Origin of the sequence: Acinetobacter sp. YT-02, assembly GCF_002412355.1 — a bacterium.
GTDB lineage: Bacteria > Pseudomonadota > Gammaproteobacteria > Pseudomonadales > Moraxellaceae > Acinetobacter > Acinetobacter towneri.
The window spans coordinates 1-57,671 of record NZ_NOZT01000015.1 but is presented as its reverse complement, the minus strand read 5'-3'; the positions used below and the strand labels follow the sequence as shown (position 1 = coordinate 57,671).

At 42.3% G+C, this 57,671-nt stretch carries 54 protein-coding genes, 1 pseudogene and 1 riboswitch (1 of these 56 running past the window's edge); of the genes and pseudogenes, 41 read left to right on the top strand and 14 right to left on the bottom strand.

From position 1 onward, the window contains the following. Positions 1–1,277, top strand: partial view of a phospholipase D family protein gene (locus CF596_RS06105; protein WP_096901539.1) — the 3' portion only. The gene continues 187 nt to the left of window position 1, outside the view; only the last 1,277 of its 1,464 coding nucleotides appear in the window; its start codon lies beyond the left edge, outside the window; the stop codon is at positions 1,275–1,277. 78 nt (positions 1,278–1,355) lie between these two features. On the opposite strand, the gene CF596_RS06100 is transcribed toward CF596_RS06105, so the two are convergent. Further along, entirely contained in the window at positions 1,356–1,808 is a 453-nt protein-coding gene (locus CF596_RS06100; RefSeq protein ID WP_096901538.1) for a hypothetical protein, read from the bottom strand. Between the two features lie 179 nt (positions 1,809–1,987). On the opposite strand from CF596_RS06100, the gene CF596_RS06095 reads away from it, so the two are divergent. Next, positions 1,988–2,440, top strand: coding sequence for an RcnB family protein (locus tag CF596_RS06095; protein ID WP_096901537.1), 453 nt, complete (start codon positions 1,988–1,990; stop codon positions 2,438–2,440). Between the two features lie 78 nt (positions 2,441–2,518). Here CF596_RS06095 and CF596_RS06090 read toward each other — a convergent pair whose 3' ends face one another. The 4 genes from CF596_RS06090 to CF596_RS06075 form a co-directional block, all read right to left on the bottom strand. Then, a complete protein-coding gene (locus CF596_RS06090; protein WP_019836466.1) occupies positions 2,519–3,028 on the bottom strand; it encodes a phosphate-starvation-inducible PsiE family protein in 510 nt (169 codons plus the stop codon). Between the two features lie 138 nt (positions 3,029–3,166). Beyond that, a complete protein-coding gene (locus CF596_RS06085) occupies positions 3,167–4,948 on the bottom strand; it encodes an acyl-CoA dehydrogenase C-terminal domain-containing protein (RefSeq protein ID WP_096901536.1) in 1,782 nt (593 codons plus the stop codon). Positions 4,949–5,167: 219 nt separating this feature from the next. Further along, positions 5,168–6,970, bottom strand: a complete 1,803-nt coding sequence (locus CF596_RS06080) for an acyl-CoA dehydrogenase C-terminal domain-containing protein (protein WP_096901547.1) — start codon at positions 6,968–6,970, stop codon at positions 5,168–5,170. 335 nt (positions 6,971–7,305) lie between these two features. After that, positions 7,306–7,929, bottom strand: a complete 624-nt coding sequence (locus CF596_RS06075; RefSeq protein ID WP_096901535.1) for a hypothetical protein — start codon at positions 7,927–7,929, stop codon at positions 7,306–7,308. Positions 7,930–8,065: 136 nt separating this feature from the next. Here CF596_RS06075 and baeS point away from each other — a divergent pair, with 136 nt between their 5' ends. Together baeS and CF596_RS06065 are read left to right on the top strand one after the other, a co-directional pair. Further along, positions 8,066–9,718: a sensor histidine kinase efflux regulator BaeS gene (baeS, locus tag CF596_RS06070; protein WP_096901534.1), complete on the top strand. Its 1,653-nt coding sequence runs from the start codon at positions 8,066–8,068 to the stop codon at positions 9,716–9,718. A gap of 20 nt (positions 9,719–9,738) precedes the next feature. Continuing rightward, positions 9,739–10,425, top strand: a complete 687-nt coding sequence (locus CF596_RS06065; protein ID WP_096901533.1) for a response regulator — start codon at positions 9,739–9,741, stop codon at positions 10,423–10,425. Positions 10,426–10,536: 111 nt separating this feature from the next. Here CF596_RS06065 and CF596_RS06060 read toward each other — a convergent pair whose 3' ends face one another. From CF596_RS06060 to CF596_RS06035, 6 genes are all read right to left on the bottom strand, one after another. After that, positions 10,537–10,935 (bottom strand): MmcQ/YjbR family DNA-binding protein, encoded by a 399-nt coding sequence (locus CF596_RS06060; protein WP_096901532.1) that lies wholly within the window; start codon positions 10,933–10,935, stop codon positions 10,537–10,539. Between the two features lie 107 nt (positions 10,936–11,042). Then, positions 11,043–12,488, bottom strand: coding sequence for a protein adenylyltransferase SelO family protein (locus CF596_RS06055; RefSeq protein WP_096901531.1), 1,446 nt, complete (start codon positions 12,486–12,488; stop codon positions 11,043–11,045). Positions 12,489–12,612: 124 nt separating this feature from the next. Beyond that, entirely contained in the window at positions 12,613–13,779 is a 1,167-nt protein-coding gene (locus tag CF596_RS06050; RefSeq protein WP_096901530.1) for an acyl-CoA desaturase, read from the bottom strand. Between the two features lie 289 nt (positions 13,780–14,068). Then, positions 14,069–14,782, bottom strand: a complete 714-nt coding sequence (locus CF596_RS06045; RefSeq protein ID WP_096901529.1) for a glycerophosphodiester phosphodiesterase — start codon at positions 14,780–14,782, stop codon at positions 14,069–14,071. A 168-nt stretch (positions 14,783–14,950) separates the two neighbouring features. Then, the gene (locus CF596_RS06040) at positions 14,951–15,535 is read right to left on the bottom strand and encodes a cob(I)yrinic acid a,c-diamide adenosyltransferase (protein ID WP_004975056.1); all 585 of its coding nucleotides are present in this window, start codon (positions 15,533–15,535) and stop codon (positions 14,951–14,953) included. Positions 15,536–15,674: 139 nt separating this feature from the next. Beyond that, positions 15,675–17,519 (bottom strand): TonB-dependent receptor, encoded by a 1,845-nt coding sequence (locus CF596_RS06035; RefSeq protein WP_019836281.1) that lies wholly within the window; start codon positions 17,517–17,519, stop codon positions 15,675–15,677. Between the two features lie 35 nt (positions 17,520–17,554). After that, positions 17,555–17,779: riboswitch (cobalamin riboswitch) on the bottom strand. A gap of 192 nt (positions 17,780–17,971) precedes the next feature. Between CF596_RS06035 and CF596_RS06030 the strand changes: the two genes are divergently transcribed. The 24 genes from CF596_RS06030 to der all read left to right on the top strand — a co-directional run bounded on the left by CF596_RS06030 (position 17,972) and on the right by der (position 43,493). Beyond that, the gene (locus CF596_RS06030) at positions 17,972–18,625 is read left to right on the top strand and encodes a phosphoribosylanthranilate isomerase (protein WP_096901528.1); all 654 of its coding nucleotides are present in this window, start codon (positions 17,972–17,974) and stop codon (positions 18,623–18,625) included. Further along, on the top strand, positions 18,597–19,841 hold the full coding sequence (gene trpB / locus CF596_RS06025) for a tryptophan synthase subunit beta (protein ID WP_096901527.1): 1,245 nt from the start codon (positions 18,597–18,599) through the stop codon (positions 19,839–19,841). Before CF596_RS06030 ends, trpB begins: the two co-directional genes overlap by 29 nt. Positions 19,842–20,015: 174 nt before the next feature. Further along, entirely contained in the window at positions 20,016–20,537 is a 522-nt protein-coding gene (locus CF596_RS06020; RefSeq protein ID WP_096901526.1) for a DUF1543 domain-containing protein, read from the top strand. Positions 20,538–20,740: 203 nt separating this feature from the next. Continuing rightward, entirely contained in the window at positions 20,741–21,733 is a 993-nt protein-coding gene (locus tag CF596_RS06015) for a DUF2804 domain-containing protein (protein WP_096901525.1), read from the top strand. 179 nt (positions 21,734–21,912) lie between these two features. Continuing rightward, positions 21,913–22,719: an enoyl-ACP reductase gene (locus CF596_RS06010; protein WP_004975071.1), complete on the top strand. Its 807-nt coding sequence runs from the start codon at positions 21,913–21,915 to the stop codon at positions 22,717–22,719. Positions 22,720–22,895: 176 nt separating this feature from the next. Further along, complete coding sequence (glnE, locus tag CF596_RS06005; protein WP_096901524.1) at positions 22,896–25,640, top strand: bifunctional [glutamate--ammonia ligase]-adenylyl-L-tyrosine phosphorylase/[glutamate--ammonia-ligase] adenylyltransferase; 2,745 nt, start codon at positions 22,896–22,898, stop codon at positions 25,638–25,640. A gap of 34 nt (positions 25,641–25,674) precedes the next feature. Continuing rightward, a complete protein-coding gene (locus CF596_RS06000) occupies positions 25,675–26,601 on the top strand; it encodes a branched-chain amino acid transaminase (RefSeq protein WP_004975074.1) in 927 nt (308 codons plus the stop codon). Between the two features lie 774 nt (positions 26,602–27,375). After that, the gene (locus tag CF596_RS05995) at positions 27,376–27,903 is read left to right on the top strand and encodes a hypothetical protein (protein WP_096901523.1); all 528 of its coding nucleotides are present in this window, start codon (positions 27,376–27,378) and stop codon (positions 27,901–27,903) included. A 121-nt stretch (positions 27,904–28,024) separates the two neighbouring features. After that, complete coding sequence (locus tag CF596_RS05990) at positions 28,025–28,720, top strand: fimbria/pilus periplasmic chaperone (protein WP_242439133.1); 696 nt, start codon at positions 28,025–28,027, stop codon at positions 28,718–28,720. Positions 28,721–28,723: 3 nt separating this feature from the next. After that, the gene (locus CF596_RS14895; RefSeq protein ID WP_242439132.1) at positions 28,724–29,989 is read left to right on the top strand and encodes a fimbria/pilus outer membrane usher protein; all 1,266 of its coding nucleotides are present in this window, start codon (positions 28,724–28,726) and stop codon (positions 29,987–29,989) included. After that, positions 29,986–31,032: a fimbria/pilus outer membrane usher protein gene (locus CF596_RS14890; RefSeq protein ID WP_242439131.1), complete on the top strand. Its 1,047-nt coding sequence runs from the start codon at positions 29,986–29,988 to the stop codon at positions 31,030–31,032. Before CF596_RS14895 ends, CF596_RS14890 begins: the two co-directional genes overlap by 4 nt. A gap of 31 nt (positions 31,033–31,063) precedes the next feature. Continuing rightward, positions 31,064–31,489, top strand: coding sequence for a hypothetical protein (locus CF596_RS05980; protein ID WP_096901522.1), 426 nt, complete (start codon positions 31,064–31,066; stop codon positions 31,487–31,489). A gap of 261 nt (positions 31,490–31,750) precedes the next feature. Next, positions 31,751–33,034: a glycosyltransferase family 1 protein gene (locus tag CF596_RS05975; RefSeq protein WP_096901546.1), complete on the top strand. Its 1,284-nt coding sequence runs from the start codon at positions 31,751–31,753 to the stop codon at positions 33,032–33,034. Between the two features lie 25 nt (positions 33,035–33,059). Beyond that, the gene (locus tag CF596_RS05970) at positions 33,060–33,611 is read left to right on the top strand and encodes a phosphatase PAP2 family protein (protein WP_004975087.1); all 552 of its coding nucleotides are present in this window, start codon (positions 33,060–33,062) and stop codon (positions 33,609–33,611) included. A 101-nt stretch (positions 33,612–33,712) separates the two neighbouring features. Next, positions 33,713–33,913: a Fe-S cluster assembly protein IscX gene (gene iscX / locus CF596_RS05965; protein ID WP_019836293.1), complete on the top strand. Its 201-nt coding sequence runs from the start codon at positions 33,713–33,715 to the stop codon at positions 33,911–33,913. A 161-nt stretch (positions 33,914–34,074) separates the two neighbouring features. Further along, positions 34,075–34,506, top strand: a complete 432-nt coding sequence (ndk, locus tag CF596_RS05960) for a nucleoside-diphosphate kinase (protein WP_004975092.1) — start codon at positions 34,075–34,077, stop codon at positions 34,504–34,506. Positions 34,507–34,642: 136 nt separating this feature from the next. After that, a complete protein-coding gene (rlmN, locus tag CF596_RS05955) occupies positions 34,643–35,875 on the top strand; it encodes a 23S rRNA (adenine(2503)-C(2))-methyltransferase RlmN (protein WP_096901521.1) in 1,233 nt (410 codons plus the stop codon). 54 nt (positions 35,876–35,929) lie between these two features. Then, on the top strand, positions 35,930–36,739 hold the full coding sequence (pilW, locus tag CF596_RS05950; protein WP_004975096.1) for a type IV pilus biogenesis/stability protein PilW: 810 nt from the start codon (positions 35,930–35,932) through the stop codon (positions 36,737–36,739). Further along, on the top strand, positions 36,730–37,539 hold the full coding sequence (locus CF596_RS05945; protein WP_096901520.1) for a helix-turn-helix domain-containing protein: 810 nt from the start codon (positions 36,730–36,732) through the stop codon (positions 37,537–37,539). Before pilW ends, CF596_RS05945 begins: the two co-directional genes overlap by 10 nt. A 22-nt stretch (positions 37,540–37,561) precedes the next feature. Continuing rightward, positions 37,562–38,683, top strand: a complete 1,122-nt coding sequence (ispG, locus tag CF596_RS05940) for a flavodoxin-dependent (E)-4-hydroxy-3-methylbut-2-enyl-diphosphate synthase (protein WP_004975100.1) — start codon at positions 37,562–37,564, stop codon at positions 38,681–38,683. Between the two features lie 3 nt (positions 38,684–38,686). Next, positions 38,687–39,982: a histidine--tRNA ligase gene (gene hisS, locus CF596_RS05935; protein ID WP_004975101.1), complete on the top strand. Its 1,296-nt coding sequence runs from the start codon at positions 38,687–38,689 to the stop codon at positions 39,980–39,982. Between the two features lie 30 nt (positions 39,983–40,012). After that, complete coding sequence (locus tag CF596_RS05930; RefSeq protein WP_096901519.1) at positions 40,013–40,714, top strand: tetratricopeptide repeat protein; 702 nt, start codon at positions 40,013–40,015, stop codon at positions 40,712–40,714. Continuing rightward, positions 40,714–41,862, top strand: a complete 1,149-nt coding sequence (gene bamB / locus CF596_RS05925) for an outer membrane protein assembly factor BamB (RefSeq protein ID WP_096901518.1) — start codon at positions 40,714–40,716, stop codon at positions 41,860–41,862. Before CF596_RS05930 ends, bamB begins: the two co-directional genes overlap by 1 nt. A gap of 218 nt (positions 41,863–42,080) precedes the next feature. Next, positions 42,081–43,493 carry a ribosome biogenesis GTPase Der gene (der, locus tag CF596_RS05920; protein ID WP_004975107.1) on the top strand — a complete coding sequence of 471 codons (1,413 nt, stop codon included), beginning with the start codon at positions 42,081–42,083 and terminating at the stop codon, positions 43,491–43,493. Positions 43,494–43,585: 92 nt separating this feature from the next. On the opposite strand, the gene CF596_RS05915 is transcribed toward der, so the two are convergent. Continuing rightward, a complete protein-coding gene (locus tag CF596_RS05915; RefSeq protein ID WP_096901545.1) occupies positions 43,586–44,359 on the bottom strand; it encodes an SDR family oxidoreductase in 774 nt (257 codons plus the stop codon). A 107-nt stretch (positions 44,360–44,466) separates the two neighbouring features. Between CF596_RS05915 and mazG the strand changes: the two genes are divergently transcribed. The 9 genes from mazG to yjgA all read left to right on the top strand — a co-directional run bounded on the left by mazG (position 44,467) and on the right by yjgA (position 51,177). Further along, the gene (mazG, locus tag CF596_RS05910) at positions 44,467–45,228 is read left to right on the top strand and encodes a nucleoside triphosphate pyrophosphohydrolase (RefSeq protein ID WP_004975111.1); all 762 of its coding nucleotides are present in this window, start codon (positions 44,467–44,469) and stop codon (positions 45,226–45,228) included. Between the two features lie 16 nt (positions 45,229–45,244). Continuing rightward, positions 45,245–45,712, top strand: a complete 468-nt coding sequence (locus tag CF596_RS05905) for a ComEA family DNA-binding protein (protein ID WP_096901517.1) — start codon at positions 45,245–45,247, stop codon at positions 45,710–45,712. Positions 45,713–45,841: 129 nt separating this feature from the next. Further along, positions 45,842–47,308 carry a polynucleotide adenylyltransferase PcnB gene (pcnB, locus tag CF596_RS05900; protein ID WP_096901516.1) on the top strand — a complete coding sequence of 489 codons (1,467 nt, stop codon included), beginning with the start codon at positions 45,842–45,844 and terminating at the stop codon, positions 47,306–47,308. Further along, the gene (gene folK / locus CF596_RS05895; protein WP_004975118.1) at positions 47,305–47,793 is read left to right on the top strand and encodes a 2-amino-4-hydroxy-6-hydroxymethyldihydropteridine diphosphokinase; all 489 of its coding nucleotides are present in this window, start codon (positions 47,305–47,307) and stop codon (positions 47,791–47,793) included. Before pcnB ends, folK begins: the two co-directional genes overlap by 4 nt. Before the next feature lie 49 nt (positions 47,794–47,842). After that, the gene (gene panB, locus CF596_RS05890) at positions 47,843–48,652 is read left to right on the top strand and encodes a 3-methyl-2-oxobutanoate hydroxymethyltransferase (RefSeq protein ID WP_096901515.1); all 810 of its coding nucleotides are present in this window, start codon (positions 47,843–47,845) and stop codon (positions 48,650–48,652) included. 1 nt (position 48,653) lies between these two features. After that, positions 48,654–49,499, top strand: coding sequence for a pantoate--beta-alanine ligase (gene panC, locus CF596_RS05885; RefSeq protein WP_004975122.1), 846 nt, complete (start codon positions 48,654–48,656; stop codon positions 49,497–49,499). A 24-nt stretch (positions 49,500–49,523) separates the two neighbouring features. Then, positions 49,524–50,375, top strand: a complete 852-nt coding sequence (rapZ, locus tag CF596_RS05880) for an RNase adapter RapZ (RefSeq protein WP_096901514.1) — start codon at positions 49,524–49,526, stop codon at positions 50,373–50,375. Beyond that, positions 50,372–50,641, top strand: coding sequence for an HPr family phosphocarrier protein (locus tag CF596_RS05875; RefSeq protein WP_026438354.1), 270 nt, complete (start codon positions 50,372–50,374; stop codon positions 50,639–50,641). The genes rapZ and CF596_RS05875 overlap by 4 nt, the downstream gene beginning before the upstream one ends. A 2-nt stretch (positions 50,642–50,643) precedes the next feature. Further along, positions 50,644–51,177 carry a ribosome biogenesis factor YjgA gene (gene yjgA, locus CF596_RS05870; protein WP_004975130.1) on the top strand — a complete coding sequence of 178 codons (534 nt, stop codon included), beginning with the start codon at positions 50,644–50,646 and terminating at the stop codon, positions 51,175–51,177. A 109-nt stretch (positions 51,178–51,286) separates the two neighbouring features. On the opposite strand, the gene CF596_RS05865 is transcribed toward yjgA, so the two are convergent. Further along, positions 51,287–52,933 carry an acyl-CoA synthetase gene (locus tag CF596_RS05865; protein WP_096901513.1) on the bottom strand — a complete coding sequence of 549 codons (1,647 nt, stop codon included), beginning with the start codon at positions 52,931–52,933 and terminating at the stop codon, positions 51,287–51,289. Positions 52,934–53,135: 202 nt separating this feature from the next. After that, a complete protein-coding gene (locus tag CF596_RS05860) occupies positions 53,136–54,164 on the bottom strand; it encodes an AraC family transcriptional regulator (RefSeq protein ID WP_096901512.1) in 1,029 nt (342 codons plus the stop codon). A gap of 121 nt (positions 54,165–54,285) precedes the next feature. Between CF596_RS05860 and CF596_RS14995 the strand changes: the two are divergent. The 4 genes and pseudogenes from CF596_RS14995 to CF596_RS05840 all read left to right on the top strand — a co-directional run. After that, positions 54,286–56,070, top strand: a pseudogene (locus CF596_RS14995) (neutral/alkaline non-lysosomal ceramidase N-terminal domain-containing protein). Between the two features lie 125 nt (positions 56,071–56,195). Next, positions 56,196–56,402 carry an FAD-binding protein gene (locus tag CF596_RS05850; RefSeq protein WP_197704856.1) on the top strand — a complete coding sequence of 69 codons (207 nt, stop codon included), beginning with the start codon at positions 56,196–56,198 and terminating at the stop codon, positions 56,400–56,402. 35 nt (positions 56,403–56,437) lie between these two features. Next, entirely contained in the window at positions 56,438–57,052 is a 615-nt protein-coding gene (locus CF596_RS05845) for an IS607 family transposase (RefSeq protein ID WP_075167936.1), read from the top strand. Then, a partial coding sequence (locus tag CF596_RS05840) for a helix-turn-helix domain-containing protein (RefSeq protein WP_143228674.1) occupies positions 57,049–57,671 on the top strand: 623 nt, incomplete at its 3' end. The genes CF596_RS05845 and CF596_RS05840, both read left to right, overlap by 4 nt.

Below are 57,671 nucleotides of genomic sequence, written 5' to 3'. Positions count from 1 at the left end.
AGACCTATATTGATGCGCAAGGCGTTCAGCAACAACAGCATCAAATTTTTAATGAAATTTTAGGACTGATTGATGCAGCACAAAGCACCATTGTGTTGGATATGTTCTTATTTAACTCTGAAGTGGGAACGTCTAAACAGCAGCATCAACCGCTAACGCAGCAACTCACCGATGCTTTAATTCATAAACGTCGGATGCAGCCGAATATTGAAATCAAAGTCATTACCGATCCCATTAATTCGGTATATGGCGGTATAGCACCTGAGCATTATCGTCAATTGCGTCAGGCGGGCATTGATGTGATTGAAACAGATTTAACCCCGCTGCGCGCATCGAATCCATTGTGGTCAGGCTTTTGGTATCTCTGCTGTCAGGGTATTCCAAATAATGCAGAAAAAGGTTGGCTACCCAGTCCTTTCGGCAAAGATAAAATTACCTTACGTAGTTATTTCAGTCTGTTTAATTTTAAAGCCAACCATCGTAAAACCATGGTGGTCGATACCACCGAAGGCTGGAAAGCGTTGGTGACCTCATTGAATCCGCATGATGGTAGTTCGCGTCATTCCAATATTGCCTTAGTGGTCACTGGCAATACAGCGGTGGATATTTTGCAGACAGAACAAGCTGTGGCACGTATGTCGCAAGGCAATGTGTCTGGGGTGATTGTGGGTGAGTTTGAGGCAGATCATTCTTACCCTCAAGTGCAGGTTTTAACGGAACAGGCCATTTGGGATGCAAGTTTATCAATGATTGAAAATGCTAAGGCGCAAGAGCATCTTGATTTGGCAATGTTTTATTTGTCAGAACGTAAAGTGATTCAGGCTTTAATTGCTGCACAGCAACGTGGTGTACAGGTACGGGTGTTGTTAGATCCGAATAAAGATGCCTTTGGTCGTGAAAAAAATGGTATTCCAAACCGACAAGTAGCATCCGAACTAAATGCGGCAGGGGTGAGCGTGCGTTGGTGTAACACGCAAGGCGAGCAATGTCATAATAAAATGATGATCAAATCTAATGCCACACAGGCAGAATTGACTTTAGGTTCTGCCAATTTCACCGCACGTAATTTAAAAAATTATAATTTAGAAACCAATTTGCGTGTGGTTGGACATCTACAAGACCCAGTATTTCAGGATGCTCAACACTATTTTAATACCGCATGGTCAAACCTTGAGGGTAAAAATATGAGTGTGGATTATGCTGTGTATGCCGATGAGTCGAAGTGGAAATATGCGCTGTATCGCTTTATGGAGTGGAGCGGTTTATCGACATTCTGACTTTAAACTTTTTCAGTCAGATGTAATATTCCTAGAAAAATCCCTCTTGTTTAAAGAGGGATTTTTTAGACCCGAATATTACTTTACAGGATTTGGCGGCACCATTTCATCCAAATCTTTATCACTTAGCTGATCTAACTCAGCAATATCGGTTTTGATTTTCCATTGTGTTTCATCATCTACAGGATTCGGCAAACGGGCTTCTAACCAGTCACAGACCACATCTGGACTAAATTCTGGATGGTTACATTGAATCACCCATGATAAAAAATCTTTAGCATCACCATTCATATACGGTGGTGGAGATACAGGCAAGAATTGGGTCGGTAAACGCTCATCTCTAGAAATATAATTCAGCACATGCCCCAATTCCTGCACAGTTTGCCATGCTAACGGATGTTCTACATCAATTTGAAATTTGAACCACCATGCATGCTGACCGTCTGAACCATAAGCGTCTACACGGGCTTGCTGTACACTTGGAACTTTGCAGAAAAACTGATGAAGGCGGTCAAAATTTAATTCAGGCACGAGGTTTCATCCAATTTCAAAAAAAATATATCTTAGCATAGGGGCTAGAGATATTTCATAAATGGCGAGCCGTGTCGGTGAAATCTGCGGAGTCGAAAGTTTAAAATTGCTGATTTTTTATTCATTGTTTATCCTTAATTTGAGCTTAGAATAAAAATATAAAAATAGGAGTGCTAGATATGAAAGTGGCGATTTTAACTGCATTGAGTGGCATGCTATTTTTAGGTATGTCGATGCAGAGCTTGGCAGAAACCAATCGCTGGGCAGGTTATACAGGCGTCGATACACAGCGCCATCAGCATCGTCCTCATTCGCCGCAGCATCGACCTTATTATTCTCAGCAACCCCATTCCTACCCACCACGTTATCTATACCATCACCCACGTCCTGCACCGCAGTGGGGGCAGCCAACTATTCGGAGTGGTATTAATATTCAATACAATGCACCAAGTACGGTGCAATATAACCACCAAAGCTACAGTTGGGTAAATGGTGAGCCGAGTAGTGCACATATTGAAAGTTCGACCTATCGTGTGGTGACTGACTGGCAGCACTTGGGTTTACCCGCTCCGCCACGAGGTATGTACTGGATTTTTGAACATGGGCGTTATGTGTTGGTGGCAAATCGTTGAGAAAAAAGTGAAATCATAGAGATCAATGCTTCTAGATATTGAATATCTAGAAGCATTTTTTTGACCTATTTTAGATTTTTACGCCAATTCATCATCTTCTGGGCGAGGGGTTTTGCCTTGTGCTAAAGGCTTTTCACTGTGCTTGTCTCGAATAACGGAAGGGTAATGCCAAGATGCAAAACGCACCACTAAAATTGCAGCGGCTAAAATTAAAATTGAACCAGTAATAATCACTAAATCGAGATCAGCTTTATGGTCGTGTTGAATATCTGAAATTAGCAAACGGGTTAGTGCGGTAATGGCAATATAAATTAAAAAACGTACAGGCATGTGATTGGTTTTAAAATAAATACCAACCATTGCTCCTAGTTCTAAATAGATAAAAAGCAATAAGATGTCATCAATAGTGGCATATTGTTTGATGGTGAAAATATCAATTACCGTATGTCCAGCAGACCAAATGACCATACAGCCAATGATAAAGAGCGCAAGATAATGAAAACTTTCTACTGCCCAATTGCCATATTTGTCTAATAGGCTTTCAACTGCTTGAATATTTCTATCTATTTTTGAACGACGTACTGCCATTTTCACCTCCTGTTTGAGTATGGATATTCAGACTTCAACAAAGGTAATGCAAATTTCATGCACAATTTAGAATAGGGATATAAAATTTAGTATAAAAAAACGCCTGATGATTCAGGCGTTTTTGCGATAATGTATTAATTAAGACTGGTTGGTGAAGTAATCTTCACTGAAGTTCATTACCACTTCTGCACCCGCTTTCACTTTGGTAATGCGTAAAGCTAGTTCTGGCAAAATACGTTGTACAAAGTACAGTGCCAATGACAATTTGTTTTGATAGAACTCACCCTCTTTTTGTTTGGCTGCATTGGCAATGCGCGCAAACATATATGAGAAGCTGAGCAAACCTAACGCATGTAAATAATCAACCGCTGCTGCGTTCGGGAAATCTACATTTTCTTTGGCTGCATTTAAAACGTATTGAGTCACGGATTCAACTTCAGTCGCTGCATCCAAAGTTGCATCTTTAATGAAGTTCAGGTCTGCATCTAAACCATTGGCAAAATCACGGATTTCTGCAATGTATTCTGCAATAAATTCACCATTGCATTTAATGGTTTTACGACCAATCAAGTCTTGTGATTGTACGCCGTTGGTGCCTTCATAGATTTGCGCAATACGTAAGTCACGTACACATTGTTCCATGCCCCATTCACGAATATAACCGTGACCACCAAATACCATTTGCGCATCTAAAGTGGCTTGGAATGCAGTATCTGTGAGGTAAGCTTTTGCAATTGGTGTTAACAGCGCGACACGGTCATTGGCTGCTTTTACAGCTTCAGGGTCTGTTGAGAACTTAGTGATATCCAGTTGCTGACCCACGTAAACTGCAAATGCACGAGATGCTTCATTATTGGCACGTGCATTGAGCAACATGCGACGAACATCACCATGAACTAAGATGCTATCCGCAGGTTTGCTTGGAGATTTAACACCAGATGCACTACGACCTTGTAAACGATCAGTCGCATATTGAGCTGCATTTTGGTAAGCAAATTCAGAAGCACCAAGACCTTGGATACCCATTGATAAACGTTCATAGTTCATCATCACGAACATGGCTGCAAGACCTTCATTTTCTTTACCGACCAAGAAACCCTTGGCACCGTCAAAGTTCATCACACAAGTCGCAGAGGCTTTAATGCCCATTTTGTGTTCAATTGAGCCTGGGGCTACAGGGTTGCGTTCACCCAATGAACCATCTTCATTCACCAAGAATTTTGGCACGATGAATAAAGAAATACCGCGTGAACCTGCAGGAGCATCCGGTGTTTTCGCTAAAACTAAGTGAATGATGTTTTCTGCGAGGTCGTGATCACCACCTGTAATGAAGATCTTAGTACCTGTAATGTTATAAGTACCATCTTCGTTGCGTTCAGCTTTAGTTTTAATAATCCCTAAATCTGTACCTGCATGCGGTTCAGTTAAGCACATGGTGCCTGACCATTCGCCAGAGTAGATTTTAGGTAAATAGGTTTCTTTCTGTTCTTGTGATGCATAACTGCTTAACGCCATGCCTGCACCGACAGATAGCAGTGGATACAACATGAAGGATGGGTTGGTGGCAAACAGCATTTCATCTGACAATACTGTCAGCATTTTTGGCATGCCTTGACCACCCCATTCTTCATCTGCGCCTAAACCAATCCAGCCGCCTTCGGCATATTGTTTAAATGCTTCTTTAAATCCAGCAGGTGTGGTGACTTCGCCATTGTTATAGGTCGCGCCTTCTTCATCACCGCTACGGTTAATAGGCAACGTCACATTTTGGGCAAATTTTGCCATTTCTTCCAAAATTGCTTCAGCCGTTGCAGCATCAAGGTGAGCGAGGTTTTCATTGTTTTGCCAGAATTGTTCTGCATTGAATACATCATTTAAGATGAATTTCATATCGGCAAGTGGGGCATTATAAATTGGCATGTGAGTTCACCTGTTTATTGTTTGAATCTTGATTCGTTGAGTTCAGTGTAATCTACAATTGTGAATGTTGTAGACCACTAAAGCGAAAGAATGCTTTATTTATAAAGAAAAAGGACTGTCAATGCTATGACCGTCCTTTCTCAATTTCTGTACTCAAGAGTACAACATTTTGAATATCCCGCTAAATATGTTCAATATTTAGCGAGTTTCAATTTTCGCTTAGAAAGCAAAGTGTTCAGCATCTAATGCAAATAGTGGCTCTACACCTGTTGCAATCACGTCTACGTGTGAGCGAACACGTGGCAAGATTTTCTTGAAGTAGAAACGTGCAGTCGTCACTTTAGCATTATAGAAGTCTACATCGGTTGTGCCTGCTGCAAGTGCTTCTTGAGCGACCAATGCCATACGTGCCCATAGGTAAGCTAGTGTTACATAACCAGAGAAGTACATGTAGTCTACTGCTGCAGCACCTACTTCCTCAGGGTTTTGCATTGCACGCATACCAATTTGCATGGTCAAATCGCCCCATTCTTTATTGAGCGCTGCGAGCGGTTCAACAAATTCTTGCATTGCTGCGTTGTCTTTGTTGGCTTCTGCAAATTTATGGATGATTTTGGTGAAGTCTTTCAACATTGCACCTTGTGTACCCAAAACTTTACGACCTAACAAATCGATTGCTTGAATTTCAGTTGTACCTTCGTACAAGCATGAAATACGTGTATCACGCACAATTTGTTCCATGCCATGCTCAGAAATGAAGCCATGACCGCCGAAGACTTGCACACCATGTTTTGCAGATTCAGAACCTGTTTCAGTTAAGAATGCTTTTGCAATAGGCGTCAATAAAGACAAGATGTTGTCAGAGAACTTACGTTCTTCTTCAGTTGCACCTTGTTCAACGATATCTGCGTGTAGAGACAACAGATACACTAGTGCGCGACCACCTTCAGCAAACGCTTTTTGAGTCAATAGCATATTGCGTACAGCAGGATGCACAATAATTGGATCTGCTTCTTTTTCAGGAGCTTTCGGACCAGAAAGTGAGCGCATTGCTAAACGGTCTTTGGCATAAGTCAACGCACCTTGGAAAGAACCTTCAGATGCTGCAAGACCTTGTACCGCTGTACCGATACGTGCAGTGTTCATGAACGTGAACATGCAGTTTAGACCACGGTTTTCAGGGCCAATCAAGAAACCTTTCGCATTATCAAAGTTGATGACGCAAGTTGCATTGCCATGAATACCCATTTTGTGTTCGATTGAACCACAACGTACACCATTACGCTCCCCTAAAGAACCATCTGCATTCAGGTTGAACTTAGGAACGATGAACAGAGAAATACCTTTAGTTCCTTTAGGTGCACCAGGTAAACGTGCCAATACGATGTGCACGATATTCTCTGCCATGTCATGTTCACCAGCAGAGATAAAGATTTTCTCGCCCGAGATTGCATAGCTTCCGTCGGCCTGAGGTTCAGCTTTAGTACGGATAATACCCAAGTCAGAACCTGCATGAGATTCGGTTAAACACATGGTACCTGTCCACTCACCTGAAACAAGCTTTGGCAGATAGGTTGCTTTTTGTTCATCTGAACCGTGGTGTTCTAAAGTACGTACAGCACCATGAGAAAGACCTGGGTACATGCCCCATGCCCAGTTTGCTGTACCTACCATTTCTGAAATCACGTTTCCTAGAGAAACAGGTAGACCTTGACCGCCGTATTGTTCTTCAGCAGAAAGAGACGGGAAGCCAAGTTCGATATATTTTTGATACGCTTCTTTAAAGCCCGTTGGTGTAGTCACCACGCCATCATTCCAAGTACAACCTTCACGGTCACCCACTTGGTTTAACGGAGATAATTCGTTTTCACAGAAATCTGCTGCAGCTTCCAAATATTGGTCAACCAATTCACGGCTTACGTTTTCTTGGAATGCAGGTAATTTTGAATAGTGATCTTCGGCATTTAATAATTCATGCAAAACAAATTGCATATCACGTAAAGGCGCTTTGTATTGTGGCATATCGGTTTCCTCAATACTGGTTTGACCAGCGTTATATTTTAAATGGATTTCAGCGCATGCCTTATTAGACATGCCGTGTTGCATTGGTTGTAATCGTGCAACATCTTCTAATTCGGTACAAGCATTTGCATAGCATTTCTTGGTGACTGTAAAGTCAAAGATTTTTACCTTGAAATGGCTAAGTTGCTTGAGTGTAAATAGTTTTGCTGAGTTTGAAATGACACAAATAGTCAAAAAGCGTAAAGAGACATGTCTGAGTGCAGTGGATAAAAAGATCAATAAAAAGGCGCTCAATGAGCGCCTTTAAAACAGTGTGAATTGACTGGTACGATTGCTTAACGTGATGCAGATTGCTTGATTTTTAAAGGTTGAATAGGCTGATTTGGCTGAAAACGTACTAAACATTGACCATTGAGTTGTTGGTCGCCTAGTTTAACCTGAACTTTTTGACCATGGGTTTTACCTTCACAAGCTGTGCGCATTGCTTGTTGATGAGCTTGACGCTGTGCCAATCGTTGATCGTACTGTTTGGTCATTTCAGCGCGTTGTGCATCGGTCAGTACTTCACCACGTTGCGGGCGCTGCATATTGGCATGCATAGCTTGATGCTGTTTCATCATATATTGACGTTGTTGTTTAAACGATTGACGGTCTGGCTGAAAGCGCATAGTACAGGTGCCCGAAACTGTTTTTTCGCTGAGTTTGAGTTGCAGCTTTGTACCTGCTGCCTTATTGTCACACGCTTGTTGCATCTGGCTACGAAAAGCATGGTTTTCTGCGCGCTTCGCACGATACTGTTCACGTTGTTCTGGGCTAAAACGTGAGTCGGCTCCAGCATGATGCTTCATCATGCGTGCCTGTTGTCGATCCGTTAAGTCATTGCTGGTTTGACAAGCCGTTAAAGCACCCATCCCCAAAACACTCGCCCCAAGTAACGCGATTTTTGTTATCTGTTTCATCTTACAGCTCCTTAACTGGAATCCGACTTTGCTTAAGTTAAGATTAAATAATAAAGATGAAGAAACAATGGAGAGTTTTTTGAAGCGCTGTTGGTTACAATGCTCAAAATGAAGAAAAAATTCTGAGACTGTTCTATTGAAAATTCGCCGTATTCCCATCGCCTTACGCCTGTTTTTAACAGTGCTACTGACGACCTTGCTAATCACCACGGTTAGTTTGGGGGTATTGCATGTCAATATGCAGCGTAACTTCAGTAAATACGTGGCCGACGTAGAAATGCAGAAGCTGGATTTGGTCATCCAAAACTTGGCAGAAGTGTATGCGGTGTACCATGACTGGGGCAATGCCATTCAGGCGCAAATTTTACAAATAGAAGGCGAAGCCGCACCCGATGATTATGACCGTTTATCGCGTTGGTGGTTGCGTCGTCAGTATGATATTGCCTTGCAGCAGCGCTATTTTCAGGAACATAGCTTAGCCAATGTAAATCCGAGTGTGGTTGAGCCGGACCCAATGAAGCGTCAAGCCAATGCAGAAGAGTTACGTTGGTTAGAGCTAAATTTACCTTCGCAGTTTCAGCCTTTTGAGGGGTTAGTATTTCCTTTAAGCGCCAATCAAAATGCATTCCGTTCAGATCGTAAAAACGAAGGGCAGAACAATACAACAGACGCTTCGGGTAAAAAACAGTTTATTTCGATGCCTGACCGTTTGGGGTTGAGTTCACGTTTATCTTTATATGATGCGCAGCGTCAGTTTGTTGTGGGTGAGCCTGCGGAAACTCAGATTTCCTATCGTCCAATTATGGTCGGTGAAAAAATCGTGGGCTATTTGGGGTTAAAACCTGTGCTTGAGCAGGAAGATGCGTTAAGTATTAACTTCTTTAGTAAGCAAACTCGTTATTTATTATTGGTTTATGCCTTAAGTATTTTGGCCAGTTTGATTGCTGCCTTATTGTTAGCGACCTATTTTAAAAAGCCAATTCAGCGCTTATTAAATGGCACACGTGAATTGACCAAAGGTCATTATCAGCATCAGATCACGGTCAAGCGTAATGATGAATTGGGTGATTTATCGACAGAACTGAACCATTTGGCAGTGATTTTAGACCAACATGAAAACTCACGCCGTCAGTGGGTGGCAGATACTTCGCATGAATTGAAAACCCCATTGGCGGTGTTGCAGGCACAAATTGAAGCTATGCAAGATGGTATCCGCAAAGCTACGCCAGAGCATTTGGCTGCCATGATGCATCAGGTCAATAGCCTGAAAAAACTGACGCAGGATTTGTCGGACTTGGCGCAAGCTGAAGCCATGCAATTGAAGTGCTATTTTGCAAGCATTGATCCTTGGCAAGTGATTGAACAGGAAATTGAAAGCTTTAAGCCGAAATTTGAGCAGGCGCAATTGGACTTGATCGTGTCTGGCGAAGGCACGCAATTACAATTGGATATAGACCGTTTTAAACAAATTATGCTCAACTTATTGAGTAACAGTATTCGCTATACCGAAGCAGGCGGGCAGGTGCATATTCACACCAGTCTAAGCGCAACCGAGTGGACCGTGTATGTAGATGACAGCCCGTTTGGCCTAAGTGATGAACAACTGGCCCGTTTGGGTGAACGTTTTTATCGTGCCGATGATTCACGTACTCGGGCGACAGGTGGTACAGGTTTAGGTTTGGCCTTATCGGTCAAAATTGCCAAAGCATTGGGCGGAGAGTTAAGTTTTGCTCATTCACCGTTGGGTGGTTTACGCTGCAAATTAAGTTTTCCAAAAATCAAATCTTAATGGACTTTAAGGAATCGTGCATGAAACATATCTTACTGGTTGAAGATGAAATTGAACTGGCCCAATTGGTGCGAGATTATTTAGAAGCTGCTGGTTTTGAAGTCAGTATGTTTCATGATGGGCAAGAAGCTTATGACAGCTTTTTGCAGCGTAAACCAAGCTTGATGATTTTAGATTTGATGGTACCACGTATGGATGGTTTGACCATTTGCCGCAAAGTGCGTGAACAGTCCGATGTGCCTATTATTATGGTCACGGCACGTACTGAAGAAATTGATCGGGTGCTAGGCTTGAACATGGGCGCAGATGATTATGTATGTAAGCCTTTTAGCCCGAAAGAATTGGTGGCACGTGTGCAAGCGGTGTTGCGCCGTTTGGAGCGTAAAGTTGAACCTGAAAGCAATGATTTATTCCGCATGGATAAAGCACAGCAGCGCATTTGGTATCAACAAAAAACCTTGAATTTGACCCCAACCGAATTCCGTTTATTGGAATTGTTTTTAGAGCATGTCGGGCAGGTGTATTCACGCGCGCAGTTGCTAGACCATATTAACCCAGACAGTTTTGAAGTGGCAGACCGTGTGATTGATAGCCACATTAAAAACTTGCGCCGTAAAATTTCTGATGCTGCCGAAACAGGTAATCGTCATGAATGGATTCAGGCGGTGTATGGTGTGGGTTATCGTTTTGAGTATCCTGAAGATTAAGCCTTAGCTGTAGAAAAAAGCGAATCAGGGAGGGTTCGCTTTGGCTGTTTCCTTTCCATTTTGGAAGGTTAAAAATGAATCGGTGAATATCCTTAAAAAAAATCACAGATTTTATTGGTTGAAGGGCATTGCACTTCTTAAAAGCTCAACCCGTTGTCTTTCCGCTTTCCTTAATTTTGCGACTACCAGTTCATAGGAGTTTAAGACTAAATCTTGCACCAATTGCTCATCTAAATTGTCATCTGCAAAAATTGAAATCCAATGTTGTTTATTCATGTGCCAGCCCGCACGAATATAAGGATAAAAATCACGTAACATCGCACCATGCTCAGGCTGAACTTTCAAGTTGATGATGGCATGACCATTTAAATACAGACTTAGCATAAACACTTTATCGAAAACTTTATGCACCAAACAACCATCACCAAAAGGTTCGCTCAGGCTAACCTCAGGCAATTGTGTTGCAACCCTTGCTGCAATTTGATGCAGTGATGACGGTGTTTGTGCCACTTATTTTCCCCTAAAAAGTTTATCCTGTGGATAACCACAGCTTTTTCCACAGAAAATGTGTATAACTTTGCTGGAATTCTAAACGTCCTTTGGCCAGTGCATCCGTATTAAGATGAGCAACTCACCATCACTTCTGGCACATCATTTGGCAAAGGCGTTAAATCTTCAGGTTTTTCCAATGCTGTTTGCTGAATATATGGCTGGCTAAGCAAGTTAAATAAACGTTCAACTTCTGAAAAATCATCACGTTCTGCTTGCTCAATCGCCTTTTGCGCCATGTGATTGCGCAAAATATAATGAGGGTTCACCTGTTGCATTGCAGTATCTAAAGCATCGGTGTCTTGATGTTCACGAATCTGTAAATACTGCGCTAAAAAGCTTTCCCACTGACGACGATCCAAACAATCATCCAGTATTTCTGTGTATTGTTTATTTTGTAGGCGGATAAAGCTTTGGGTGTAATCCAGTTGCTCACTTTGCAAAATGCGTAAGAAGTTGGTAGCGCAGTCAAAACTGTCTTTGTGGAAACTTGGCAGTCCCATTTTTTCACATAAACCGAGTTTGTAATGCGCTAAAAAAGTCGGTTCAAAATGCTCTAAACATGCTGCCAGTGCTTGTTTCCAGTGTTCTTTCTGATTTGGGTTTTGTTCAAGCGGAATTAAGTTGTTCAACCAGACCCACAAATTCCAGTGCGCCACGCTTGGTTGTTGTTGGTAGGTATAACGTCCCTGATAGTCTGAGTGATTGTTGATCCAGTTGGGACGAAAACGCTCCATAAAGCCATACGGGCCGAAATCGAGTGTTGAACCTGTGATATTTAAATTATCAGTATTCATTACGCCATGTGCAAAACCGACCAATTGCCATTTGGCAATCATAACAGCAGTACGTTGAATGACTTGTGTAGCAAAGGCGAGTACTGGCTGTTCGGTTGTCAGGCATTCTGGATAGTGCCATTCGATACACTTTTGCACAAATTCAGGTAACAGTTCAGGCTGATACTGATTGATCCATTCAAAATGTCCTAATCGAATATGACAGTCTGATGTGCGTAATAGCATTGCACCAAGTTCTAATTTTTCACGTTGTACACCTTGAGTGGATGAGGTAAATCCAACAGCATTGCTTGATGGCACACCCAGCGCATTTAAAGCATGACCTGCCAAATATTCACGAATCACTGAACGTAACACGGCACGTCCATCCCCCATACGTGAATAAGGCGTTTTCCCCGCACCTTTTAAATGCAGGTCGATTGTACGTTGATGTGTGTCCAAAACTTGCGCAATGAGTAAACCGCGTCCATCTCCCAATTGACCTGCCCACTGACCAAATTGATGTCCTGCATAGACCATTGCCAAAGCAGGAAATTCTTTAAACGTCTTTTGACCACTGCAAATTTCCACCCATTGCTGTTGTTCTTCGGCTGTCCATTGCAGTTCTTTTGCCAAGGCTGCATTAAAGTGTCCTGCTTTTGTACCTTTTAAAGGTAAAGGCTGCTGCATGTGATAAAGACGGGCGGGCAGGGTCGGATAACGTGGATTAAATTGCATGATGATGAAGCGCTTGGCACAAAGTGAGTTTCACTATAGCAAACTTAGACTTTAAAAACTGTAGTCTAAAAATACAGAAAGCCCTGAACAGGTCAGGGCTTTCGCAGTGCATCAGAACAGAGGTTTATTCAGATACAGGATTCTTTTTCAGGTTGCGCATCAGCAAGTTCAAGGTTTCACGATGGTGTGAAAGACGCTGTTCAACCAACTGGAATTCAACTTTCAATTTGTCATCCATTTGGTGAATTTTTTCTGCTACAGAAGCTTTTTTCGCCTGAATTTCTTGCTCTTTTAACTTTGCCCAATCGTTCAGGGTTTGGGTAAAGGCATCATATTCTTGCGAAATACGGCTTTTAACTTGGCCAATGTCATCATTTACATTGTGTCCATAGACCGCCAAGTCTTGCTCTGCATATTTAAAACGCATCGCCAATTCTGCTTTTTTAATATTAAAGCTTGGAATACGGCGTAAGTTTTTCGCTAAGCCCAACTTCGAGCATGACCAAATTAACCATTTAGTTGGGTCATATTGCCACCATTTTACGCCATTACGATAATCATACTGGAAAATGTGGTGATAGTTATGATAACCCTCGCCCCAAGTGGCAATTGCTAACCAGAAGTTATCACGCGCGGTATTTTCGTCAGTATAAGGACGCGACCCCCACATGTGGCACAGCGAGTTAATAAAGAAGGTAACATGGTGGCTTAAAATCAGACGCATTAAACCGCCCAATAACAACACGCCCCACATATCGCCCACAGCCCAACCAATTGGCACCAAAATGCCAACGTGAACTGCAATTACGAGCGGAATATAGTATTTGTGTTGGAACATCACCAGTTTGTCATTTAACAAATCTGGCGCATTTTTAAAGTTTGGCTCTGCGGCAGGGTAGTCACGTAGCATCCAGCCCATGTGCGCAAACCAAAAACCATTATTAATTGAATATGGGTCTTTTTCGACATCATCAACATGGCGGTGATGGGTGCGGTGACCTGAACCCCAGAACAAAATACTGTTCTGAACGGCAAATGTTCCCATAATCATTAAAATGATTTTCAAGGGAAGGGTAGCTTCATAAGCACGGTGTGCCCATAAACGGTGATAACCTGCTGTAATACCCAAGCTACTTACGCCAAGTAATACAAACATGCTGATCCAAGCGGCTAAGCTAAAATCATGGTGATAGGCATACCAAGGAATCGCGATCACTGCAACAATAGGTAAGAAAACCAGTGCAAAGATGGCAATCCAGTTGATTGGGGCTTTGGGTAAGGGAGCATTCATCTCCAACAGCACTCCTAGAACCTTGGGAGGTATAAATGGACGCTTAATCCGTTATAACGCTATGACCGATCTATAGATTGAAATCATAGTATTAAATTTTTTAGGGATTAATTTTTTCGCATATTAGCATGAGCGTATTCACGATCACAGCATTATTGTACAGTTGTATTGTACTGGGTGGTAACAGAATATAATGGTATCTGCGAGATTTTACGGAAATATGATATACGGTAGCCAAACAAGCACGATAAATCATTTATTTATTCATCAATATGCTTAAGGTTACCGCTTACAAGTGTTGCATCATCAGTTTAGGATAATCGGTAATTAAACCCTGAATCCCTAAATCTTTAAGCTGTTTGGCGCGTTCAATCTGGTTGACTGTCCAAACGCTGATATTCAGTTTGGCCTGTTGTGTGGCTTGAATGAGCGCACCGGTTGCGAGTTCGTTCATCCAACCAATTTGGCAACAACCTAATTCTAAAGCCTGATCAATGGCTTGATATTGCAGATTATCTTCAACCAATAAACCGCGTTTAAAGCGTGATTTTTGTTGTTGCAAAGCCCAGTGAATTTTCGGATCAAAACTGGTGATGATGGCGTTGTGTTCAAAACCCTTCAAATGTTGCTCTAAACTTTGGGTAATTTTTTCGGCAGCGGCATGCGAGTTGACCGCTTTGACTTCTACTTCAATATGATCAAAATTTTGAATAATGGTCATGGTTTGATTGAGTAGGGGCGTGGTTTCGACTTTATTCCAGTCCGACCACATCACCGCATGATTGTAATGGTTTAAATCTTCCAGACTACATTCATACAGTGCTTTGTCTTGTCCTGTGGTGCGAATGAATTGATCATCATGCATAACCACTAAGGCATTGTCTTTGAGTTGACGCACATCAAACTCAACCGCTCGAATGCCAATATTTTGAATATATTCAAAACCACCGAGTGTGTTTTCAGGCGCTTCGCCACGCGCACCACGATGACCAATTATGCGCATAATGTGCCCATGAATTGAAAGTTTGCTTTCATTTTGCAAGTACGACGTGACAAAGAGATGACATTTCTTATTTTGGTCGGATGGTGTGAAATTTCAAGCAGCATCCGACGTGATTTTTTAGATGCAAAATCAGGGCTTTATTTTAGTTTCCGATTCTAGAGTGTGATGTCAGTTACCAATACTGTCGTTGATGTTCTTTTGCCATAACACTTCGCTGCCTCTTTCGGCACGTTGCAAGCTGCGAGATGCCACAAATAGCCAGTCAGACAGTCGGTTCAGTAATTGCAAAGATGGTGCCTGAATATTTTGATCACGGTTGTGTACGGTCATTAAACTACGTTCTGCACGACGACATACGGCACGGGCTTGATGTGCATAACTGCATGCCAATGTACCTGCAGGCAGAATAAATTCTTTGAGCATTGGCAGGCTTTCATTCATGCGGTCAATGTCTTGTTCTAGGAACTCAATCGCAAGTGGTTGTACGAGATGGTAATTGGGGATACAGACTTCACCGCCTAAATCGAATAGCCAGTGCTGAATCAGGCTAAGCGATTTGTCCCAAGTGTTTTTGTCTTGAATGTTGCTATGTGTAATTTGTGAGCGCAATACGCCTATGCAGGCATTGAGTTCATCGACATCGCCCAGTGCATGAATGCGTAAGTCGTCTTTGGCGACACGTGAGCCATCGCCCAGTCCTGTTGTGCCTGAATCGCCTGTGCGGGTGTAGATTTTGCTTAAACGGTGGCCCATGATCGTTCCTTGTTTGAAAGTGAAAGTTGCGTTTACTTGGTTGTAAGAAATAAAAGCTGGCGCAATAAAAAAGGATAATGTCGGTCATTACATTATCCATAAACTGCGCTGTTTTAAAGTTTTTGTTGTTATGCGGGTTTTAGTAGCGGAAAGTTACACCTGCTGAAGCGAGGCGACCGCCGTTGATGTAGTAATAACCTTGATCTTGGTATGCGGTCTTGTATTCAACATCCCCAATATTTTGAATATTGGTAAATAGTTTGACATTTGGGTTTACATTCCAGAAAGCATTTACATCAACCGTTGCATAACCTGGGTTCTTATAGTTTTTATCCCAATCTTTGGATTTGGATTTAGCGACCAAAGATGCGCTAATACCATATATTTCATTTTGTAAGCCAGTTGTTAAGGTAAAACCTTGACGTGGGCGACGATTTAAATCTTGATGAGTTGCAGCATTTTGAGGTTTAACGTAACTATAGGTTGCTTTAGCAAATAAATCATCTTGCTGCCAACCTAAATAAGCCTCACCCCCTTGGTACGTCGCCTTTTGAATATTTGTCAGTTTGCCATTGCGGTCTGAGGCGATTAAATCTTCAACTTCTGTATAGTAAGCAGATAAACCTGTTTGCAAGCCATAAGCTAGATTTTGGTCAAAACCAATTTCATAGGAGGTGCTTTCTTCTGGGTTCAGATTAGGGTTGCCATTCCATGAATTATAAAGTTCATTCAAGGTTGGCGATTTAAATGCTGTACCTACATTTACATATGCGCTAGTTGATGGTAGCAATTGATACCGAGCAGCAATTTGACCTACAGTATGCGTCCCATATTTTTCATTGTCTTCTACACGAACACCCACTTGGGTATTAAGTTTAGTCCCGTTAAGTTGATGCTGAATATAATATCCGGTTGAGTCTACTTCTTCATCATAGGGTGTGCCATAAGATAGAATATCGCCATCGAGATTGCGATGAGTCACACCCGTAAGTAAAGTCTGCTGAGGCATGAAGTTCCATTTACCATAGAATTCTGCTTCTTGAGTTTTACCATGTACAAAGTCGGTTGAATCTTTTTGGTCGACTTCATCTGTAAATTGAGACAAACGTGCATTCAGTTCAAATTGATCGGTCAGGTTTATACGACCGCGAAGATTGATAATTTCATTTTCAAAGTCTTGTTTCAGCAATGCACCGTTAAATGTATAAGCATCATATAAGCTAGTGCCTTTATTTGTGCTGTAGTCAATTGATGTTGCAAAATTTTCTTTTTCTACACCAAGTTTGGTACTAAAGCCTTTTTGATCAAAAGAAGCAGTTTCATTGCTGCTAGTTTTTTGGTTGGTTACTTTTGTTGCATCAGATTCTAATCGTTGGCCGCGAATTTGAGCATAAAAACTGTCTTCATATAAATCAGCACCGATGACGGATTTATAGGTTTTGTTTTCGCCCACTTCACCTGTAATAAAGGCACCTGTTTTTTCAGGTTTTTTTGAAATCAATTGAATCACACCGCCAATAGCATCTGTACCATAGAGAACAGATGCAGGACCTTTTAGAATTTCGATTTGTTTGATATCTGTGGTGTCAATAAAAGCAAGATTTGCTGTACCCGAAGATGCATTATTTAATCGTATACCATCACGTAAAATCAAAGTATGGTCTGATTCAGTACCACGCAAATAAATATCGGCAAGTTGCCCCATACCACCACTTTGAACCATGTTAATGGCAGCATTGTATTTTAGTAAATCAGGAAAAGAAGCAATTGGCGACTGTTCCAAAATCTTTGGCTCAATAATATTAATCCGCGCAGGAACATCTTTAATATTTTGTTCACTACGTGAAGCAGTAACAACAAGCGTATCTAAAGCAACATTCACCACACGCTGATCTTGCGATTCTGCAGCAAAAACTGAAGTTGAAAAACCCATTGCAAGCGCAATTGCGCCCACTAAAGCAGTAGGCTGAAAAAGAGTAGACATGACTTTGCTCCATACATTCACCCCACGTGAATGATTGAGTTAAGGGCACAACAAGCAGGTCTCCGGACTTCAATGTGCCAAGCATCTTCTAATTTATGATTGCTTCGCTATATATCCACCTTCCCATATTGTTCATACAGTGGTGTAAATCATAAGATTTAAATTGATATACGTTTCATGGTTACCGTTGCGGGGGCAGTGTTGGACTTTCACCAACTTCCCTAAAGCTCAAAGCTAGGACTCGTTGCATTTGCGCGAAGTATAAAGTCTGTATGCCATTTAAACAACGGAAATGCAGAATAATCCGCCTGAACTTCACTCAACCCCTTAAAATTGCATTACAATGATTCGCCCCAATATCTGATTCTGTGAGTGTGAACAGACAATTTTAAAGTCACGCACAGCAAGATCAGCAAAATGAAGATTGAAAATCAGGATTAGAGTCCAAAACGATGCGTACCCGTGCCAAAATTTGCGGAATCACGCGAATTCAAGATATAAACAGTGTTGTGCATGCGGGTGCAGATGCAATTGGCTTGGTGTTTTATCCTCCAAGTCCACGCAATGTGAGCATTGAGCAAGCACAAGGCTTGCTGCAACACATTCCCGCTTATGTGCAAGTGGTTGGTTTATTTGTCAATGCAACGGCAGAAGAAATAGCCGCTGTACTGAAACAAGTACCTTTAGATATTCTGCAATTTCATGGTGATGAAACACCCTTGCAATGTCAGCAAATAGCACAGCAAGTTGGACGTCGATGGTACAAAGCCATTCAGGTCAAACCTGATTTAAATGTGTTAGATGCGATAAAAAGCTATCAACAAGCAGGTGCAAGCGCAGTATTATTAGACGCGTGGCATCCTGAATTGAAAGGTGGTACAGGACACAGTTTTGACTGGTCAAAATTCCCCAAACTCGATATTCCTTTAATTTTGGCGGGTGGTTTAAACCCTGAAAATATTGAAGATGCAATTCAGACGACTCAAGCCTATGCCGTTGATGTCAGTGGCGGGGTAGAGTCTGCAAAAGGTATTAAAGACCAACAACTCATAGAACACTTCATGCAAGGAGTCCAACGTGGATCAGCAAAGTACAAATCACAATAATCCAGTGATTGACTATACCCAGTTCCCAGATGCAAAAGGGCATTTTGGGATCCATGGCGGACGTTTTGTGTCAGAAACGCTGATGGCGGCTTTACAAGACTTAGAAAAATTGTATTTCCGCATGAAAGATGATCCGCAGTTTTTGGCAGAATTCGACCGCGATCTCGCCTACTATGTAGGTCGTCCTAGTCCTTTGTATTATGCTGAGCGATGGTCTAAAGAGTTAGGTGGTGCGCAAATTTACTTAAAGCGTGAAGACCTGAACCATACAGGCTCACATAAAGTGAATAACACCATTGGTCAGGCATTACTGGCAAAGTTGTCTGGTAAAAAACGCATTATTGCCGAAACAGGCGCTGGTCAGCATGGTGTGGCAACCGCAACGATTGCAGCCCGCTTAGGTTTAGAGTGCGTAGTGTTCATGGGTGCAGAAGACGTCAAACGCCAGGCCATGAACGTGTACCGCATGCGTTTACTCGGGGCAACGGTTGTACCTGTAGAAAGTGGCTCTAAAACCTTAAAAGATGCCATGAACGAAGCTATGCGTGACTGGGTGACCAATGTCGATTCAACGTATTATGTGATTGGTACTGTGGCAGGCCCACATCCGTATCCACAATTGGTACGTGATTTCCAATCTATTATTGGTCGTGAAGCACGTCGTCAAATTCAAGAGCAGGCAGGTCGTTTACCTGACGCACTTGTGGCTTGTGTTGGTGGTGGTTCTAATGCGATGGGCTTGTTCTATCCATTCTTGAATGATGCCGAAGTGAAAATGTACGGTGTCGAAGCTGCGGGCTTGGGCATTGAAACAGGCAAACACTCTGCGCCATTGAATGCAGGACACGTAGGCGTATTGCACGGTAACCGTACTTATTTAATGTCGGATGCACAAGGTCAGATCATTGAAACCCACTCTATTTCTGCAGGTCTGGATTATCCAGGTGTAGGGCCAGAGCACAGCTTCCTGAAAGATATGCACCGTGTCGATTACGTGCCAATCAATGACCAAGAAGCTTTGCAAGGTTTCCGTGATTTAACCCGCATTGAAGGGATTATTCCTGCTTTAGAAAGCTCGCATGCTATGGCTTATGTAAGCAAGCTTGCACCAACGATGGATAAAGACCAAATCATTATTGCGACTGTTTCAGGTCGTGGTGATAAAGACTTAATGACTGTTGCCCGCATTGATGGCGTGGAAATGGTGGATATGTAAATCGTAAGCTGCTTGAAATAAAGTATGCTACATTTCAATTCAATCGTGCTGAAGCAATTCGGCACGATTTTTTATTTGGAGGATTGAAAAATTCTCGCTACTTTAAACAATCATGCTTCAAAATCATCAACCTTAAAAGCCATCATGCTTAGGAAATTTGCGTAGGAGTCGGATATGCCCAGTTTATTTATCGTGATGTTAGGCGGGCGTCATGCGCGAGCCAATACTGAAGTGCATGATGTGGTACTTGCGGTAGGCGATTCTTTAGAACAGACCTATCCGCAACTCAAGCAGGCTTGGTTTGCAGAACCGAAAGGTTTGCATATTGACGCATGGGCGCAAATTAATGGTGTTGAGTTTGAAGGTAAATCCTACTATTTAAAATTTACCGATGCGCAGCCGAATCAGGCAGAAAACCGACTGTATTTAATTAATTTAGGTGGATATGATCCGCGTGAGTTTGGCGAGTTACATCGTTATGTACTGGTGGTGGCGCAAAATCCAATGGTGGCAAAACAGCGTGGTAAAGCCTATTTTGCCCAGCACTGGCAAAAACAACATACCGATCGGGTCTTAGAGGTAGATGATTGTATTGCGATAGATCAGGTGCATGGTCGCTATGTGCAATTGGTTGAAGGCTCATTTTCAGGCAATCGTTGGGAAAATACCTATCTGACTTTGAATGCTGATGCTTAAATACCTTCAGAATATTGAGGGGAAGATATCTATTAATTTATATTTTGTATATTTAGTGAACGCTCAAGCCTTAAAATAGTAAAACAATCTATGCTTTTATAGTTTTTTGAACAAAATCATAAGCTGCGGGTTTTTTGTACATGCATTTGTAGGCATAATACGACCAAAGATGAATTGTTTTTAGACAATAGGGAATGTCTTCAATGGATTTAATTCAGGCGAATGGACAACCGCATTATGGACGTTTTAGTGAACTTCCCAAAAAAATTGATTATCAGGCTTATCAATATAAATCACCGTATGGTGAAGTATTGTCGGGTTGGCGTAAACGCTTAAAATATAAAAAGTTTAAATTCTGTAGTATTCAGCACGAACACTATACCATTGGGCTTGCGATTGCCGATATTGCTTGGGCAGGGCACGGTTTTGTCTATATTTATAATCACATGACGGGCGAAGTGCAGGAATGGAATGCGATTAATTTTTTATCGCGTAATACGGTTTTAGATGAGCAACAGTTATTTAATCAAAGTTTTTTTGAAAAATCGCCATTTCAAATTGAAATTCAACATGCCAATGGTGTGCGTTATATCCGCGTGACCAAATATGGTGAAATTAAACTCAGTGCGCGGATATTTTGTGCAGGCACAGACCCGCTAAGTATGTGTAGCCCAACAGGTATTAATGGTTGGACTTACACCCAAAAACTGACCACACTCGGCTGTGAAGGCTATTTTGTTAATAAAACAGGACAAACCATTCAATTCCATGAACGCACCTTTGCTTCTTTAGATGATACCTGCGGTTTTTTACGCCCTGAAACAGCATGGTTTTGGTTGTCGTGCAACTTTTGGGATACCGAAGACCGTCGTGTAGGCTTGAATCTGGCTTCTGGTGTGAATGAAAGTTTTGGCAACGAAAACTGTTTGTGGATTAATGGCGTGCTGTATCCCTTAACAGATGTGTTGTTCCAACCTGAGGATGATGGCTCGTGGAGCATTCGCTCACTGGATCATCGTTTGAATTTAACTGTCAGCACAGGTTGGCGCCGTTATGAAAACCTGAATTTGCGTCTAGTCGGCAGTCAGTTCAGCCAATGGCAAGCTAAAATTAGTGGTACTATTCAACAAGACGATACCGAAATTATTTTGTTAAACGAATACGGCTTGCTTGAACAGCATTATGCCAAGTGGTAGGGCAAGTTTTTAACCAAGATTGTACGTCACCACTTGCAGATCATCATGTGACGTCATCTATCACTCACTTGAATCGCCATTGAGTTTTTACATAAACGGCAAAAAAAGGCGCATTATGCAATTTCACTATGCGTTCAGAATTGGCATGATACTGCGAAATATATCAAGGTGAGTTTCACATGGCACAAGGTCTTTTGGCGGGTAAGCGTTTTTTAATTGCTGGTATTGCAAGTAAATTATCTATCGCATTTGGTATTGCAGAAGCATTGCATCGTGAAGGTGCAGAATTAGCATTTACTTATCCGAATGAAAAACTCAAAAAACGTGTTGATGACTTCGCTGCACAATTTGGCTCAAGCATTGTATTGCCTTGCGATGTAGGCGTAGATGCAGAAATTGAGCAAGCTTTTGCTGACTTGGCAAAGCACTGGGATGGTTTGGATGGTTTGGTTCACTCGATTGGTTTTGCGCCTGCGCATACTTTAGATGGTGACTTTACCGATGTTACAGATCGTGATGGTTTCAAAGTTGCGCATGACATTAGTGCTTATAGCTTTATTGCGATGGCACGTGCTGCAAAACCATTATTACAAGCACGCCAAGGTTGCTTATTGACTTTGACTTATCAAGGTTCTGAGCGTGTGATGCCAAACTACAACGTCATGGGTATGGCGAAAGCATCTTTAGAAGCAGGTGTACGCTACTTGGCTTCAAGCTTGGGTGCTGACGGTATTCGCGTGAATGCAATTTCTGCAGGTCCGATTCGTACGCTTGCCGCATCGGGCATTAAATCATTCCGTAAAATGTTAGACCTGAATGAAAAAGTTGCACCTTTAAAACGTAACGTGACCATTGAAGATGTTGGTAATGCGGCATTATTCCTTTGCTCACCATGGGCGAATGGTATTACTGGTGAAATTCTGTATGTCGATGCAGGTTTTAACACGGTTGGTATGAGCGCAGAATTAATGCTAGATGCTGAATAAGCATTGCATCAAGCAGATAAAACCGAAGTTTAGGCTTCGGTTTTTTTATCGCTGCATTTTAAGCAAGAGGTATTTTGCAGATTGCTGTAATTTTATTTTCTTCTTTGACGCATCTGCTGCTATAAATAGATGGGTTGACAATATTTCAAAATAAAACTGGGTTTTAGGTCTTAAAAATGAATGCGGAACAATTGCAAAAAACGTTACATGCCAGTCAATATGCAGAACAAGTCTTGGCAAATCACGAAAGCCTGTTACAGCAGGATTATGCAATTGACCAATTTCTAAAACCGCTGAGCGCAGACTATATTCATCAATTGGTGATTTCGACTTTACAAGACATTCAAGATGAAACCTTGTGGATGAAAACCCTGCGAATTTTACGCGCGCGTTTAATGTTCCGCTGGATTTGGCAAGATGCCAACCAACTCACCGATGTGGTGACGTTGACGCAGGAACTTTCAGACTTTGCTGATATTTGTGTGCAAGTAGCCAAAGATTTTGCTCGGATTCCGTTGGTCGCCAAGCATGGCGAACCGATGGGGTATAACGGTAAAGTCCAAGATCTGATTGTGGTCGCCATGGGTAAACATGGTGCGCAGGAACTGAATTTATCCAGCGACATCGACCTGATTTTTGCCTTTGATGAACAAGGCGAAACCAATGGACGCAAGTGTATTGAAGTGCAGCAATTCTGCATTTTATGGGGACAAAAACTGATCTATCTATTAGATCATATCACCGCCGATGGTTTTGTTTTCCGCGTCGATATGCGTTTACGCCCGTGGGGCGATGGTTCTGCTTTGGCGATTAGCCATGTCGCACTGGAAAAATATTTAAGCCAGCATGGACGCGAATGGGAACGCTATGCTTGGATTAAGGCACGTATTATCACAGGTGGGCAAGAAGGTTATGAACTGCTGGAAATGACCCGACCTTTCGTATTCCGCAAATATGTCGATTACACCGCCTTTGAAGCCATGCGCGAAATGAAAGCCATGATTGAGCGCGAAGTGCAGCGTCGTAATATTGAAGACAATATTAAATTGGGCGCGGGCGGTATTCGTGAAGTTGAATTTATTGTGCAGGTTTTTCAGCTGATTTACGGTGGTTCAAAACTAGAATTACAAGACCGCCAGTGTTTGGTGAGTTTGCGCCATTTGGGCGAAGCTGAATTGCTAGAGCCACAAGCCGTACTGGATTTGGAAGATGCCTATTTATTCCTGCGTCGAGTAGAACATGCCATTCAAGCCTTGAATGATCAGCAAAGCCAAGCTTTACCGACTGAACCTGAGTTACGCGCACGCATTAGCGATACTTTGGGCTTTGCCGATTGGGACAGCTTTATGCAGACCCTAAATGAAAAGCGTGTCAAAGTCATTTATCAGTTTGAGCATTTAATTAAAGAAAATGAACCCGATTCTTTGCTGGAAAATTACAGTCAGCTAGAAAAACAGCTCGATGCGGTACTAGACGATCAAGCGAAAAATTTAGTGCATGAGTTCTGGTATGGACATGCCATTAAAAAACTCACCGCCAAAGCTTTACAGCGTTTAAAAACCTTTTGGCCACACTTGATTGAAGCAGTGTTGCAGTCAGAAAATCCACAAATGGCATTGATGCGTTTAATGCCACTGGTCGAATCTGTTCTGCGTCGTACCGTGTATTTGGTCATGCTGATTGAAAGCAAGGGGGCACTGCAACGCTTGGTAAAAATGGCCACAGTCAGCCCGTGGATTTGTGAAGAATTGACGCAATATCCTGTGTTGTTGGATGAATTTTTATCTATGGATTTTGAATTGCCAAAACGCAGCGATTTGGAAGATTCTTTGCGCCAACAATTGCTGCGCATTGAACTGGATGAAGTTGAAGACCTCATGCGGGTGCTACGTTTATTCAAAAAATCCAACGTATTAACAGTTGCGGCCAGCGATGTACTGGCAGAAAGTCACTTAATGAAAGTGTCAGATGCGTTAACCGATATTGCCGAAGTGACCGCAAATGCAGCCCTACAACTGGCCTATCAGATGATTGTCAAAAAACATGGTTATCCGCTAGACAGTGAAGGGCAGCGCTGTGGTTTGGAGCATAACGCTTTTGCCATTATTGGTTATGGCAAAGTAGGTGGCATCGAACTTGGTTACGGCTCAGATTTAGACGTGGTTTTTATTCACAACATGGATGAACAAGCCGATACTGATGGCATTAAACCGATCAGTGGCTTTGAATTTGCTATGCGGGTGGCACGTAAATTTGTATCTTTAATGACCACGCAAACTTTAGATGGTCGAGTTTATGATGTCGATACCCGTTTACGTCCTTCGGGAGATGCGGGTTTATTGGTGACCAGTTTACGGGCCTTTGAGCAATATCAACTGAAAAGTGCGTGGCTGTGGGAGCATCAGGCTTTAGTGCGTGCGCGCAGTATTGCGGGTGAGCAATGTTTACGTGACAAGTTTGAAGTATTGCGTTGTCAGATTTTAACCCAGCCGCGAGATGAAGCTTATGTCCGCAGTGAAGTGCTGAAAATGCGTCAAAAAATGAAAGATCATTTGGGTTCATCTAAAGAGCAAAAAAAAGATGGAATTTTTCATTTAAAACAGGATGCAGGTGGTATCGTTGATATCGAATTTATGGCACAGTATGCGGTATTAGCCTGGAGTGGGTCGAATCCTGATCTCGCCCATTATTCCGACAACGTAAGAATCCTTGAAGATGCCGCAAAAACAGGTTGCTTATCCAGCGACGATGCGACAGCATTGATTCAAGCTTATCTCCGTGAACGAGCCGAAAGCCACCGCTTAGCCCTTGCAAATCAATCCATGCAAGTCAATGCTGCGGACTGGTACGATACCCGTGAGGTCGTTTGCAAGTTATGGCAAAGATTAATTGATCCGACTGCAATGTCTGCGTTGGATTAAAATGACTATTGTATAAACATTTGGAGTGTGTGCCATGAATTTGGCTGATCGTGATGGTTTTATTTGGCAAGATGGACAATTGGTTGACTGGCGTGATGCAAAAATTCACGTCTTAACGCATACCTTACACTACAGTATGGGTGTGTTTGAGGGTGTCCGCGCTTATGAAACGCCAAACGGAACTGCGATTTTCCGTCTTCAGGACCATACTAAGCGTTTGTTAAACTCTGCAAAAATCTATCAAATGAAAGTACCATTTGATCAAGCAGCTTTAGAACAGGCGCAAATTGATGTTGTACGTGAAAACAAACTTTCATCGTGCTATTTACGTCCATTAATTTGGATTGGTTCTGAAAAACTGGGTATTGCTGCAACCAATAACACCATTCATGCTGCTGTTGCGGCTTGGGGTTGGGGTGCATACTTGGGTGAAGAAGCGATGGCTAAAGGTATTCGCGTTAAAACTTCATCGTTTACGCATCATCATCCAAACGTGACCATGTGTAAAGCTAAAGCTTCTGGTAACTACACTTTGTCTATTCTTGCACACCAAGAAGTAGCGCAAGCAGGCTATGACGAAGCGATGTTGATGGACCCACAAGGTTATGTATGCCAAGGTTCTGGCGAAAACGTATTCTTAATTAAAGATGGCGTTTTACATACACCAGACATCGCAGGCGGTGCTTTAGATGGTATTACGCGTCAAACAGTGATCACGATTGCTAAAGACTTGGGTTATGAAGTAGTTGAACGCCGTATTACGCGTGATGAATTCTACATTGCCGATGAAGCCTTCTTTACAGGTACAGCAGCAGAAGTTACCCCAATTCGTGAATACGATGACCGTGTAATTGGCTGTGGTTCACGTGGCCCAATTACCACTGAAATTCAAAAAACTTTCTTTGACGCAGTTCAAGGCAAGAATGACAAATATGCACATTGGTTGACTTACGTTAAATAAGTCACGCGTGTGTACCTGAGTCCATATTACAGGCTCAGGTATGATGACCCCATTTAGGCAGTGGCTTGAATGGGGTTTTATTTTGCCTGCTATTGCGTTATTGAACGGCTAAACATCTTTCGAGATTGGTTTCTCACGTTTCTGATATAGATGAATGATCAACTGTTTCTTCGTTGAGTTGGTGATGTGAAAACTTGATCTTTTGCATAAATTCAGCCGCCCAAAACATGGCTTTTTTATAGCGAGAGGCAATCCCTGTAATTGGTGAGATTTGATGTTAAAAAACGCTCAGTCTGTTGAATGTGATAGGAGATAGTGAATTAAATACGTGAAAAGTGTAGTAAAAATTAGGCTAAAAACTGAATTTTGACCATTCTTTCAAAAATAAACCTACTTAAAATGTAACAAAAGTTAAAATAAAAATGTTGTTAAATTTAAATAAAAATGTTGTTAAAGTTAAATAAAAACAATGTGTTGGTTTAAATGTAAATAAATATATTTTTTGGGTATCCCTAGAATTGGTATCACAAGTTTTAGGGAGTGGGCTGCTCCCTAGTTTTTTGCGATGTCATTTAAAACAGTACTTTAATCTCCTAATTAGCTGAATTCCAAGGTTTATTTAATATTGTGTGAATTAGGGCGTATAGATGGCTTTTTGTGAGAAATACCTCAAATGAAGAAGCTCGCTAAGGATTGAGTTTCAATAATTCTAACGATATCTCAAGTGAGTGAATGATTAAAAAATGGTTTTTATAAGAGTTATGGAGAAGTGACATGTCTAAATTTATTAAAACTGCTGCTGCTTTGATGGTTTTCGGAGCTTTTTCAACGGTAACAATGGCAGGTGGTAATCATCATCCTAAACCAGACCCTAAGCCAACCCCAGTATGTAACGAAGGGCCATGTACAGGAAGTATTCCAATTCAAGTGATTGTGCCTAAGCGCTTTGAACTGAAAGTGAAAACACCAAGTATCTCATTAAAAGATGGTGCAGAATCTTCAGGTCAATTTTTGGTTGGAGCGAATGCAAAGTACAACTTAATGGTCGATACCGATAACCGTGTGGGGAGCAAATCAACCAAATCTCAAGCGATATCAGGTAATCATGCAGTGGGTTTAACCGTTGAAACCACGCTTGCGGGTTCATCGTCTGTGATTCAGTTAAATGATCAGAAAACCAACATTGCGCCAGGTAACAATGGCTGGAATACTTACAATGTCTTGGTTAAAAGTGACAGCGTAGGTATTTCTAAACCAGCGGGTACTTACACCGATAAATACAACATTCGAGTGTCATTCTAATTCGCTTGAACTCAATCTAAATCAGTTGGCTTTACCGACAGGGTGGAGTCAACTTTTTAGTCTAAAGAAATACAAAATAAGACATTGCTGGGGGAAGTATGAAACGATTATTGAAATATATATGCTGGTTGCAGGTTGCTTATGTGTAGAAGCTGTTTATGCAAACTTGGTCATTTCACCTACGCAAATGTATTTGGGCGATAAAGCACGACAACGCAGTGCAACAGTAGTCATGGAAGCCACCGATCTTACTGAACCGAAAAGCTTTGAAATGTCTGCCTATAAATGGTCGCAAAATGCACAGGGTGAAGATGTACTAGAGCCAGATCAAGACCTTTTAATTAATCCAAAAAACTTTGTTTTACAACCTAATACACAACAAATTATTCGTGTAGGTTTTAGCCGACCACTTTTGAAGGAAGAAATGGCGCAAGAAAAAACTTGGCGCATTGTTTTTAAAGAAATTGCTCCTGTAGTGGAAGAAGACGCCTTACAATTTTTATTCACAATTTCTGTTCCTTTATTTGTGGGTAAGCAAGAAGCCATTCAGGTAACAGCAACCCCGCGTTATCAAAATGATCATTTATTTTTAGAGATAGAAAATCATGCTGCATCGCATGTGCAAATTTCTTCAATCAGTATTTTAAATCAACAAAAACAACCTGTCGCAACTACTCGTGAAATGAAATATTTGTTGAATCAACAAAAGCACAGCTTTGATATGGGGCAAATCAAACTCAGTGATTTGAAAAATTACATACTCAAACTTGAAACAGATAAAAGTGAGCAAGCCATTGAGTTGAAAATGAAGGGCTAAATCATGCATAGAACTCGACTGTTTTTTGCGCTGCAAAGTGTCCTGTGGGGGATACCATTACAAGCCGCTGCTGCTCAGCCTGAAATGGTATTAAATAGTGTCTGGCTAAATGGCGTTGATCGTGTCGTTGAAAGTCTAGTATTGCAGCAGGACGGGCAACGTTATATGGAATGTGAAGTCTTGCAACAATTGGGTTTGCTGCAAGAGCGCTTACAAAAACACAGCGCACAAACTCAGTTCTGTTCTGTAAGCACCAATGAAATTCAGTCCGTGCAAGACGCTGCGCTGCAAGCCATAAAACTAACTGTACCAGTCAGCTATTTTATTGATGCACAATTTACCCAAACGCATGCGATTCCCTCAAAAGCGGACTTGGGTGGCTTTTTAAATTATGATTTGCTGTATGCACGTTATGATAATTACAATGAAATAAATGGCTTGGTGGAGCTTGGTGTTTTTAAAGATTACTGGATTTTTAAAAATGCCATGATGTATCGCAAAGAGGTAGAACAAGATCAAGATAAGCTACTGCGTTTGAATACCAGTTTTGAAATAGAGTTTCCATCACGTTATCAGCGTTTAACCTTGGGTGATAACACAAGTGTTTATAATCCATTATTAGATACATTTAGATTTGGCGGTGTATCTTTTGGTTCGAATTTTAGTAGTTATCCAGACTTTATTTATTGGAATGTACCCACCTTAAGAGGCAGTGCTGTACTGCCATCCACCGTCGATTTATACATTAATGGCATCAATTTATATCAGCAACAAGTGACGCCTGGGCACTATACCTTAAATACGGGTGCAAATATTCAGCAGTCGGGCGAGGCGCAAGTGGTGGTGGAAGATGTATTGGGAAATCGTACCGTGCAATCTTTTCCAGTTTATGTCACCACGCAACTACTCAAACCAGGACTGAACGAATACAACTTTTCTGCAGGAAAGCTGCGTTATGACTACGACTACGTGTCGGATGATTATCGTGAGTTTTTTGGCAACCTTTATTTCAGACGTGGAATTACAGACAGCACGACGTTAGGAACCAATTTAAGTTATAGCAAAGATGTGCAGAATGTCGGGTTGCTATGGACGCAATCTCTCAGCAAATATGCCTTGTTAGATACGCATGCTGCGTCTAGCCACAGTGATTGGGGCGATGGTTATACCTTTGGCGCTTCGTTAAGCCGTAATGGAAGTCGGCTTGCACTTGGTGCAAGTCATAAATACTACAGTCCTGAATATCGTGGTTGGGTTATAGCGATATGACACAAACAGTGGAATACGACAACTTAGCTTATGTCAGTATTTTCTATATTCCTTTCATTAATACCTTAAATGTGAACTATCTAGAGCGCCGTTATCATCCCAATGCAAATAATAGCTTTGCAGATAGTCAAATGCTTACAGTCGGTTTTTCTCGTATGTTTGGGCGTCAAACTTCATTGTCGTTTTCTTATTATAAAGATTTGAAAATGCAGGATAGCGACGGGGCATATTTAACGCTGAACTATCAATTTGACCAACGCCGCAGTGCGCAGCTTTCGCATAATTTTGATGAGCAAACCCAGTTGCGTTATGCACAGAGCAGCCTGACGCAAAATGGTGTGGATTACACTCTTGCTGTGCGTCACCAACAAACAGAAGGGGATATTGGGGTAAATGCTTATACAGCCCTGAAAATGCCGATGGGCAATTTATATTTAAGCCACGATGAAAGTGAGCGCTTTAGCTACAGTCAAGCCAATTATCAGGGCGCAGTAGTGTGGTTAGACCGTAAATGGGCCATGACCAAATATGTAGACAATGCTTTTGCCTTGGTGAATGTTGGTGATATTCCAAATGTGGAAGTACAGCGCGCCTTAACACCTGTTGGTAAAACCAATCAACATGGTTATGTGTTTGTGCACGACATTGTGCCTTACGTCAATTACGACGTGTCTTTTGATCAGGACCAGTTAGATCTGTATGACAGTTTTGAATATTCAAGCCAAAAAGTGATTGGCATGAATCAACGCGGCTATAAAGTGAATTTCCCTGTTCAGCGTACAGGATTGATCATATTGCATTTACTCACGCCCGATCAGCAGACCTTTGTGCAGGGCAGTGAAGTGTATTTAAGTGATGATACAACTGAATTTGTACCTGTGGGCAGCGATGGAAAAGTACATTTATATGGTGTGAAAGCAGGCAGTTATACGCTGAAAGTCAAAACCAAAGGTGGAAAAATTTGCCATAGTTCACTTGACGTCCCTCAAGTTAAAGCAGGCACTGTTCCACAAACTAGACAGTTAGATTTGATTTGTCAGTAAGTATATCAGCAGGATGATTGAGGATGAGAACATGAAAAGATTAGGGATGGTAAAAAAATTAAGTCTAGTGCTGTGTGGATGCTGGATTTGTTTTCCTGCACAGGCTTGCACCATTGGTTCAGTCAGTGAATCTTTATTGCAAATGAGTTCACAATACCGTAGCCAGACCGCAACCAGTTTTAATGTGCGCTGTGACCGTGGTTATAGCATTCAGTTCAGCAGTCGTAATTTACGTGACAAACATGGCAGCAGCTTTGTGAATAATGGTTCACACCGTTTACGCACCAGTATGAGTATTATGGGAGCAAAAACAAATTTGTGGAACACGCCTATAGCAGGGCATGTTTCTACGACAGGACATAAATACAGTGTCGCGGTACGCTTGGATGAACAACCGAGTTTGACAACGCCAGCAGGGCGTTATACCGATGAGTTGTATATTAATTTACTTTTTTAGAGGGCTTAGATGTGCGGCAGTTCCAGACAAAATGCGCCGCGGATCAGGTATTCAGCAAACAAGATATTCAGCAGGCAGGTAGACAATATCTGCTTTTTTTATCTATTTTTTGCTGAATGACAGCAAAGGATATACATAAAACTAGGTATGAGTGGTCATCTAGTTGTTTAAAAAATGACAAATGTGTCACCAAAGCATCATATTACTGCAATGCTGCTGCTCTATGCTAGCAAGCATAAAATAAGAATTGAGCATAAGGCGATGAGCAATGTATTGGCAAAGCAGAGCAGTAAGTTAGAGCGTTACAGCGATGCGTTTAAATTTTATTTCAAACAAGATCAAAAACAAAAAAGCAGCCAGCCTACCTCTGAACTCTCAGACCTCGTCCGCCCACGTTTAAAAATTGCCCTTGTAACAGAAACTTGGCCACCTGAAATTAATGGTGTGGCACGTTCACTGTTGCAGCTTTGCAAAGGATTGCAGGAACTTGGACACAAAATTTTATTGATTCGCCCTGAACAAAAACAAGCCTGCACTCAATTCCAACCGTATCAAGAATGTCTGGTAAAAGCACAAGCCATTCCTAAATATCATAATTTACAATTTGGCTGGCCGCAGTGGTCTAAACTTTCGCAGGCTTTAGATGAGTTTCAACCTGATGTGGTGCATATCGTGACTGAAGGTCCTTTGGGTCTAGCTAGTTTACAAATTGCAAAGTCCAAAAATATTCCAATATCGAGTGGTTTTCACTCTGCTTTTCAGGATTTTAGCCGTTTTTTCGATTTGGCATTTTTACTCAAACCCATTCAGCACTATCTAAAATGGTTTCATAACAATACATCGCTGACTTGTGTGCCAAGTAGCCACACCGAAAAATCATTGCGTCAGTTTGGCGTGCAAGGGCCTTTAGTGGTGGTTGGGCGTGGTGTCGATGTTGAATATTTTTCCCCGTATTTTCGTTCGACCCAACTGCGAGCAAGTTGGGGTGCCAGTGAAAACACGCGGGTGATGTTGTATGTCGGGCGTTTATCACCTGAAAAAGAAGTCAATCTTATTATTGATGCCTATCAGCGTATGCCAAAAAATACCGAACAGCCTGTGAAATTGGTGATTGTTGGAGATGGCCCAGACCGTGAGCGTTTAGAAGCCTTGAACACTCAGGGAGATATTGTTTTTACAGGTAGTTTAAGTGGGACAGCACTTGCACAAGCCTATGCCAGTGCCGATGTATTTGCTTTCGCCAGTCAGGTGGAAACCTTTGGTAATGTCGTGTTAGAAGCCATGGCCAGTGGCTTACCTGTCATTGCGTATGATTATGCTTGTGCACGTTTACATCTAAAACCGAATGAAACAGGTTGGTTGAGTCCACTCGGTCAGCCAGAAGATTTGGTCGGTCATATCCACCGACTTCCAGATCTTACAACCCTTAGACAGATGGGCGAACACGCCCGCAAAGCGACTTTAAATATTGGCTGGCAGTATCCAGTCCAACAATTTGAGCAGGCGTTATATCAGGTGGCGAAGGAGCTACACATGCCATCTTAGATATACGCCAAAGAGGAGAGAACTGATGAAGTTTAAAAATGCAAAAATAAGAATGCTGGATCTCGACTTAAAAGGCTGTTTGTATCTTAACCATTTTTCCCACTCTCAGCGGGTGGCACAATTTTTTAAAGTTATTAGCCGTTTGGGCGATGGTGTGTTCTGGTATGTCATGCTCGCAAGTGCATGGATGATGCAGGGTATTGGTTATAGTTTACAAATTATTTATCTGTTGTTAGGCGGTTCTGTCGGCACAGGTATTTATAAATATTTAAAACAGAAAACCGTCCGTCCACGTCCGTATCAGGTACACCAAGTGATCCGTTTGGGTGAACGTCCCTTAGATCATTTTAGCTTCCCATCAGGTCACACTTTGCATGCAGTCATGACCACAACGGTTTTGGGTTATATCCAGCCAGTATTGTTGATGTTGATGTTGCCCTTTACGATTTTGGTGGCCGTTTCCCGTATGATTTTAGGCTTGCACTATCCGAGTGATGTGGCAGTCGGGGCGATGATTGGCGGTTCAGTGGCGAGTGCGATTATTTTGGCTGCACCTTATGTAAATATTGTTTTATAAGTCTGGATAAAACCAAATCGAAAATTCAGTGCAGTAATGGCAGGCAGCCCATGCGAAATTTGTTAAAGTAGTCGCTGTCTTGACTAGAATAGGGAATACACATGGGTTTACGTTGGACGGACAGCATCGACATTGCCATTGAGTTATATGAGGCGCATCCCGATGTCGATCCGCAATGGATTCGTTTTACCGATTTGCACGCTTGGGTCTGTGCTTTGCCAGAGTTTGAAGATGATCCCGAAAAATCGACTGAAGGCATCTTAGAAGCCATTCAAATGGCGTGGATTGACGAAGCACGTTAATCTAGCGGTGTGAAGCAAGATTGATTTGCCGATCAAGGTCCTGCACAATGCGCTTCATATCGAAAAAAGCAATTTTTTTACACATCAAAAGCAGAAAATAGCCCATTATTCGGTATAATGCGGCAAAATTTTCGCGTCAACATTGACTTAAGGAGCCAATCATGGCTATTGAACGTACTTTATCTATCGTAAAACCAGATGCTGTTGCTAAAAACCACATCGGTGACATCTTTGCTCGTTTCGAAAAAGCTGGTCTTAAAATCGTTGCGACTAAAATGAAACACCTTTCTCAAGCTGAAGCTGAAGGCTTCTACGCTGAGCACAAAGAACGTGGTTTCTTTGGTGACCTAGTTGCGTTCATGACTTCTGGTCCAGTCGTTGTTTCAGTTCTTGAAGGTGAAAACGCAGTTCTTGCTCACCGTGAAATTTTAGGTGCAACAAACCCTAAAGAAGCTGCACCTGGTACAATCCGTGCAGATTTCGCTGTAAGCATCGATGAAAACGCTGCTCACGGTTCAGACTCAGTTGCATCTGCAGAGCGTGAAGTAAACTACTTCTTTGCTCAAACTGAAGTTTGCCCACGTACTCGTTAATACGCAGTATTCAAACCAGATAAGTGTTATTATGCTTATCTGGTTTTTTATTCTCCGATTTTTATTTTCTGAATAAACCTTTGCTCACCTCTTGAGCTTCTCCTTTCATCTTTAGACATGGTTTAGGTATACACACATGAGTACAGAAGTCCTCGCTGCATCTGCAACAGATGTTCAGCAAGCATCTGCGTCCGCTCCTGCACAGTCTGCGACTGCAGAGAAAGTGAATCTCCTTGGCATGTCACGTCCACAAATGGAAAAATTCTTTGAAGATTTAGGCGAGAAGAAATTCCGTGCAGGGCAGGTGATGAAATGGATTCACCAGTTTTTTGTTACAGATTTTACTGAAATGACCAATATTTCAGGCAAGTTACGTGAAAAACTGGAAAAGATTTGTGAAATTAAAGCGCCTGAAGTGGTGCATAAAAATTATTCTAAAGACGGTACTCGTAAGTGGGTATTCCGTGTCGGTGATGGTGAAGGCTCATTGGTTGAAACCGTTCTGATTCCTGCCGAAGACAAAACTGGCTCACGTAAAACCCTGTGTATTTCATCGCAAGTAGGTTGTGCACTGGACTGTTCATTTTGTTCTACGGGTAAACAAGGTTTTCAGCGTGACCTAACCCAAGCCGAAATTATTGGTCAGTTGTGGATGGCAAACTATTCCTATATGGAAGATGTGCCTGTGATTGAACGTGAGCGTTCTGTGACCAACGTGGTGATGATGGGTATGGGCGAACCGTTGTTGAATTACGATGCCGTCTTGAACGCCATGCGCATTATGCTAGATGACTTTGCTTATGGCATGTCTAAGCGTCGTGTGACTTTATCGACTTCGGGTGTTGTACCTAAAATTGACCAATTGGCACAAGATATTGATGTGGCTTTGGCAATTTCTTTGCACGCCACCAATAACGAACTGCGTGATGAACTTGTTCCAATCAATAAAAAATATCCATTGGAACAATTAATCGCAGCTTGTCAGCGTTATATTGGCAAAGATGGCAACGAAAGTGCGCGTAAACACGTGACCATTGAATATGTCATGTTAGATGGTGTAAATGACCATCCTGAACATGCGCAGCAAATGATTAAGCTACTCAAGAACCTGCCAAGCAAGATTAATTTGATTCCATTTAACCCATTTCCGCACGCGCCGTATGGACGTTCAAGCCGAAATCGAATTATTTCTTTCCAAAAAACTTTGTCTGATGCAGGTTTTGTGTGTACGATTCGTCAGACACGTGGTGATGATATTGATGCTGCGTGTGGGCAATTGGTCGGACAAGTGGCAGACCGCACCCGCCGTGCCGAACAGTGGAAAAAGAAAGTTGCAGCGCAAAATGAAATCATACGCTCGCAAGGATAATGACTTGTATAGATAACTAACTTGCATCGAACGAAGACGCAAAGGGGATGTCCATTGAATAAGCCTGTATTTAAAATCGCACAAATTACAACTGTTTGTATTTCGGCAATTTTTGCTGCAGCTTGTCAAACCACAGCTCCAACCTTAGGGCAAAAAGACCCTGAAAAAGCGGTGCAAGTACGTACGCAGTTGGCAGCAGAATACTTAAAAAATGGCGATTTAGACTCAGCCAAACGCGCACTTGATCAAGCTTTGGAAAGCGATTCACGTGATTCCACCGCTAATATGATGATGGGCGTGTTGCTGCAACAAGAAGGCAGCAAGCTGAATTTAGAAAAAGCCGATGCGTATTTTAAGCGTGCCATTGCCGCTGACCCAAAAAATGCACAAGCGCGTAACAACTATGGTACGTATTTATATCAAGTAGAACGCTATAATGATGCGATTGAGCAGCTCAGTATTGCAGGTGCAACACTGGGTTATGATCAACGCTTTAGAGCATTGGAAAATGTAGGTCGTATTTACTTGAAATTAGGCGATATAGAGAATGCCGAAAAGTCATTCAAACAAGCCTTGCAAGCCAATCGCGATTCTTATGTTTCAATGTTAGAGTTGTCGGAAATTTTATATTTAAGACAACAATTTGCACCCGCGCGACAATTGTATGAACAATTTGTACGTGCTGTGGGGCAAAAAAATCAGGGTGCGCGTGCCTTATGGATTGGGATTCGTTTAGCACGTGCCAATGGCGATCAATTGGGAACTCAGGTTTTAGTGAACCAGCTGCGTGCATTATTTCCCAATAGCCAAGAATACCAACGTTATTTGCAATTACAGTACAGTACTGAGGCCGTATGGAAGTAAATCCTAATTCACCGCAACCCACACAGGGGACAACGCCTGTACCCCATGCATTAGGAAATGTTCAACGTCCAGGTGAGTACCTTCGTCAAATTCGCGTCAATCAAAAACGCGAACTGGATGATGTTTCAAAAGATTTGAAAATTCCATTAAAAACGCTGATGGCGCTAGAGCAAGACGAATATACCGCTTTGCCTGAAGCGACCTTTATTAAAGGTTATTATCGTACCTATGCCAAATATTTACAGGTCGATGCTTCAGCCATTATTCAGCGTTTTGATGAAATTTATGCCAACGATACAGGGTTGTTGCCAAATCACGCCTTGAACAATTCACCCATCAAAATTATGGGAAAACTGCCAGGCTCTAACCGCGATCGCAATAAAAAGTGGCTCACACGTATCGCTGTGATTGTGGCGGTATTGCTGTTGTTGTGGGCATTGGTCGCGCTAATTCAAAACTGGATGTCGTCTGGTCAAGAGGGTGCAGAACCTGAAATTGCAGTACTGCAATCCGATGTGCAAATCATTTCTGACAATGCGACAGGCAGCACGCCTGCACTTGCTTCGGGCGATCAGCTGAATTTGCAATTTGCTCGTCCAACTTCAGTGCATATTGTTGACGCTACTGGCAATGTTTTAGCGACAGGACGTCAAGCCTCTACTTTAAATTTACAAGGCGAAGCCCCATTTCAAATTCGCTTAGATGATGCGACTGCTGTGTCATTAAGTTTGAACAATGAGTCGATTTCATTATCGCCATATACTGTGAACGGAAAAGCAGAATTCCGTTTATCTCGATAATGCAGCAAGGTAGAGCGATATCATGATTGTAAATCCAATTCAACGCCGTCCGACCCGTAAAATTCGTGTGGGTTCTGTCTATGTGGGTGGTGATGCGCCCATTAGCATCCAAAGTATGACCAATACGGAAACCTGCGATGTTGCTGCAACCGTGGCGCAAATTCAGCGTTGTGTAGATGCGGGCGTAGACATCATGCGTGTTTCTGTGCCGACCATGGAAGCTGCAGCTGCATTTGGTGAAATTCGAAAGCAAGTATCTGTGCCGTTGGTGGCAGACATTCACTTTGACTATAAAATTGCGTTGGCAGTTGCTGATGCGGGTGCAGACTGTTTGCGGATTAACCCGGGTAATATTGGTTCGGAAGCTAAAATTCGTGAAGTCGTAGCTGCTGCCAAACATCATGATATTTCTATGCGGATTGGTGTGAATGCGGGATCGCTAGAAAAAGATATTCAGAAAAAATATGGCGAGCCGACAGGCGCAGCATTGCTAGAATCTGCCATGCGTCATATTGATATTTTAGACCGTCTAGATTTTCAGGAATTTAAAGTTTCAGTCAAAGCATCGAATGTGTTTTTAACCATGGATGCTTATCGTTTGTTATCACAACAAATTGATAATCCATTACATTTGGGCGTAACTGAAGCAGGTATTTACCGTACAGGTACCGTAAAATCTGCAATTGCTTTGGGCGGTCTGCTCATGGAAGGCATTGGCGATACCATGCGTATTTCACTTGCGGCAGAACCTGAAGATGAAGTTAAAATCGGTTTTGATATTCTAAAATCTTTAGGTTTACGCTCTAACGGGATTAATTTTATTGCCTGCCCAAGCTGTTCACGTCAGGAATTTAACGTCATTTCTGTAATGCAGGCATTGGAGGAGCGTTTGGAAGATATTCGTACTCCAATGGATGTATCGGTCATTGGTTGTAAAGTGAATGGCCCAGGCGAAGCTAAAGAAGCTGATATTGGTGTGGTGGGCGCAAGTCCGCGTTCATTGGTTTATCGTAATGGTGAAAAGAGCCATTTAATTGATACCAATCAACTCGTTGATGAAATCGAAAGCATGGTTCGTCAGCGTGTTACAGAGCTTGAACAAGCTAAATCTAAAGAGATTATTCGTACAAATTTTTCTGAGTAAGTCATGAGTTCAATTGTTGCAATTAAAGGTTTTAATGACATTCTTCCAACGCAAACACCTGCGTGGAGACGTCTAGAGCAACATTTAGCATCTTTAATGGATGCTTATGGTTATCAACAAATTCGTTTGCCAATGGTTGAGCAAACCAATTTGTTTAAGCGTTCAATTGGTGATGCGACCGATATTGTTGAAAAAGAAATGTACACATTCTTAGACAAGGGTAATCCGCCTGAGTCTTTGACTTTGCGTCCTGAAGGAACTGCAGGTTGTGTACGTGCCATGTTAGAGCACAATTTGCTACGTGGTGCGACACCGCGCGTGTGGTATATCGGCCCAATGTTTCGTTATGAAAAACCGCAAAAAGGTCGTTATCGTCAATTCCACCAATTTGGTGTAGAAACTTTTGGCGTTGCAACACCAGATATGGATGCCGAACTTATTTTAATGACTGCGCGTTTATGGAAACGTATGGGCGTTGCCGATAAAGTTCGCTTAGAGTTGAATACGCTGGGTGAGTCGGATGAGCGCGCAGCGTATCGTGCCGCTTTGGTTGAGTTTTTGGAAGCGCACAAAGCCGATTTAGACGAAGATTCACAGCGTCGTTTAAGTACTAACCCACTGCGTATTTTGGACTCGAAAGATGCTAAAACGCAAAGCATCCTAGAAAATGCTCCAAAATTGCATGATTTTATGGGTGAAGATACGCTGAATCACTTTGCCCAATTACAGCAGTATTTAACCGATGCAGGCATTGAGTTTGTGATTAATCAAAAACTGGTACGTGGTTTAGATTATTACAATAAAACCGTTTTTGAATGGACAACCACGCATTTAGGTTCGCAAGGCACAGTTTGTGCAGGCGGGCGCTATGATGGTTTGGTTGGGCAGTTGAAGGGTAAGGCAGATCAGTCCGTACCTGCCGTGGGCTTCGCCATGGGCATTGAGCGTTTATTGTTGTTGCTTGAGCAAGTCGAAGACAATACGCCTGTACGTGATTGTGAAGTATTCTTGTTGGCAGATCCAACAACTCAAGGCAAGGCGTTGGTTTTAGCTGAGCAAATTCGTGACCAATTCGAACAAGCGGGCAGCCAGATTCGCTTAAAAGTTGGTTCACAAGGCTCAATGAAAAGCCAAATGAAAAAAGCCGATCAATCAGGTGCAATCTATGCCTTGATTTTTGGTGAGCGCGAAGCGGAAGCACAGCAATTGGCAGTGAAAACCTTGGCAACTGCTGAGCAAACGACTGTTGCAGTGACCAAAATTGTGCCTTTCATCATTGAAAAATTTTCTTCACAATAAGCCAAATAACATAAGGAAAAGGGTAATCCAATGAGCGCATTGAGTGATGACGAACAACTTGATAGTTTAAAATCGTTTGCGAAAAAATATGGTTCAGCCATGATTAGCGGGATTTTAATTGCGTTGATTGCCTTTTTCGGATGGCAATATTGGCAGAAAAAAACCTTGGCAGAGCAGCAAATGAATACTGCTAAAGTGCAACAACTGATGGATGATGCACGTACAGCAGAAGGCAATCCAGATGCCTTCAGTCAATTGTCTGCAACTGCTGATAAAATTGTGAAAGAAGCCCCTGATTCTGCGCAAGCTATTCAAACTCAATTCTTAATGGCTAAACTCGCTTACGATCAGCAAGATTTTGCTGCCGCAGAAAAAGCCTTAAAGAAAGTTGAAAACTCTAAAGTAAAAGACCAAGGCTTAGTGCAATTGGTTAAGTTGCGTTTGGCTTATGCACAGTTGGCGCAAAAGAAATACGATGAAGCTATTCAAAGTTTGGCCGCGGTGACTGATCCTGCATTTAAAGCGACTGCAGATGAAGCGCGTGGCGATGTTTATGTCGCGAAAAATGACCGTGAAAATGCCCAAAAAGCCTATCAAAGTGCATGGGATACTTTGGTGGAACGTAAACAAGAACGTCAAATTTTACAAATAAAACTCGAAAGTGTTGGTGTTTTGGTGGATGATCCTGAAATTGAACGCCCAGTATTAGAAACACAAGTGGATGAGAGCTAATGAATAGAAAGTATAAAATACCGTTTGCACTGACCGTTTTAACCCTCGCTTTAGTGGGGTGTTCTACCAATAAAATTAAAGTTGCAGAAGTTAAGCCAAATCCACTGCCAAAACTTGAGCAAGCACAAAGTCTAGTTCCTGTATTTTCACAAAGCGTTGCATCGACTACATCAGCCGATCCACTGCGCCTGCAATTAGATGCCGAAAACGGGGTAATTTATACTGTTGATCCTAAAGGTGAGATGGCAGCCTATCAAGGCAAGCAACGTCTTTGGCAAAAACAAGTGTCTAAGCAAGGCTTAACTGCAGGTGTCAATGCTGCTGATGGCATTGTGGTTGCAGGAAACAGTAAAGGACAATTGTTTGCTTTAGATCAGCAAACAGGTGAGCAAAAGTGGGTTGCACAGTTAACAGGTGCAATTCTTGCGCCATCGTTAATTCAGGCGGGTCGTGTGGTGACTGTAAGTAATGACGGCACGGTATATGCACACAATGCCGAAACAGGTCAGTTGGTGTGGACTTACAACTTGCCAAACGTGCAATTTAGTTTGCGTGGTATGGCTGCACCTGTGGCGCTCGATTCACGTACTGTACTGATTGCTTCTGCAAATGCCTATGTCTATGCACTGGATATTGTTACAGGCGTACCACGTATGCAGCGCCGCGTTGCCATTAGTGAAGGCCGTTCAGACATTCAACGCTTAAATGACATTGATGGCGACCCAGTGGTTGCTGGTCAATTCTTGGTGACCACAAGCTACCAAGGTCAGGTCACCGTATTGGACTTGGCTTCACAACAAGTGATTTGGAGTGAAGATGCAAGCAGTACCAAACGTCCAGAAGTTGCGGGGAATGGTGTATTTGTCAGCACTGCAGATGGTAAAATTGCAGCTTACGAAATCACATCAGGACAAGCACTTTGGGAAAATGACAGTTTGCTCAACCGTCGTTTATCTAATCCTGTGTTGTTTGGACAATATTTAGTGGTCGGTGATTTAGATGGTGTTTTACACCTCATTGATCCAAGCTCAGGGCAACTGGTTGGACGTTCAAAAACCAATGGCGAAGTCCGTTCATTGCGTGTAATTGACAATCAACTCTATGTCGCAACGCAAAAGGGCGCATTAAGCGTTTGGCAGAACCGCTAATTTTGTTCTGACTTTTATGCTAAAATAGTTGTCCGTATTTTTACGCGGGGTAATTGAATCATCAATGCCCCGTGTTTTTATTTAATAGAGTGGTCGATGTTCTCTCTGTCGTTTGCGTGGTCGCAACGCTGAACCCAACATCCATACTCTGTTCTTTCTTCCACAGTTTCGGATGTACAGACCATTGAAACTGACTGATCTTGAATAAAGGTTAATCTATGAAACCCGTAATTGCGCTCATTGGTCGTCCGAACGTCGGAAAATCAACGCTGTTTAACCAGATTACCAAGAGCCGTGATGCACTTGTTGCCGACTTTGCAGGTCTGACACGTGACCGCAAATATGGTGATGCAACCTATCAAAATAAATCTTTCATTGTGGTCGATACTGGCGGTATTGGCGAAAGTGAAGGTGGCATCGACTCTTACATGGCTGAACAATCTAAAACAGCCATCCATGAAGCCGATATGATCATTTTTGTGGTCGATGCACGTGCAGGCTTGTTGGCATCGGATGAGCAAATTGCGCGTGAATTGCGTACTTTGGGCAAAAAAGTATTCTTGGTGGCGAACAAAGTAGATGGCGTACATGCCGAAGCCGCTTTGGTTGAGTTCTTTAAACTGGGTATGGGCGAGCCATTGCAAGTGGCTGCCAGCCATGGTCGAGGCGTTCAGCAAATGCTGGAAGACGTTTTGGCAGATGTTCCTGAAGATGAAAACCCAGATGCACATGATCAAGACACAGGTTTGCGTTTAGCCATTATTGGACGTCCAAACGTGGGTAAATCGACACTGGTTAACCGTTTATTGGGTGAAGAACGTGTAGTGGCATACGATCAGCCAGGTACGACACGTGACTCAGTCTATATTCCGTTTGAGCGCAACGAACGTAAATACACCTTGATTGATACTGCAGGTGTGCGTCGTAAAGGTAAGGTCGATGAAATGATCGAGAAATTCTCGATTGTGAAAACCTTGCAAGCCATGAAAGATGCACACGTGGTGGTGATTGTGGTGGATGCGCGTGATGGTATTGTCGAGCAAGATTTACACTTAATTGGTTATGCGCTTGAAGCAGGGCGTGCCATGGTGATCGCGATTAACAAATGGGACAATATGTCCGAATATGATCGCAAACAATGTAAGTTAGATGTTGAGCGTCGTTTTGACTTTATTCCATGGGCAAAAATCCACCTAATTTCTGCCTTGCATGGTACAGGCGTGGGCGATTTATATCCTTCTATTCATCGTGCTTATGAATCATCACACTTAAAAGTGTCACCTGCGAAACTGACTCAAATCTTGAATGATGCAACAGATGCACACCATCCACCCAAAGTGCAAGGTCGCGCCATTAAAATGCGTTATGCACACATGGGTGGACAGAATCCGCCAACCATCGTGATTCATGGTAATAAGGTCGATAAAACACCTGCAGATTACCGTCGTTATTTAGAAAACGTGTTCCGTAAAGTTTATAAGCTAGAAGGTACGCCTGTAAAAATTGAATTTAAAACTTCTGAAAACCCATTTGAAGGACGTAAGTCACAAGTGGATGAACGCACAGCCGCACGTCGTCGTCGTTATGTGCAGAAGTTTAAGAAAGCCGAGAAGAAGTTCAAGCGAGGCTAAGGCTTAAACTTTGACGTGTTTAATAAAAAATCCCGAATGTAAATTCGGGATTTTTTTTGAGCAACTTAATTTAAATATAGATAGATGTAGAATTAATGACGCTTCGCCAACAAGCTATTCGACAGACGATTTAACCATTGTGGGCTAATACTCGAAAGTTGCATTAGGGTTTTGGCTTTTAAACCGACCGCACGATGCGTATTGGTCAGAATCGAATCTTTAACCGTCGCTTGTTGATACACCACCTGGGCGACATCTTCTGTCGATAAATGCACGCCCATGTTTTGAATGGTGGCTGCATCCATATCTTTCACCATTGCAGTTTGTACAAATAGCGGCATGACATCTAAGACCCGAATGCCGTATTTTTGCCACTCTATATCTAAACCTTCCGTAATGCCACGTACTGCAAATTTGGAAGCAGAATAAGAAATTAAATCGGCTTGTCCATAAATCGCAGATGCCGAAGACAGGTTAATCACCCGTGCAAAACTTGCTTGTTTTAAATAAGGCAAAGCCGCATGACAACCGTTTAATACACCATTCACATTCACTGCCATAGTCCGATGATGCGCTTCTATGGGTGTGTCTTCAAATGCGCCTGAGTAGAGAATTCCTGCATTATTCACCAAAATATTCAATTCACCTGCCCATTGGCAAAAATCGGATAATGCAGCTTGCCAACTGGCATAGTCTGCTACATCAAGCAAACCTGCATGCGCACGCTCACCCAATTGTTCTGCCAATTGCTGTGCTTGTGTGAGATGAATATCATAAATACCGACACGGTAACCTTGCCGATAAAACAATTGTGCGATTGCCGCACCAATGCCTTGTGCAGCGCCACTAATCAAGATACTGTGCATTTGAACTTGCTCCCTGATGTTATTTTTGTTGTGCATATCGTCCTTGCCGTCTGAGCATAACAAAAAAATGGTGCATTCGTGCAATAAATTGAAATAAGGAACAACCCATGCAGCAATTGCTTTCAATCATGCAACAGTTACGTCAACAATGCCCGTGGGATCAAAAACAAACCCCAGAAAGTTTGACTCAATACGCAATTGAAGAAGCTTATGAAGTTGAAGCAGCAGTGCGTTCAGGCAAGGTGGATGATGTACGTGATGAGCTGGGTGATTTGTTGTTGCAAGTGGTGTTTCAGGCACAAATGTATAGCGAGCAAGGTGCATTTGATTTTCAAGATGTGGTACAAGCCATTTGCGATAAATTAATTCGTCGGCATCCACATGTGTTTCAGGCAGAACAGTTTGCGCAGCTTAGCGCAGAAGATGTCGCTGCTTTATGGAAAACCATCAAACAACAAGAAAAACAGGGTAAAGCAAAGTCACGTTTAGATGAGGTGAAACATGCACCCGCTTTGGTGCAGGCACAGCAAATTCAGCAGCATGCGGCACAATTGGGCTTTGACTTTCATACCGTGCAAGATGCGTATGGCAAGTTAGAAGAAGAATTGCAAGAATTACAACAGGCGATTCAACAGCAACAATCCGATGAAATACAGGATGAGTTAGGGGATTGTTTGTTTTCTTTAATCAATGTTGGGCGTAAACTTGGCGTGTCCAGTGAGTTGGCATTATTGGGCACAATTCATAAATTTAGAACACGCTTTGCTTACATTGAAGATCAGGCCGAATTACAACAAAAAACAATAGAAGATATGACTTTAGAAGAAATGGATCAACTTTGGGAGCAGGCAAAACAACAATTAAAATGACAGGTTTTGTGGCAACATGAATATATCGCAGCAATTAAAAGTTTCTTTTCGCTTTTTTTCTTTCGGATGGCAGTACTGGCTTGCATTGCTGTTATGCAGTATCAGTGTATGGACTACAGCACAAAATGTGCAATCTAAGCCTGCGCAGGTGGGTGGGCACAGCTATGATCAAAACTATTTAAAATGGAAAGCGCAGCAAGCCGCGCAAGATCAGCGTTTAAGTGCGGCTCAAACCACATCATCAAGCGCAGAACATTATTTAGCACGTCCTACTCAGCAAAGTGCGCATACAAATCAAGTGCGTTTAAATAGCGCTTCACTAGAACAATTGCAGCAATTGTCTGGGGTGGGCATGAAAAAAGCACAAGCGATTGTGGAATATCGAAAACAAAATGGAAAATTCCAAAGTATTGAAGAACTTCAGCAAGTCAAAGGGATTGGGTCTGCCTTATTTGCCAAGAATAAACACAAGTTGGCATTGTAGCTGCAAGCAGAATTTTAGCACTGCACATTGCAAAATTAGCATGTGAATCAAATTGCCCTTTGATTGTGTTAGAGATATGATTAGCGACATCTTATCTGTTTTACGTTCAGACGTAGGAGACAGCGTCTTTTGCAAACTTTGCGCGCGTCAAAATGTGGTTTATCTACCGCTCAATTACCTTCTTCCATTTTAGATGTTCTAGATGCTTTAACCAAAGCAGGCTATGAAGCTTATATCGTCGGTGGTGGAGTTCGTGACTTAATGTTAGGGCTAAATCCGAAGGATTTTGATGCCGTAACCAATGCCACACCCTCACAAGTGAAAGAAGTTTTCGGACGACGTTGCCGAATTATTGGACGACGTTTTGAGCTGGCGCATGTCTATGCAGGGCGTGAACTAATTGAAGTGGCCACTTTCCGTGCGCCACCGAAAAAAGCTGTGACTTCTGCGGCGGGGATGATTCTGCGCGATAATAACTGGGGCACAATCGAGCAAGATTTTGCCCGTCGTGACTTTTCAATCAATGCGTTGTATTACCAGCCACGCAAAGGCATCGTGTTAGATTTTTGCAATGCCGTAGATGATATAAAGCACAGAAACTTGCGTTTATTGGGCGATCCAACTTTACGTTTTGAAGAAGACCCAGTGCGTATGCTGCGTACTTTGCGTTTTGCTGCCAAATTAAATTTCAATATTGATCCAAAAATTCTTAAAATTTTTACGCCTGAAATGACGCAGTTATTGCGTGATGTATCGCCACACCGTTTATATGATGAGTCGCAAAAACTCTTTACGATGGGACATTTAAATAAAGTCCTGCCGATGTTGATTGAGTTTGGTATTTGGCGTCAGTTATTTGCCGACATCAAGCCAGACATCAACTCATTTATTGAACGTGCAGCAAAAAATACCGATCAACGGATTGCGATTGGTAAAACCATCAACCCTGCATTTTTCTATGCGGTGCTGTTGTGGCAACCGTTTTTAGAGCGTTGTGACTTTTATCTTTCTAAAGGTGTGGTGGCAGCCGAAGCGCGAGCCCAAGCAGGTTTAGATGTACTGAAACGTCAGGCGACACGTACCATTATTCCTCGTTTTGCTGAAACTTTTATTCGTGAAGTTTGGGAAATGCAAACCCGTTTATTGCAACCGAAACCACAGCAAATTGAAGCATTGTCTGGGCATGCGCGTTTCCGTGCAGGTTTTGACTTTTTATTACTGCGTGAAAAAGCAGGCGATAGCTCGACTTTAGGAATGGGTCAGTGGTGGGATGCCTACCAGCTTATGAGCACCGATGAAAAAGAACGTGCGATTGCCCAATATAACCGATTACGTGCCAAGAGCCGCCGTAAAACAGCGCAAGAACCTGTTGATGTGGCACCAGCAACACATGCTGCCGATATGCAGATTGAACCCTTGGTGAATGAGCCTGAGCCTCGTAGTCGACGTGCGCGTAAAGCCAAACAGTATGAAGAAAATCGGGCGCAATTGACTGCTACAGCAAACGGTTCAGGTATTGGTGCAGATCATCCGATTTTAAAACGTAAACGTGTGCAACGTGATTTAAGCCAAGTGATTTTTGGGCCAACACAATGAGCAACATCACCTATATTGGTTTAGGCAGTAATTTGGGCGATTCGCGTCAAATTTTGACTGAAGCGGTGCAAAAACTGGCAACTTTGGGGCAAGTGCAGACTTCTAAACTGTATCAAAGCCCACCAATGGGGCCACAAGATCAGCCTAATTATTTGAATGCTGTGGTACGTTTAGATACCGAACTTGAAGCCTTGGCATTGTTAGATGAATTACAGCGTTTTGAACAAGAGTCGGGTCGGGTGCGTTTACGTCATTGGGGTGAGCGTACGCTAGATTTAGACTTGTTGATTTATGCTGATGCCAACATTCAAAATGAACGTCTGACTGTACCGCATGTGGGGGTGTTAGAACGTGATTTTGTCGTCATCCCGTTGTTAGATTTGGATGCTAACTTAAGCGTTAAGGGACAATTATTAAAACACTCGCCATTGCTTGAACATCCGAGCTTAACTGTTGTAGATGCCAGCAATTGGGCAGGGCTATAAAGTTTTAAATTAAGCATGCGTGATGCTTTTTCCATAGAGGAATATTTTCATGATTAGTTTAAGTGACCTAAGAAAATTTAAAGCGGAAGGTCGAAAATTCTCCTGCCTGACTTGCTATGATGCAAGCATGGCGAAAGCAATGGAAATTGCTGAAATTGATACGATTTTAATTGGCGATTCTTTGGGGATGTCCATTCAGGGGCGTGACTCAACCTTGCCTGTCAGCGTGGCGGATATGGCTTATCATACTGCGGCGGTGCGTCGTGGTAATCAACATGCTTTTATTTTGACTGACTTGCCATTTATGAGTTATGCCACCTTAAATGATGCATTGCAAAGCTCGAAAGAGGTGATGCAAGCGGGTGCACAAATGGTCAAAATGGAAGGTGGTGCATGGCTCAGCGAAACCGTTGCAACACTGACCCGTAATGGTATTCCTGTCTGTGTACATTTAGGTTTAACGCCACAATCGGTGCATGTATTTGGCGGTTATAAATTACAGGCACGTACCCGCGAAGCTGCAGATAAACTGATTGCTGACTGTAAAGCTGTGGTAGAAGCAGGCGCGGCGATTCTGTTACTAGAATGTGTGCCAGCACAGCTAGGTCAAGAAATTTCTGCCTTGTTCCCTGAAATTCCAGTGATTGGGATTGGTGCAGGTGCAGACACTGACGGTCAGGTACTAGTGGTGCAAGACATGCTGGGGCTGACTTTTGGTCGTGTCGCAAAATTTGTACGTAACTTTATGAAAGAACAAGCGGGTGAAACTGCCATTTTGGATGCATTTAAAGACTATCATGCTGCAGTTCAAGATGGTTCTTTCCCTGCACGTGAACAAACTTTCCAAGTCGAGTTGTAATATGAAAACTGAAACCACAATTCAAGGCTTAGCGGCTTCATTACAGCCTGCACGCGCTGCGCGTAAAACCATTGGTTTTGTTCCGACTATGGGCAATTTGCACGAAGGGCATTTGACCTTAGTGCGCGAAGCGAAAAAAATATGTGATGTGGTGGTGGTCAGTATTTTTGTCAATCCAATTCAATTTGGCCCTAATGAAGACTTTGACAGTTATCCGCGAACTTTAGACCAAGACAGTCAATTGTTGGCAGAAGTCGGTTGTGACATTATTTTTGCGCCTTCAGTTGAGCAAATGTATGGCAGCAAACCACGTTTGACCAATATTTCAGTGAGCGAGATTACGGCAGACTTATGTGGCTTGCAGCGTCCTGGACACTTTGATGGTGTTGCGGTGGTCGTGACCAAGTTATTCAATATGGTACAGCCAAACTATGCTTTCTTTGGTGAAAAAGACTATCAACAACTGGCAGTCATTCGTCAGTTTGTACGTGACTTGAATATTCCGCTAGAAGTGATTGGTGTGCCAATTGTACGTGCAGCAGATGGTTTGGCACTTAGTTCACGCAATGGGTATTTGAGCGCTGAACAGCGTCAAATTGCACCGACAATCTATCAAAGTTTAAAGGCTGCTGCACAAGCATTACAGCAAGGTGAAACTTTGTCACAAGTGTTAGCGAATATTAAAGCAACATTGACAGCAGCAGGCTTTGTTGTGGACTATGTAGAGGCGCGTACAACAGAATTGCAGAAAATTGAAGCATTTAGTGAAGATCTGGTGTTGTTCGTTGCAGCAAAATTGGGCAATACACGTTTAATTGATAATTTGCAGGTCAAACATTCTGCATAGCTGGCAATAGAAGGGTTGCATGCCATGAAACGTATTTTGATCGTGACAGGTCAATCGGGTTCAGGAAAATCTTCGGCATTACAAGTGTTGGAAGATTTGGGTTATTACTGTATTGATAATTTACCTTTGGCATTGCTCCCCGAAATTGTGGATAAACTGGATCAGGAAAATAACTTGGAGCAGTTGGCATTGGGGGTAGATGTACGCAGCACCCGTGCCGACTTGCAAGAGTTTGATTTGGTATTTGAGCAACTGCAAAAGCATGGTTCAGTCGATATTATTTATCTGACCACGCAAGATCAGGAATTGATTACCCGTTTTAGCGCATCACGCCGTCCGCATCCACTCTCTAGCCGTTTTAAAAGCTTGAATGAATGTATTCAAGAAGAAAAAAACTTGTTGATGCCGATTCAGTTCCGCTCTACGGTGCATATTGATACCACGGACAAAAGCGTGCATGATTTAAAACATGTGTTGTTGTCTAAACTTGGGCAAACCGACAACCTGATTGTGATTTTACAATCCTTTGGCTATAAGCACGGAATTCCCTTAGATGCCGATTATGTGTTTGATGTGCGTCATTTGCCCAATCCCCATTGGGATTTGGAGCTAAGAAAACATTCAGGCTTAGATGCACCTGTGCAGGAATTCTTGCAACAAAGTCCGCAAACCCATGAAATGTTTCAGGACATCCACCAGTTTTTAGAAAAATGGTTGCCAGCCTTTGCCGAAGGGCATCGTCACTACATCACCATTTCAATTGGCTGTACGGGTGGGCAACACCGTTCCGTTTATATCGTAGATAGACTAAAAAAAGCACTTGAGGCAAAATGGTCTATTCAAGTCTTACACCGAGAAATGAAGCACTGGTCATGATTGACACAACTGTTGACGTAATTAATAAACTAGGTTTACATGCACGGGCATCTGGGAAACTGATTGAAGTGACCACCAAATTCCGTTCGTCAATCCAAATTGGTAAAGGCGACAAATTGGTTGATGCCAAAAATATTATGTCCTTGCTCATGTTAGGTGCAGGCAAGGGAACTACTTTACGCTTGGTGATTGATGGTGCAGATGAAGAAAAAGCTTTATCTGATATTCAAGCACTGTTTGCAGCAAAATTTTACGAGGCAGATTAATCGTGGCACGTCGACCGCAACGTTTTACCGAAGATGACTTTGAATCTTTAGAAGGGCGTGCAAGTAAAACCGAACAGAAAAAAGCCGTACAACGTATGGCTGCACTGGGCGAACAATTGGCGCAGTTAAGCGCCAAACAAATTCAGAAACTTCCAGTAGAAGAGCGTTTAATTGATGCTTTACTGGAATTGCAAAGCATTACTTCACATGAAGCACGTCGTCGTCAGTGTCAGCGTATTGGTAAATTGTTGCGTAATGAAGATGAAAGCGTAATTTTGTCTTATTTGACACCGCAACAAGGTGCGAAAAAAACCGCACAGTTACAGCGTTGGGTGGAACGAATTATTAAAGACGGCGACCCTGTGATTAATGATTTTAGTAAAACCTATAAAGCGGCTGAACGTCATACACTGCGTCAGCATGTGTTGCGTATCCACCGTGATATGAAACAGGAAGTGTCTGCGGAAGAACTTGAAGCATCTAAGCTCAAGTTGTTTAACTATGTGCAGCAAGTGGCTTTATTGTCAGAAAGCTAGATTAGCGTACCTTATCTAAGAAGATAGATAGCGTGAGCTGATGATTGCACAAAAAAACGACTCATGACGAGTCGTTTTTATTTGGTCTTAATATAGAGATTTTCAAATTTTAGCCAAACTCACCGACTGAACGCTCTTTGGCCCATTCACGCAGTACAAATTTTTGTAATTTACCTGTCGATGTTTTTGGAATTTCAGTAATCACCACATCCTTTGGTACTTTAAAACGCGCCAAATGTCGACTGCAATAGGCAATAATTTCTTCAGGGCTGACCTGCTTGCCTTCTTTCAGTTCAATAAAGGCACACGGGACTTCCTGCCAACGTGGATCTGGTTTTGCCACCACTGCGGCTGTCAAAACTGCAGGATGTTGATACAGCACCTCCTCCACTTCGAGTGACGAAATATTTTCACCCCCTGAAATAATCACATCTTTAGAACGGTCAGTAATTTTGGCGTAGCCATCGGGTTGGCAGACGGCTAAATCACCTGTATGAAACCAACCGCCTGCAAATGCTTCTGCGGTAGCTTTTGAGTTTTTCAAATAGCCTTTCATCACGATATTGCCACGGAACATAATTTCGCCCATGGTTTTGCCGTCTTTTGGTACAGGTTGCATGGTTTCTGGGTCTAAAACTTTCATGCCATCTTGCAGCGGATAAGGCACGCCTTGACGCGAATGTAATTGTGCTTGTTCTTGAATGGATAGGTCGCTCCAGCCTGCTTGAGAAGCACACAGCGCAGATGGGCCATAGGTTTCAGTTAAGCCATAAACGTGAGTTACGTTAATGCCAATATTGCGCATACCTTCAATAATTGCTGCTGGCGGTGCAGCACCCGCAACCATCACTTCAACACGGTGATCAAACTGGGTCTTTTTCTCCTCAGGGGTGTTGATGAGCATCGACAAGACAATTGGCGCACCGCAGAAATAATCGACTTTGTGCTCTGCAATTAATTTAAAAATCAGTTCAGGGTCGACTTTACGTAAGCAGATATTGGTGCCACCGTTGGCTGCCATCGTCCATGCAAAGCACCAGCCATTACAGTGGAATAGGGGCAGTGTCCATAGGTAGGTTGCACGTGGGGTCATCCCGCAGGCAATAATATTACTGGCTGCATTAATGTAGGCACCGCGATGATGATAGACCACGCCTTTCGGGTTGCCTGTCGTGCCAGACGTATAGTTCAGGCTAATTGCATCCCATTCATCTTGTGGCAAATGCCATTCAAAATTTGGGTCACCTGCAGCCAGCCAAGTTTCGTATTCAATCTGTCCGATGCTAAGGGCATTGGCAGCATGCTCATATTCTGCATCGTTGACATCAATCACGTAAATTTCATGATTGACCATCGCTAAGGCTTCTTGTGCCAAAGCCGCAAATTCAGGGTCAACCAAAAGCACTTTGGATTCTGCATGATCGAGCATAAACGCCAGTGTTTTGGCATCTAAACGAGTGTTTAGTGTGTTCAGCACTGCACCCGCCATTGGCACAGCAAAGTGTGCTTCTAGCATGGCAGGAACATTCGGAAGCAGCACCGAAACAGTGTCATTTTTGCTGATGCCTAAATTTTGAAGTTGATGTGCAAATTGGCAGCAGCGCAAATAAGTTTCGCGCCAGGTAATTTGACGTGAACCGTGAATAATCGCGTTTTGGTGCGGGTAAATATAAGCTGCCCGTTCTAAGTAACGTAACGGGGACAAGGCGACAAAGTTCGCAGGGGTACGCGGTAATTCATCGTATGCGCTGACCATTGTTATTCTCCATAATATGTGTCGTTATTTTATCCAACTTAAAAAGATAGGGATTTTATGACAGCTTTGCAGTTATGCTTTAGTCGAAAATCTGTTGTTTTTGTTTTGAATCGCTTGTAAGTACATTTAAAAAATAGTTTAAGTAAAATTTAGCAGCTATTTTTTATTCAATAAAAATAGTAGCTTATTGGAAAATATTAACTTATTCTGTCATTTGGCTTTTATAGAGTGATGGGCTGAGACCTGTCCAACGCTTAAATGCACGTCGAAATTCGCGTAATTCACTAAAGCCAAGTTGTTGGCTAATTTCAGTCATGCTCAAAGGCTGTTGTAGCAGTTGTTTGGCTTTATTTTCCAAAACGTGTTGGCGCAGGTTTTGGAAGTTGCAGTCTTCGGCAAGTAATTGTCTGCGTAAATGTCTTTCGCTCATTTGAAAATGTTGTGTCGCTTGGTGCATATCAAAGTGCTGAGGTAAATGCTGTTCGATTAGATAACTCAACACGTGTGCATATTGCTGTTGATTAATCGCCTGCATATCCTGATACGCTTGTTGGCAGACACGCAGGGCGGTGCTGTAATTGGCGGCACTAGAGGTTTTAATTTGGCGTCCTAAAATCTCTGGTCGGAACACCAAAGCATTCATGTATGATGAAAAGTGCAGAGGACATTGATAATGCACCTGATAAGCCTCTAAATAGTCGGGTTGGGCAAAACTAAAATGCACTTCGACCAAATCTTGATGATTGCCAAGCATGACGTCTAAGCAGCTAACAATACTGGAGAGGACTTCATCGAAAAAAAAGCGCAGTAAGTTCCCCGTGGGATAACGCTCTTTCATCACCAGTGTAGGAGAGGTCGAGGAAAAATCGTACTCCAAATCCATCACACTGCCTGAAATGGGATGGTACTGCAGTCCTGTCTGTAAGGCTTCTACAACATTTTGACTGGACACCATGGCAAAACCGAGCATGCCCATGGAAATCAGCCCCTTGTCACGTCCAATTTCTAAGCCTAAATGTGCACATTGAGTGTCTTGCAGGGCGCTTGTCACCACTTTGCAAATATCTTGAAATGAAACAAAACCATTGCCTTGGACGATTTGATCAAGATCTTGAGAAATTCCCTGAAACCATGGTTGATAGGGGATCTGTTGTTCTTTGGCGTAATGAATCAGACCTGACAATAAGGCAGGCGGCACGTGCTGCAGCAAGTAGTTTGAAGTTGCTGACATAAGTCCGATTATCCCCCCATGCCATTGTCGCTTTGACCCTTATTTGCCGTGATGCAATTTTGTTTAATGGCATTGATCAGCGTCATGACTGATTGTATAGATGAAAAGGAATACGATTGCAATGTATTTGGTGGGTTGGAATAAACAGGAAATTCATATTCAGCCAAAAGGGCTTGCCATGTTTGGTTATGGCAACTGGAAACATCGTGCCTATGAACAACGAACAGCTTTATTTGCCTGCAGTATTTGTATTCAAACCTTAGACAATGACTTATTAATTTTTTGCTGTCTGGATATGGGGTGTGTGACCTATGCCATGCGTCATTTAGCGATACAGCGTTTACAGCGTAAACTGGGGGAGCGTTTTCAGCCGCAGCGTTTGGTATTGATGGCAACACATACTCATTCTGCACCTGGCGGTTGTGCACATGAAGCGTTGTACAATATGCCCACACCTGGTTTTGTGCCTGAACATTTAAATGCAGTGGTCGATGCGATTGTGGGCGGTGTGCTCAAAGCTTTGGCGACCCAGAAAAAACCGATATTTATATGAGCAATGGTCGTTTTGCAGAAGAAACGCCAGTGGCATGGAATCGCTCTTTAACAGCGTATAACCGTAATCCTGATGTATCTCGTAGAACGCTGGAACAGGCACATTTGGCCTTAGATCGTGATATGCAATTGCTTGGTTTTTATCGCGAAGGTAATTTACAGGCAGTTTTTTCTTTATTTGGGGTGCATGCTACCTGTTTAAGCAGTCGTTTAAGCGCTCATGATGGTGATAACAAAGGTTATGCCGCACTTTGTACCGAGCGTGCACTGCAACAACGTGGGGTCAAAAATCCTGTGGTAATTTTTGCCCAAGCCGCAGCGGGTGATGTTTCTCCACATTATCATGGCCCTGAGCAGTCACAGGTACGTGCTGCAATGCGCGATGAAAAAAGAATACGAATATACACAGCAAAATGGTCGCTATCAAAGTGAATTGGCACTGAAAGCTTTGGCACATAGAGGTACGCCGTTAATGGGAGCTTTAGATGCTGTGTGCCATTATGTCGATTTAAGCAATATTGAAATTCCAGTTGAATTTGCGATGGGGCAAACAGATGCAAAAACCAGTGCAGCCTGTCATGGTGCAGCATTTTTTGCAGGAACACCTGTAGATGGTGCAGGTGTGGCACAACCGATTTTTAAAGGTATGCAATGGTTAGCGTAGCGAGTGAAAAAGAAAAAGTTGAGTAATCCTCAAGCTGCAGATTATACCTATTATCAACAGCTATATGCCTCACAAGGCCCCAAAGATATTGTGCTGGAATGTGGTTCTAAAACCATTTTTGGCAAGCCACTGAATCATTATCCTAAATTTTTAGACAAACTGATTGCAGAAATGAACAAGCAGGCCAGTGTAGGCGCAATTGATCATAGCTTGTTGGTACCGAATGTAGTGCCATTACAATTAATTAAAATTGGCGACTTAACCTTGCTGTGCTGTCCTGGGGAAATTACTACTGTTGCAGCTAAGCGGCTCAAAGTAACCGTACAACAAGAATTGGAATCGACTCAAAAAGTATGGTTGGCTTCATATTGCAATGATTATATGGGCTATGTGACCACCTTCGAGGAATATTAACAACAAGCCTATGAAGGTGGTCACACTTTATATGGACAGTGGACTTTGGCAGCGTTGCAAACTAAATTTCAATATTTCGCAGAGCAATTGAATTTGCCTATTCCACAACGCGATACAGCATCGTTATTACCGCCCGCTGTACCTTTGGATGAATTAGAAAAAAGAACATATCGTGACAGTTTGAAAGCTAATGCGCTAAATGAATTGTGGTTTTTTTATACATTGTTCCATGTGAAACATATTCTAAATCATGTACTAGTCAGGAGGTTAATCTAAATCAATATGGATAGAGAGGTCATTCATCTCATCCATGTGTCTCTATTTTTTTAATGCGGTACTTTAAAAAGTAACGCAAAACAAACTGCAATAAAAATAAATGCCACGCAGAAAAAGGAAGGATTATGAAACAGCGTTGGAGTAACTGGTCTGGAAAGCAAACAGCCTATCCAGACTTTTTACAGCCGAAAAATGTAGATGAACTGAAAAAAATTGTGCGAAAGCACGACAAAATTAGAATGGTCGGAGCAGGGCATTCCTTTAGCCCCTTAGCCACAACCGATGATGTGATGGTGAATTTAGATCATATTCAGGGGGTTAATAACTGCTAGTTGAAATCTACCTATTTCTATATTATTATATACAAATGAGTAGATATGTTAGTATTGGCGTTGCAGCTAAAACACTGGGTGTTTCCATCCAAACCCTAAGAAGATGGGATGAGGAAGGCACTTTAGTCGCAGATAGAACCCCAAAAAATCACAGACGTTACGATCTAAGCAAGATCACACCTGAACTTATCCATGATCTATCAATTCAGAACAGCCGAAAAACTATTGCTTATGCAAGAGTATCTAGTCACGATCAAAAGGCTGATCTTGAGCGACAAAAACAAGTTTTGGAAATGTACTGTGCCAAGCAGGGATGGACATTTGAGATTATTAGTGATTTAGGCTCAGGGATGAATTATCACAAAAAAGGGCTTAAGGCTCTTTTGGATGGAATTATTAATAATGAAATTGGTCGATTGGTTTTAACCCACAAAGATCGATTATTACGTTTTGGTGCTGAATTGGTTTTTGCTTTATGTGAAGCTCGGAATGTTGAAATTGTAATTATTAATCAGGGTGAAAATTTGAGTTTTGAGGAGGAACTGGCTCAAGATGTCCTGGAAATTATCACTGTATTTTCAGCACGATTATATGGAAGCCGAAGTAAAAAGAACCAAAAGCTAATACAGGCGGTCAAAGAAGCACTATGAGTCGATTTATACGAGGGCATATCATTGAATTGATGCCCAATAATAAACAAGCAAGCCATTTTGCTCAGGCAAGTGGTGTTGCTCGTTTGTCGTATAATTGGGCTTTAAGAGAGTGGCAGCGACAATACAAGGCTGATAAGGAATATCGAGATCAGTGTGAGTATTATGATGTTGCGGTGAATGAAATGCTTCTTAATAGACCTAAAGAGAGTAAATTAAGAAAGCACCTAAACACTTTTAAATTTGAAAAATATCCTTTCATGAAGAAAGTGACTAAGTGCGCACCACAGTTGGCGATTAAGCAGTTGGGTAGTGCTTTTGATAGATTTTTTAACGGCAAATCAGGATACCCCAAGCCAAGAAAAAAAGGCAAGGATGACCGTTTTTCATTATCAAATGATCAATTTAGCGTAAAGGGTCGGTCTATTAAAATCCCTAATTTGGGTTGGGTGAAAATGACTGAGAATCTGCGCTATAAGGGTAAAATTCTCTCGGCCAAAATATTTAAACAAGGTGGTAAGTGGTTTGTATCAATCGCTGTCGAACTCACCCAGATCGAAAAGCTTAAACCGAAAACAGGTTTAAGTATCGGTGTTGATTTGGGTGTCTCTAATCTTGC

Coding starts and splice junctions, on each gene's coding strand:
- ispG (WP_004975100.1), top strand. CDS start 37,562: ATGATTGTAAATCCAATTCAACGCCGTCCGACCCGTAAAATTCGTGTG.
- CF596_RS05865 (WP_096901513.1), bottom strand. CDS start 52,933: ATGGTCAGCGCATACGATGAATTACCGCGTACCCCTGCGAACTTTGTC.
- CF596_RS06055 (WP_096901531.1), bottom strand. CDS start 12,488: ATGCAATTTAATCCACGTTATCCGACCCTGCCCGCCCGTCTTTATCAC.
- rlmN (WP_096901521.1), top strand. CDS start 34,643: ATGAGTACAGAAGTCCTCGCTGCATCTGCAACAGATGTTCAGCAAGCA.
- folK (WP_004975118.1), top strand. CDS start 47,305: ATGAGCAACATCACCTATATTGGTTTAGGCAGTAATTTGGGCGATTCG.
- panB (WP_096901515.1), top strand. CDS start 47,843: ATGATTAGTTTAAGTGACCTAAGAAAATTTAAAGCGGAAGGTCGAAAA.
- CF596_RS06050 (WP_096901530.1), bottom strand. CDS start 13,779: ATGAATGCTCCCTTACCCAAAGCCCCAATCAACTGGATTGCCATCTTT.
- CF596_RS06020 (WP_096901526.1), top strand. CDS start 20,016: ATGCCCAGTTTATTTATCGTGATGTTAGGCGGGCGTCATGCGCGAGCC.
- CF596_RS05850 (WP_197704856.1), top strand. CDS start 56,196: ATGAAACAGCGTTGGAGTAACTGGTCTGGAAAGCAAACAGCCTATCCA.
- CF596_RS06010 (WP_004975071.1), top strand. CDS start 21,913: ATGGCACAAGGTCTTTTGGCGGGTAAGCGTTTTTTAATTGCTGGTATT.
- CF596_RS05970 (WP_004975087.1), top strand. CDS start 33,060: ATGAAGTTTAAAAATGCAAAAATAAGAATGCTGGATCTCGACTTAAAA.
- CF596_RS06085 (WP_096901536.1), bottom strand. CDS start 4,948: ATGCCAATTTATAATGCCCCACTTGCCGATATGAAATTCATCTTAAAT.
- CF596_RS05905 (WP_096901517.1), top strand. CDS start 45,245: ATGAATATATCGCAGCAATTAAAAGTTTCTTTTCGCTTTTTTTCTTTC.
- CF596_RS06075 (WP_096901535.1), bottom strand. CDS start 7,929: ATGAAACAGATAACAAAAATCGCGTTACTTGGGGCGAGTGTTTTGGGG.
- CF596_RS14890 (WP_242439131.1), top strand. CDS start 29,986: ATGACACAAACAGTGGAATACGACAACTTAGCTTATGTCAGTATTTTC.
- bamB (WP_096901518.1), top strand. CDS start 40,714: ATGAATAGAAAGTATAAAATACCGTTTGCACTGACCGTTTTAACCCTC.
- CF596_RS06045 (WP_096901529.1), bottom strand. CDS start 14,782: ATGCGCATAATTGGTCATCGTGGTGCGCGTGGCGAAGCGCCTGAAAAC.
- CF596_RS05995 (WP_096901523.1), top strand. CDS start 27,376: ATGTCTAAATTTATTAAAACTGCTGCTGCTTTGATGGTTTTCGGAGCT.
- CF596_RS06080 (WP_096901547.1), bottom strand. CDS start 6,970: ATGCCACAATACAAAGCGCCTTTACGTGATATGCAATTTGTTTTGCAT.
- CF596_RS05860 (WP_096901512.1), bottom strand. CDS start 54,164: ATGTCAGCAACTTCAAACTACTTGCTGCAGCACGTGCCGCCTGCCTTA.
- CF596_RS06095 (WP_096901537.1), top strand. CDS start 1,988: ATGAAAGTGGCGATTTTAACTGCATTGAGTGGCATGCTATTTTTAGGT.
- rapZ (WP_096901514.1), top strand. CDS start 49,524: ATGAAACGTATTTTGATCGTGACAGGTCAATCGGGTTCAGGAAAATCT.
- CF596_RS06040 (WP_004975056.1), bottom strand. CDS start 15,535: ATGGGCCACCGTTTAAGCAAAATCTACACCCGCACAGGCGATTCAGGC.
- der (WP_004975107.1), top strand. CDS start 42,081: ATGAAACCCGTAATTGCGCTCATTGGTCGTCCGAACGTCGGAAAATCA.
- CF596_RS05930 (WP_096901519.1), top strand. CDS start 40,013: ATGAGCGCATTGAGTGATGACGAACAACTTGATAGTTTAAAATCGTTT.
- CF596_RS05945 (WP_096901520.1), top strand. CDS start 36,730: ATGGAAGTAAATCCTAATTCACCGCAACCCACACAGGGGACAACGCCT.
- CF596_RS05915 (WP_096901545.1), bottom strand. CDS start 44,359: ATGCACAGTATCTTGATTAGTGGCGCTGCACAAGGCATTGGTGCGGCA.
- CF596_RS05875 (WP_026438354.1), top strand. CDS start 50,372: ATGATTGACACAACTGTTGACGTAATTAATAAACTAGGTTTACATGCA.
- CF596_RS05990 (WP_242439133.1), top strand. CDS start 28,025: ATGCTGGTTGCAGGTTGCTTATGTGTAGAAGCTGTTTATGCAAACTTG.
- CF596_RS05975 (WP_096901546.1), top strand. CDS start 31,751: ATGAGCAATGTATTGGCAAAGCAGAGCAGTAAGTTAGAGCGTTACAGC.
- mazG (WP_004975111.1), top strand. CDS start 44,467: ATGCAGCAATTGCTTTCAATCATGCAACAGTTACGTCAACAATGCCCG.
- CF596_RS05845 (WP_075167936.1), top strand. CDS start 56,438: ATGAGTAGATATGTTAGTATTGGCGTTGCAGCTAAAACACTGGGTGTT.
- ndk (WP_004975092.1), top strand. CDS start 34,075: ATGGCTATTGAACGTACTTTATCTATCGTAAAACCAGATGCTGTTGCT.
- iscX (WP_019836293.1), top strand. CDS start 33,713: ATGGGTTTACGTTGGACGGACAGCATCGACATTGCCATTGAGTTATAT.
- CF596_RS06090 (WP_019836466.1), bottom strand. CDS start 3,028: ATGGCAGTACGTCGTTCAAAAATAGATAGAAATATTCAAGCAGTTGAA.
- panC (WP_004975122.1), top strand. CDS start 48,654: ATGAAAACTGAAACCACAATTCAAGGCTTAGCGGCTTCATTACAGCCT.
- CF596_RS06000 (WP_004975074.1), top strand. CDS start 25,675: ATGAATTTGGCTGATCGTGATGGTTTTATTTGGCAAGATGGACAATTG.
- CF596_RS06015 (WP_096901525.1), top strand. CDS start 20,741: ATGGATTTAATTCAGGCGAATGGACAACCGCATTATGGACGTTTTAGT.
- CF596_RS05980 (WP_096901522.1), top strand. CDS start 31,064: ATGAAAAGATTAGGGATGGTAAAAAAATTAAGTCTAGTGCTGTGTGGA.
- CF596_RS06065 (WP_096901533.1), top strand. CDS start 9,739: ATGAAACATATCTTACTGGTTGAAGATGAAATTGAACTGGCCCAATTG.
- CF596_RS06035 (WP_019836281.1), bottom strand. CDS start 17,519: ATGTCTACTCTTTTTCAGCCTACTGCTTTAGTGGGCGCAATTGCGCTT.
- CF596_RS14895 (WP_242439132.1), top strand. CDS start 28,724: ATGCATAGAACTCGACTGTTTTTTGCGCTGCAAAGTGTCCTGTGGGGG.
- glnE (WP_096901524.1), top strand. CDS start 22,896: ATGAATGCGGAACAATTGCAAAAAACGTTACATGCCAGTCAATATGCA.
- hisS (WP_004975101.1), top strand. CDS start 38,687: ATGAGTTCAATTGTTGCAATTAAAGGTTTTAATGACATTCTTCCAACG.
- CF596_RS06030 (WP_096901528.1), top strand. CDS start 17,972: ATGCGTACCCGTGCCAAAATTTGCGGAATCACGCGAATTCAAGATATA.